The 57,100-nt window shown below is 41.4% G+C and carries 57 protein-coding genes and 1 tRNA gene (2 of these 58 cut by a window edge); 28 read left to right on the top strand and 30 right to left on the bottom strand.

What is annotated here, in order from left to right; genetic code table 11:
* Nucleotides 1-536 carry the 5' portion of an efflux transporter outer membrane subunit gene (locus tag CWB60_RS01370; RefSeq protein ID WP_055252832.1) on the bottom strand. Its footprint begins 973 nt before the window's first position, so 536 of the gene's 1,509 nt are visible here — the first part of the coding sequence; the start codon lies at nt 534-536; the stop codon falls past the left edge of the window.
* Between the two features lie 239 nt (nt 537-775).
* On the opposite strand from CWB60_RS01370, the gene CWB60_RS01365 reads away from it, so the two are divergent.
* Both CWB60_RS01365 and CWB60_RS01360 read left to right on the top strand, forming a co-directional pair.
* On the top strand, nt 776-1,444 hold the full coding sequence (locus CWB60_RS01365) for a TetR/AcrR family transcriptional regulator (RefSeq protein WP_055252831.1): 669 nt from the start codon (nt 776-778) through the stop codon (nt 1,442-1,444).
* A 428-nt stretch (nt 1,445-1,872) separates the two neighbouring features.
* Entirely contained in the window at nt 1,873-4,545 is a 2,673-nt protein-coding gene (locus CWB60_RS01360; protein ID WP_054982743.1) for an ATP-binding protein, read from the top strand.
* Between the two features lie 48 nt (nt 4,546-4,593).
* Here CWB60_RS01360 and rimI read toward each other — a convergent pair whose 3' ends face one another.
* The 3 genes from rimI to CWB60_RS01345 all read right to left on the bottom strand — a co-directional run bounded on the left by rimI (nt 4,594) and on the right by CWB60_RS01345 (nt 5,494).
* Nucleotides 4,594-5,061 (bottom strand): ribosomal protein S18-alanine N-acetyltransferase, encoded by a 468-nt coding sequence (gene rimI / locus CWB60_RS01355; RefSeq protein ID WP_029772791.1) that lies wholly within the window; start codon nt 5,059-5,061, stop codon nt 4,594-4,596.
* Nucleotides 5,048-5,353 carry a BRCT domain-containing protein gene (locus CWB60_RS01350; protein ID WP_138576870.1) on the bottom strand — a complete coding sequence of 102 codons (306 nt, stop codon included), beginning with the start codon at nt 5,351-5,353 and terminating at the stop codon, nt 5,048-5,050. The genes rimI and CWB60_RS01350 overlap by 14 nt, the downstream gene beginning before the upstream one ends.
* 64 nt (nt 5,354-5,417) lie before the next feature.
* Nucleotides 5,418-5,494: transfer RNA gene (locus CWB60_RS01345), tRNA-Trp, on the bottom strand.
* Nucleotides 5,495-6,197: 703 nt separating this feature from the next.
* Between CWB60_RS01345 and CWB60_RS01340 the strand changes: the two genes are divergently transcribed.
* Nucleotides 6,198-7,796, top strand: coding sequence for a BCCT family transporter (locus CWB60_RS01340; RefSeq protein ID WP_138576872.1), 1,599 nt, complete (start codon nt 6,198-6,200; stop codon nt 7,794-7,796).
* A gap of 153 nt (nt 7,797-7,949) precedes the next feature.
* Here CWB60_RS01340 and guaA read toward each other — a convergent pair whose 3' ends face one another.
* Both guaA and guaB read right to left on the bottom strand, forming a co-directional pair.
* Nucleotides 7,950-9,527 carry a glutamine-hydrolyzing GMP synthase gene (guaA, locus tag CWB60_RS01335; protein WP_024033152.1) on the bottom strand — a complete coding sequence of 526 codons (1,578 nt, stop codon included), beginning with the start codon at nt 9,525-9,527 and terminating at the stop codon, nt 7,950-7,952.
* A gap of 96 nt (nt 9,528-9,623) precedes the next feature.
* A complete protein-coding gene (guaB, locus tag CWB60_RS01330) occupies nt 9,624-11,093 on the bottom strand; it encodes an IMP dehydrogenase (RefSeq protein ID WP_004586134.1) in 1,470 nt (489 codons plus the stop codon).
* 134 nt (nt 11,094-11,227) lie between these two features.
* On the opposite strand from guaB, the gene xseA reads away from it, so the two are divergent.
* Nucleotides 11,228-12,559 (top strand): exodeoxyribonuclease VII large subunit, encoded by a 1,332-nt coding sequence (xseA, locus tag CWB60_RS01325; RefSeq protein WP_055252820.1) that lies wholly within the window; start codon nt 11,228-11,230, stop codon nt 12,557-12,559.
* A gap of 11 nt (nt 12,560-12,570) precedes the next feature.
* Here xseA and CWB60_RS01320 read toward each other — a convergent pair whose 3' ends face one another.
* From CWB60_RS01320 to CWB60_RS01310, 3 genes are all read right to left on the bottom strand, one after another.
* Nucleotides 12,571-13,251, bottom strand: coding sequence for a hypothetical protein (locus tag CWB60_RS01320; protein ID WP_138576874.1), 681 nt, complete (start codon nt 13,249-13,251; stop codon nt 12,571-12,573).
* Between the two features lie 42 nt (nt 13,252-13,293).
* Nucleotides 13,294-14,112: a serine O-acetyltransferase gene (gene cysE / locus CWB60_RS01315; protein ID WP_004586131.1), complete on the bottom strand. Its 819-nt coding sequence runs from the start codon at nt 14,110-14,112 to the stop codon at nt 13,294-13,296.
* A 124-nt stretch (nt 14,113-14,236) separates the two neighbouring features.
* Entirely contained in the window at nt 14,237-15,166 is a 930-nt protein-coding gene (locus tag CWB60_RS01310; protein ID WP_126008007.1) for a sensor domain-containing diguanylate cyclase, read from the bottom strand.
* Nucleotides 15,167-15,461: 295 nt separating this feature from the next.
* Here CWB60_RS01310 and CWB60_RS01305 point away from each other — a divergent pair, with 295 nt between their 5' ends.
* Both CWB60_RS01305 and CWB60_RS01300 read left to right on the top strand, forming a co-directional pair.
* Nucleotides 15,462-15,869 (top strand): hypothetical protein, encoded by a 408-nt coding sequence (locus CWB60_RS01305; RefSeq protein WP_054982749.1) that lies wholly within the window; start codon nt 15,462-15,464, stop codon nt 15,867-15,869.
* 1 nt (nt 15,870) lies between these two features.
* Nucleotides 15,871-16,185, top strand: coding sequence for a helix-turn-helix transcriptional regulator (locus CWB60_RS01300; protein WP_054982750.1), 315 nt, complete (start codon nt 15,871-15,873; stop codon nt 16,183-16,185).
* Nucleotides 16,186-16,272: 87 nt separating this feature from the next.
* Here CWB60_RS01300 and CWB60_RS01295 read toward each other — a convergent pair whose 3' ends face one another.
* Nucleotides 16,273-19,152 carry a M16 family metallopeptidase gene (locus tag CWB60_RS01295; protein ID WP_138576876.1) on the bottom strand — a complete coding sequence of 960 codons (2,880 nt, stop codon included), beginning with the start codon at nt 19,150-19,152 and terminating at the stop codon, nt 16,273-16,275.
* 259 nt (nt 19,153-19,411) lie between these two features.
* Here CWB60_RS01295 and CWB60_RS01290 point away from each other — a divergent pair, with 259 nt between their 5' ends.
* Nucleotides 19,412-20,368, top strand: a complete 957-nt coding sequence (locus CWB60_RS01290; protein WP_024033159.1) for a methylenetetrahydrofolate reductase — start codon at nt 19,412-19,414, stop codon at nt 20,366-20,368.
* A 77-nt stretch (nt 20,369-20,445) separates the two neighbouring features.
* On the opposite strand, the gene CWB60_RS01285 is transcribed toward CWB60_RS01290, so the two are convergent.
* The 3 genes from CWB60_RS01285 to CWB60_RS01275 form a co-directional block, all read right to left on the bottom strand.
* The gene (locus CWB60_RS01285; protein WP_024033160.1) at nt 20,446-21,423 is read right to left on the bottom strand and encodes a sensor domain-containing diguanylate cyclase; all 978 of its coding nucleotides are present in this window, start codon (nt 21,421-21,423) and stop codon (nt 20,446-20,448) included.
* 55 nt (nt 21,424-21,478) lie between these two features.
* A complete protein-coding gene (locus CWB60_RS01280; protein ID WP_138576878.1) occupies nt 21,479-22,729 on the bottom strand; it encodes a DEAD/DEAH box helicase in 1,251 nt (416 codons plus the stop codon).
* Nucleotides 22,730-23,056: 327 nt separating this feature from the next.
* Nucleotides 23,057-23,758 (bottom strand): DUF3581 domain-containing protein, encoded by a 702-nt coding sequence (locus CWB60_RS01275; RefSeq protein WP_138576880.1) that lies wholly within the window; start codon nt 23,756-23,758, stop codon nt 23,057-23,059.
* Between the two features lie 167 nt (nt 23,759-23,925).
* On the opposite strand from CWB60_RS01275, the gene CWB60_RS01270 reads away from it, so the two are divergent.
* On the top strand, nt 23,926-24,318 hold the full coding sequence (locus CWB60_RS01270) for a hypothetical protein (protein ID WP_029773896.1): 393 nt from the start codon (nt 23,926-23,928) through the stop codon (nt 24,316-24,318).
* A gap of 5 nt (nt 24,319-24,323) precedes the next feature.
* Here CWB60_RS01270 and CWB60_RS01265 read toward each other — a convergent pair whose 3' ends face one another.
* From CWB60_RS01265 to proB, 5 genes are all read right to left on the bottom strand, one after another.
* Nucleotides 24,324-24,623, bottom strand: a complete 300-nt coding sequence (locus CWB60_RS01265) for a hypothetical protein (RefSeq protein WP_024033163.1) — start codon at nt 24,621-24,623, stop codon at nt 24,324-24,326.
* Nucleotides 24,624-24,784: 161 nt separating this feature from the next.
* A complete protein-coding gene (gene gltX / locus CWB60_RS01260) occupies nt 24,785-26,269 on the bottom strand; it encodes a glutamate--tRNA ligase (protein ID WP_024033164.1) in 1,485 nt (494 codons plus the stop codon).
* Nucleotides 26,270-26,314: 45 nt separating this feature from the next.
* Complete coding sequence (locus CWB60_RS01255) at nt 26,315-26,674, bottom strand: glutathione S-transferase N-terminal domain-containing protein (RefSeq protein WP_004586118.1); 360 nt, start codon at nt 26,672-26,674, stop codon at nt 26,315-26,317.
* 55 nt (nt 26,675-26,729) lie between these two features.
* Nucleotides 26,730-27,704: a GGDEF domain-containing protein gene (locus CWB60_RS01250; RefSeq protein WP_024033165.1), complete on the bottom strand. Its 975-nt coding sequence runs from the start codon at nt 27,702-27,704 to the stop codon at nt 26,730-26,732.
* Between the two features lie 354 nt (nt 27,705-28,058).
* Complete coding sequence (gene proB, locus CWB60_RS01245; RefSeq protein WP_138576882.1) at nt 28,059-29,162, bottom strand: glutamate 5-kinase; 1,104 nt, start codon at nt 29,160-29,162, stop codon at nt 28,059-28,061.
* 116 nt (nt 29,163-29,278) lie between these two features.
* Here proB and CWB60_RS01240 point away from each other — a divergent pair, with 116 nt between their 5' ends.
* Nucleotides 29,279-30,244 (top strand): DMT family transporter, encoded by a 966-nt coding sequence (locus CWB60_RS01240; protein WP_138576884.1) that lies wholly within the window; start codon nt 29,279-29,281, stop codon nt 30,242-30,244.
* Here the strand turns inward: CWB60_RS01240 and CWB60_RS01235 are convergent.
* Genes CWB60_RS01235 through pdsO form a run of 3 tightly spaced genes read right to left on the bottom strand, consistent with a single transcriptional unit; the run spans nt 30,133 to nt 33,489 of the window.
* The gene (locus CWB60_RS01235) at nt 30,133-30,732 is read right to left on the bottom strand and encodes a class GN sortase (protein WP_138576886.1); all 600 of its coding nucleotides are present in this window, start codon (nt 30,730-30,732) and stop codon (nt 30,133-30,135) included. The two genes, CWB60_RS01240 and CWB60_RS01235, sit on opposite strands and share 112 nt — an antisense overlap.
* Nucleotides 30,729-32,711 (bottom strand): marine proteobacterial sortase target protein, encoded by a 1,983-nt coding sequence (locus CWB60_RS01230; RefSeq protein ID WP_138576888.1) that lies wholly within the window; start codon nt 32,709-32,711, stop codon nt 30,729-30,731. Before CWB60_RS01230 ends, CWB60_RS01235 begins: the two co-directional genes overlap by 4 nt.
* Before the next feature lie 46 nt (nt 32,712-32,757).
* Complete coding sequence (gene pdsO / locus CWB60_RS01225) at nt 32,758-33,489, bottom strand: sortase-associated OmpA-like protein PdsO (protein ID WP_138576890.1); 732 nt, start codon at nt 33,487-33,489, stop codon at nt 32,758-32,760.
* A 200-nt stretch (nt 33,490-33,689) separates the two neighbouring features.
* Between pdsO and pdsR the strand changes: the two genes are divergently transcribed.
* From pdsR to CWB60_RS20710, 3 genes are all read left to right on the top strand, one after another.
* Complete coding sequence (gene pdsR / locus CWB60_RS01220) at nt 33,690-34,379, top strand: proteobacterial dedicated sortase system response regulator (protein WP_004586111.1); 690 nt, start codon at nt 33,690-33,692, stop codon at nt 34,377-34,379.
* A complete protein-coding gene (gene pdsS / locus CWB60_RS01215) occupies nt 34,379-36,514 on the top strand; it encodes a proteobacterial dedicated sortase system histidine kinase (RefSeq protein ID WP_138576892.1) in 2,136 nt (711 codons plus the stop codon). Before pdsR ends, pdsS begins: the two co-directional genes overlap by 1 nt.
* A gap of 141 nt (nt 36,515-36,655) precedes the next feature.
* On the top strand, nt 36,656-36,820 hold the full coding sequence (locus CWB60_RS20710) for a hypothetical protein (protein WP_024033174.1): 165 nt from the start codon (nt 36,656-36,658) through the stop codon (nt 36,818-36,820).
* 8 nt (nt 36,821-36,828) lie between these two features.
* Here CWB60_RS20710 and CWB60_RS01210 read toward each other — a convergent pair whose 3' ends face one another.
* Complete coding sequence (locus CWB60_RS01210; RefSeq protein ID WP_029773901.1) at nt 36,829-38,079, bottom strand: multifunctional CCA addition/repair protein; 1,251 nt, start codon at nt 38,077-38,079, stop codon at nt 36,829-36,831.
* A gap of 125 nt (nt 38,080-38,204) precedes the next feature.
* Here CWB60_RS01210 and CWB60_RS01205 point away from each other — a divergent pair, with 125 nt between their 5' ends.
* Complete coding sequence (locus CWB60_RS01205; protein WP_004586108.1) at nt 38,205-38,432, top strand: hypothetical protein; 228 nt, start codon at nt 38,205-38,207, stop codon at nt 38,430-38,432.
* Between the two features lie 8 nt (nt 38,433-38,440).
* Here CWB60_RS01205 and CWB60_RS01200 read toward each other — a convergent pair whose 3' ends face one another.
* The 4 genes from CWB60_RS01200 to CWB60_RS01185 are packed head-to-tail and all read right to left on the bottom strand — an operon-like array spanning nt 38,441 to nt 42,291.
* Nucleotides 38,441-38,941: a DUF1543 domain-containing protein gene (locus CWB60_RS01200; protein ID WP_138576894.1), complete on the bottom strand. Its 501-nt coding sequence runs from the start codon at nt 38,939-38,941 to the stop codon at nt 38,441-38,443.
* Between the two features lie 20 nt (nt 38,942-38,961).
* The gene (locus tag CWB60_RS01195) at nt 38,962-40,311 is read right to left on the bottom strand and encodes a sigma 54-interacting transcriptional regulator (RefSeq protein WP_138576896.1); all 1,350 of its coding nucleotides are present in this window, start codon (nt 40,309-40,311) and stop codon (nt 38,962-38,964) included.
* Nucleotides 40,312-40,313: 2 nt separating this feature from the next.
* Nucleotides 40,314-40,835, bottom strand: a complete 522-nt coding sequence (locus tag CWB60_RS01190; RefSeq protein ID WP_029773902.1) for a hypothetical protein — start codon at nt 40,833-40,835, stop codon at nt 40,314-40,316.
* Nucleotide 40,836: 1 nt separating this feature from the next.
* Complete coding sequence (locus tag CWB60_RS01185) at nt 40,837-42,291, bottom strand: sensor histidine kinase (protein WP_096739158.1); 1,455 nt, start codon at nt 42,289-42,291, stop codon at nt 40,837-40,839.
* 301 nt (nt 42,292-42,592) lie between these two features.
* On the opposite strand from CWB60_RS01185, the gene CWB60_RS01180 reads away from it, so the two are divergent.
* The 6 genes from CWB60_RS01180 to CWB60_RS01155 all read left to right on the top strand — a co-directional run bounded on the left by CWB60_RS01180 (nt 42,593) and on the right by CWB60_RS01155 (nt 46,434).
* A complete protein-coding gene (locus tag CWB60_RS01180; protein ID WP_004586103.1) occupies nt 42,593-42,826 on the top strand; it encodes an EF-hand domain-containing protein in 234 nt (77 codons plus the stop codon).
* Between the two features lie 25 nt (nt 42,827-42,851).
* Nucleotides 42,852-43,079 carry an EF-hand domain-containing protein gene (locus tag CWB60_RS01175; RefSeq protein ID WP_029773904.1) on the top strand — a complete coding sequence of 76 codons (228 nt, stop codon included), beginning with the start codon at nt 42,852-42,854 and terminating at the stop codon, nt 43,077-43,079.
* 288 nt (nt 43,080-43,367) lie between these two features.
* Nucleotides 43,368-43,604: an EF-hand domain-containing protein gene (locus CWB60_RS01170; RefSeq protein WP_024033183.1), complete on the top strand. Its 237-nt coding sequence runs from the start codon at nt 43,368-43,370 to the stop codon at nt 43,602-43,604.
* A gap of 8 nt (nt 43,605-43,612) precedes the next feature.
* Nucleotides 43,613-43,849, top strand: a complete 237-nt coding sequence (locus CWB60_RS01165) for an EF-hand domain-containing protein (protein WP_004586100.1) — start codon at nt 43,613-43,615, stop codon at nt 43,847-43,849.
* A gap of 131 nt (nt 43,850-43,980) precedes the next feature.
* Nucleotides 43,981-45,636 (top strand): amidohydrolase, encoded by a 1,656-nt coding sequence (locus CWB60_RS01160; RefSeq protein WP_138576898.1) that lies wholly within the window; start codon nt 43,981-43,983, stop codon nt 45,634-45,636.
* A gap of 120 nt (nt 45,637-45,756) precedes the next feature.
* Nucleotides 45,757-46,434, top strand: a complete 678-nt coding sequence (locus CWB60_RS01155; protein WP_004586098.1) for a FlgO family outer membrane protein — start codon at nt 45,757-45,759, stop codon at nt 46,432-46,434.
* A 50-nt stretch (nt 46,435-46,484) separates the two neighbouring features.
* On the opposite strand, the gene CWB60_RS01150 is transcribed toward CWB60_RS01155, so the two are convergent.
* A complete protein-coding gene (locus CWB60_RS01150; RefSeq protein ID WP_096041230.1) occupies nt 46,485-46,715 on the bottom strand; it encodes a YgjV family protein in 231 nt (76 codons plus the stop codon).
* A gap of 489 nt (nt 46,716-47,204) precedes the next feature.
* Here CWB60_RS01150 and CWB60_RS01145 point away from each other — a divergent pair, with 489 nt between their 5' ends.
* Nucleotides 47,205-47,861 (top strand): Crp/Fnr family transcriptional regulator, encoded by a 657-nt coding sequence (locus CWB60_RS01145; protein WP_004586096.1) that lies wholly within the window; start codon nt 47,205-47,207, stop codon nt 47,859-47,861.
* Nucleotides 47,862-48,005: 144 nt separating this feature from the next.
* Here the strand turns inward: CWB60_RS01145 and CWB60_RS01140 are convergent, their stop codons facing one another.
* On the bottom strand, nt 48,006-48,572 hold the full coding sequence (locus CWB60_RS01140) for a phosphoribosyltransferase (protein WP_004586095.1): 567 nt from the start codon (nt 48,570-48,572) through the stop codon (nt 48,006-48,008).
* Nucleotides 48,573-48,754: 182 nt separating this feature from the next.
* Nucleotides 48,755-50,050 (bottom strand): aminopeptidase PepB, encoded by a 1,296-nt coding sequence (pepB, locus tag CWB60_RS01135; RefSeq protein ID WP_054982768.1) that lies wholly within the window; start codon nt 50,048-50,050, stop codon nt 48,755-48,757.
* Nucleotides 50,051-50,170: 120 nt separating this feature from the next.
* Between pepB and sfsA the strand changes: the two genes are divergently transcribed.
* The 8 genes from sfsA (at nt 50,171) to CWB60_RS01095 (ending at nt 56,520) form a co-directional block, all read left to right on the top strand.
* A complete protein-coding gene (sfsA, locus tag CWB60_RS01130) occupies nt 50,171-50,887 on the top strand; it encodes a DNA/RNA nuclease SfsA (protein ID WP_138576900.1) in 717 nt (238 codons plus the stop codon).
* Between the two features lie 226 nt (nt 50,888-51,113).
* Nucleotides 51,114-51,557: an RNA polymerase-binding protein DksA gene (gene dksA / locus CWB60_RS01125; protein ID WP_004586092.1), complete on the top strand. Its 444-nt coding sequence runs from the start codon at nt 51,114-51,116 to the stop codon at nt 51,555-51,557.
* 16 nt (nt 51,558-51,573) lie between these two features.
* Nucleotides 51,574-52,518, top strand: coding sequence for a tRNA glutamyl-Q(34) synthetase GluQRS (gene gluQRS, locus CWB60_RS01120; RefSeq protein ID WP_138576901.1), 945 nt, complete (start codon nt 51,574-51,576; stop codon nt 52,516-52,518).
* Between the two features lie 234 nt (nt 52,519-52,752).
* A complete protein-coding gene (gene pcnB, locus CWB60_RS01115; protein WP_004586090.1) occupies nt 52,753-54,084 on the top strand; it encodes a polynucleotide adenylyltransferase PcnB in 1,332 nt (443 codons plus the stop codon).
* Between the two features lie 4 nt (nt 54,085-54,088).
* Nucleotides 54,089-54,574: a 2-amino-4-hydroxy-6-hydroxymethyldihydropteridine diphosphokinase gene (gene folK, locus CWB60_RS01110; protein WP_029773910.1), complete on the top strand. Its 486-nt coding sequence runs from the start codon at nt 54,089-54,091 to the stop codon at nt 54,572-54,574.
* A gap of 30 nt (nt 54,575-54,604) precedes the next feature.
* Nucleotides 54,605-55,399, top strand: a complete 795-nt coding sequence (gene panB, locus CWB60_RS01105) for a 3-methyl-2-oxobutanoate hydroxymethyltransferase (protein WP_055252800.1) — start codon at nt 54,605-54,607, stop codon at nt 55,397-55,399.
* A complete protein-coding gene (gene panC, locus CWB60_RS01100; protein ID WP_004586087.1) occupies nt 55,399-56,247 on the top strand; it encodes a pantoate--beta-alanine ligase in 849 nt (282 codons plus the stop codon). The genes panB and panC overlap by 1 nt, the downstream gene beginning before the upstream one ends.
* Nucleotides 56,248-56,277: 30 nt before the next feature.
* Nucleotides 56,278-56,520, top strand: coding sequence for a hypothetical protein (locus CWB60_RS01095; protein WP_055252799.1), 243 nt, complete (start codon nt 56,278-56,280; stop codon nt 56,518-56,520).
* Nucleotides 56,521-56,612: 92 nt separating this feature from the next.
* On the opposite strand, the gene CWB60_RS01090 is transcribed toward CWB60_RS01095, so the two are convergent.
* On the bottom strand, nt 56,613-57,100 hold the 3' portion of the coding sequence (locus tag CWB60_RS01090) for a PstS family phosphate ABC transporter substrate-binding protein (protein ID WP_004586085.1). 478 nt of this gene lie beyond the right edge of the window; the window shows 488 of its 966 coding nt (coding positions 479-966); the start codon falls outside the window, past its right edge — the gene reads right to left on this strand; its stop codon occupies nt 56,613-56,615.

Raw genomic sequence — 57,100 nt, 5'->3', positions numbered from 1 at the left:
GCATACAAAGAGGCCTGCAGCATAGCGACGGCCCCTTCTTCAACACGTTTATTACGGCCCCATAAATCAAGTTCCCAGCTGGCATCAAAACCAAGCTGCCAAAAGTTATCAGGGTCTGAGGGCGCACCGAGTGCAACAAACTTACCATTTTCGCTCAGCCCTTCGCGCTTGTAGTCAAACCCAGCAGATACACTGGGTAAGCGGTCTGCCGATGCAATACCCAATGCCGCGCGGCTTTGGGCAATTCGGCTTGATGCTAGCTGTAAGTCAAGATTACCTAACTGTGCTTTGCGCTCTAGCTCCGTTAAAATAGGATCGTTTAAAATTGTCCACCAATTCCACGCCAATTCAGCATTACCGCGTTGTAGCTGAGTAAATTCGGGAGTTGGCTTTATAGCATCGTTGTTTATATTTGTATTAGGCTCTTCAAAGTTAGGACCCACTACACAACCCGACAAAGCCGCAGCTAATGTAAGCGCAATAGCTGAATGCCGCGAATAATTAAAAAGTCTTTTATTAAGACACTGATTAGCCATTTTTAAATCCTAAATTAATAACACAATTATTTATGTACTGTACCGCTCGGTTCGAGTGATAAGCAAAAAAAAGCTAAGCACGCTAATTGCTGCCTAGTCACACCTTAAATACATTTAAACAGGGTAATACCGATAGTTAACAGCTGCTAAAAACACCCTTAACTTAAAGCTCAAATTGAACTGTACCGCTCGGTTTGATATGCTAGGCGTAATTTAACATTATGTCAAGGTGATATGTAATGACAAAAACGCTTACTAATGCCCAAAACACTCTGCCTCCAAGTGAATTAGAGCTTGGTGCAAAAGCACGAACGGTATTACACGCTGCACGTAAAATATTTTTAATTCATGGTTTTAATGGTGCAACCACCGACATGATCCAACGTGAGGCAGGCGTATCAAAATCGACGGTTTACGCTCACTTTGCAAATAAAGAAATTTTATTTTTAGCGGTCATTAAAAGCGAATGCGAAATATTTACAGCATCAATCGATAATATAACGTTTAAGCCAGGCAACTTAACAGAAAACTTACGCCGCCTTGGGCATGCTTATTTACAAATCGCTCTATCAGAGTCGGCCATGGCTTTATACCGAATTGTTGTTGCTGAAGCCCCCCGCTTACCCGCCCTAGGTCATATGTTTTATAACTCTGGCCCGCGGGTGGTAAAAGACAAGGTCTCTAATTATTTAAAAGCGGCAGTGGAATCTAAAGAGCTGGATTTTGAAGAATTAAACATTGAAGAAGCCACTAACCTATTTGTTGCCTTAATGCGCAGTGAGCTACATTTAATGTACTTAACTCACCCCGATCAGCCTGTGCTTAAAAAAGATATAGACCGCTGGGTAGAAGTAGCAATAAACTTTTTAGTGCGCTCTTACGGTACGGCTCACACTCAAAAGAACTAATTTTTAAATGTGTAATACTTTAAATAAATAGCATTTTAAAGCCACGCATTAATTTTAAGCGTGGCTAAATTACCCTCAATGCCAATGCCCTAAAAACGCATATTTTAATGCATTGTGCTAAACACTAATAAATATAAAAATAGCGCTACGGGTTAGCCCCTTGCGCTCAATTTATGACAGGCATTGATACTGCACTGTTAGCTATATAATTAAAAAACCAAGCAGCGCAGCCGCTAACTTATTTAAAATAAAGCTAAATATAGCGCCTTAAAAGATAATCTCGCTTTCGGTGCTCACTAGTCGTATTTAAACCAATTATATACACACTTTTTTTACGCTAAATTAACCCAAATCAGCTTACGCTTCTTGTGTAATAAAGTCGTAACGCATATCATTGCTAGATTGCACGGAGGATAAGTAGTTTGGTCATGAAAACCAGTAAGTTAAGTATTCGATTATTATGGTATATAACCCCGCTTGTTATATTACCCTTGTTGTTTTTAGGTGGTTTTACATTAACTAACGTAACCAACTCAACACAAAAGCAGGCTGATCTTATAATGAGTCGCTTTGTTGAGCAGCAACAGCAAAAGGTTTTCAACTACATAGACTCGTTTCATTCAACAGCAAAACTACTGTCTACCTCGCCTGTTTTAAACGATTTTTTATCAAACGACATTCATGCTGATGGCAGCTATACCCGCCGCTTAGGGGCGCTAATGGATGTTTTTGCCAGTTATAGCGAAGCCTACCCAGATATAATTAGTATTAACTTAGTCTCGGCCAGTGGTAAAAGTGACGCGTATTATTCTAATAATTTAACAACCGCACCGCAGTCATACCCATTTTTTAAGCAAGTACTGCAAAGTAATTTGCGCCAACAACAATTTATGGTGCAAAACAACGACGGCACCACCAACTTATTTTTTGTGCAGCGCGTACAAAGTGTTGATTACTATTTAAAACGCCCACAACAACTTGGCTTTATAGTATTACAAGTTGAACCCTCTATATTAAACACCAGTATTTTAGAGGCGCCTTATAACAACACCCTAAATTTACTGCTAACCAACGACGGGCAAATTTTATTTAGCTCAGACTACAGCTTACGCGGGCAATATATTACCGAGCACGAGCTTGAGCAGGTTCACGATTTAGCCGATGTAGGCACCCTTTCGACGATTGAGCTTTCGAGCATAGATAAAATAGAAAGAATGATATTTGCCGTACAAATGAGTGGCGGTTATTACTTTGTATCAACCATTCCAAAAGGCGTGCTTTATCAATCGGGTAAGGCAATTAGCTTAATCACAGGCTTAATTGTGATAATTTCGGTGATCACCCTGCCTATCCTTATTTTTGTGGTTGTGCGCAATTTACTGCTAAACCCAATTGAGCTTTTAGGGGCTGCCAGCCACCGTGTAGGTGATGGTGATTTATCGGTAAATTTACCTGCTCATACAAATGATGAAGTCGGCGTGTTGTTTAACGATTTTAATCACATGATTAACCAAATTAGACACTACCAAGAGCAGCTAGAAGAATATAAGCACCACCTAGAAGACAAAGTAGAAAGCCGTACTAAAGCGCTCGAAGCGATGAACAGCCAGCTTGAACTTGCCATAGCTCAAGCAGAGCAAGCTAACCAGCTTAAAAGCCGTTTTTTAGCAAATATGAGTCACGAGATTCGCACCCCACTTACGGCCATTATGGGCTTTACCGAGCAGCTATTAATTAACGATAAAGTGGTTAACGACAAACAGCATTTAAATACCATTTTACGAAACTCTAAACACTTATTAGAGCTAATAAACAACATACTCGATTTATCTAAAATAGAAGCAGAAAAGCTCGCTGTAGAGCAAGCACCCCTTAATGTAGTGCAGCTGGTTCACGATATAGAATCAATTATTGAACCGCTAGCACACGAAAAACAACTCGGGTTTAGCATTCATTACGAGCTGCCATTACCGCGCACTATTTATAGTGATATGACGCGTTTAAAACAAATTTTAATAAACATAGCCAGCAATGCCGTAAAATTTACCGAGCAAGGCAAGGTGTCAATTTGTGTGCATTATTTGCAAAGTAAGCAGCAGCTTGAATTTGTGGTTAAAGACACCGGTATTGGTATGTCTGAGCACCAAATAGAGCGTATATTTAAACCTTTTGAACAAGCCGATGCCACCACCACGCGCCGCTTTGGAGGCACAGGATTAGGTTTATGTATTTCTAAAAACTTAGCGCAGTTATTGGGTGGCGATGTTACTTTAAAAAGCGAAATTGGCATAGGCAGTCGCTTTGCTATTACCGTTGATTGCCATATTAACGAGCCTAAACAGTCACTTGAGCTTTTAACTGAGCAAGCACAGCTTATTCCAGAAAAAGACCCTTTCTTGTCGTTTGCCACTTCTAGTTTTGATGCCAACATATTAGTTGCCGAAGATAACCCCGATAACCAGCTACTTATAAAACTGCTTTTACAAACCTGGGGCCTAGAGCCAGATATGGCTAACAATGGTGCACAAGCAGTAGAAATGGCGTTAGTAAACGACTACCAGCTAATTATTATGGATATGCAAATGCCTGTAATGGGCGGCCTTGAGGCAACTAAAATGCTACGTCATGCAGCCTACGATGGGCCCATTATCGCGCTTACTGCCAATGTAATGAACCATGATATAGACACATACATTGAGGCAGGTTGCGATAAAGCGCTGGCAAAACCCATTGATAAAGACGCGCTTGAAAACGTGCTAGTCAGTTACTTAAATCTTGAAAAAGATAATCAGAACAAGTGGGATAGTTTACTAAAAAGTGAAAAGTTTCAACAAATTAACGATAACTATGTGGCTAACCTGCCAAGTTACTTGCAAAAGGTAAACAGCTTAAAAGCCAGTAACGATGCAGAGGCGCTTCGAAGCGTAGCTCATAGCTTAAAAGGCAGTGCTGGTTGCTTTAATTTTGACGATATTTACCACAGTGCAGCGCTACTAGAAGAAAACCTGCTTAGTAATGACCAAGCGCAGCGCCCCACATTAATTGTAAATTTAATTAATGCTATTGAGCAAACCATAGCTAAAAGTAAAGAAACAGCCTAAAAATACGTGTTTTACTTTAAACGTTTATTTAGCGCTTAATTTAACCCTTTAACTAAACCCTAAGTTAAGCGCCATACCCATTAGTATGGCGTCTTCATAGCCATTTTTAGAGGGCTCATCGCTTGGGTAATAGTTTTTACGTACCGACATTTGCGTAAAGCCAGCATGTTCGTAAAGCGTTATTGCACGCGCGTTTGATTCGCGTACTTCTAAAAAAAGGTTTTCAGCATTTTGCTGCTCGCCATATTCAATAAACTGGCTAAGTAACTGCCTTGCAATGCCTTTACCTTGCTCACTGGGCGTTACACATATATCCATAAGGGTAAAGTCAGGTCCTGCCTTTTCACCTATATAAAAACCTACCAGAGTGTTTTCATCAAACGCCGCTAAATTAAAGTAACGGCCCCCCATGCAAGAGCTCATTGTTTTAAGAGACCAAGGATGAGAGTGGCAGGCAGTTTCAATAGCCATTAATTGTGCTATTGCGCTTTCGTTTACAGGTTTAAAGTTTATCAAGGTGTGTGCTCATTAAAGCCCATAAAGCGCGCTTATCAGAAGCACTGAGCTGTGAGGTTGGTAGTGTAAGCTTATCGCCGGTTAACTGTATGTCAGCCCCTTTTAAAACATGATTAATTGTTAAAGAAGGTGCACTTAAATGTATATCACTTAATAACTGCTTGCTCAGCACTAAAGGCTCAGCTGGAGTGCTTTGTGAAACGGCTAAAGTAGAGTCAGTATTTTTAGGACGATAATGCTGATTTAGTTCAAGGTTTTCTATACCAAAAATAGCTGCGTAACGTGGATGCATAACAACTCAGTAGATTAAACACTAGAACAATATATGAAGTAATAAAAACGATGTAAAGAAGAAATGGCAGGGGCGGAGAGATTCGAACTCCCAACCGTCGGTTTTGGAGACCGCTGTTCTACCAATTGGAACTACGCCCCTGCAATGTCGACGAATTATAGAGACCTTTTAGAAAAGGTAAAGTAAAAAATTAACTTTTTAGTTTAACTGCTTTTTAATTATACAAAACGCTGAATTAGCAAGCTAAATAGCGCTGTAAAGCCACTTTAGCTTTAGCAGCACTCACCTTTAAAAAAATAAATGCTGCTCAGCTTAGCGTAATTAAAACTGCAGTATGTGCTTTAAAACCGTGCGTGCTTAATAACCGCCGTACTGTTTTACCTACGCTTAGCCCAAACGCTATGCTGTAAATTCCTTCTTAAGTGTTAAATGCTTTAGCTAGCATGGTGTATTTACACTTGCTGCTAGTTATTTTTATAGCGATTTAGCTTGGTGGAGTTGCTGTATACATAAACAAATCAATAACATTGGCAGCATTTATGATACAGTTTAGCGTCTAGGGGATCCGCGTTATACCAATCGTGTTAAGTTATTAGTCGCTTATAGCGACAGATAAATAGAGCGGTTACAAGGCATTAATTTTTACATGTAGTTGCTCTACCTGAGAAATTTATAACGCTGTTAGCGCTTTATTTAGCTCGCTAGAAAGACTAAGTATTTAAGTCGATTGGTATTACCACCTAATTGCATATTTCATCATGTATCTTACTTACGCGGGTCATTCACAATGCAAATATGGAGGAGCTTTACTATTAGCAGTTGCTGGTAGTTCACGCCGTGTTATATGAAGTTTAAATCAAAAAAATACAGTATCGATTCAACCGATTACCAAGTAGGACAAGATAACGTTAGCAAATGGGGCATGGATATTCATACTAATGTATTTTCTGTTTCTATTGGCCTATCTCTACTTTTTATAATTACTCTACTTGCCCTCTCGCCTAACGAAGCTAAAGAGGCGATTAACTCAATAAAAAATGCCGCACTAACTAATTTTGACTACGTATTTATGTGGGGAGCCAATATATTACTGCTTTTTGCAGTGGGTATTGCCGCTTCACCGCTGGGTAAAATTCGCCTTGGCGGCGATAAAGCAACTACAGACTATTCAACCTTATCGTGGGTATCTATGCTGTTTGCTGCAGGCATGGGTATTGGCCTTATTTTTTGGGGCGTGGCAGAGCCCACCGCCTTTTACACCGACTGGTTTGGCACGCCTCTCAATGCAGAAGCCTTTACCGAACAAGGCCGAGAAATGGCTTTAGGGGCTACTGTTTTCCATTGGGGTCTACACGCGTGGGCAATTTACGGTATGACCGCTTTATGCCTAGCCTATTTTGTTTACAACAAAGGCTTACCGCTTTCTATGCGCTCAATATTTTATCCGCTTTTAGGAGATAGAGTATGGGGCAAGTTAGGTGATGTTATCGATGTAATGGCGGTATTAGTAACCCTTTTTGGTCTTGCTACGTCGTTAGGCTTAGGCGGGGCACAAGCTGCCAGTGGTATTAGCCACGTACTCGGCTTTAAAAGCTCTTTATTATTACAACAAGGCATTATTTTATTAATTATGAGCTTGGCTATCCTCTCTATTGTGCGCGGTATGGATGGTGGCGTTAAACTCCTAAGTAACATAAATATGGGCATAGCCTTTGTGTTTTTAGCGCTGGTATTTATTTTAAACTTTACCACGGTACTTGATTCTGCCTACACGGCCGTAATAGGTTATGTTAAAAATATCATTCCTCTAAGCTCAAGCACCGGCCGAGAAGATACGCAGTGGCTACATGGCTGGACTGTGTTTTATTGGGCGTGGTGGGTTGCATACGCACCTTGCTTTGGTATGTTTGTAGCGCGTATTTCAAAAGGGCGCACCATACGCGAGTTTTTAGTGTATGTATTACTCATTCCTACCCTTGTAACTACTGCTTGGATGTCGGTTTTTGGTGGTGTTGCGATTGATCAAATTATAAATGAAGTTGGGGTACTTGGCGCAAACCAAGGCATTACAGATGTAACGCTTAGCTTGTTTTATATGCTAGATGCTTATGCATTTGGTACACTGCTTTCACTTTTAGCTGTAGCGTTAATAATTATCTTTTTTGTCACCACCCTCGACTCCGGCTCTATTGTAATAGATAGCCTTACATCAGGCGGAAAACTAGAAGTACCTATAAAGCAAAAGCTAGTATGGGCCATTATTGCCAGTATTATTGCTATGTTAATGCTGTGGATTGGTGGCACCGATTCAATTCAAGCATTGCAATACATTACTATTATTGCCGCCCTGCCCTTTACTATTATTTTAATTTTAGGCTGTATTAGTCTAGTTAAAGGGCTACTTACAGAAACAGAGCAACCTACGCCCGTTCCTGCAAAATAAACCCACTTAGCCCACTTCACTTAATGAGTTTAGTGGGCAAGAGCTAACGGTTTTTAGGCATAAAAAAAGTCCGTGTAAGCGGACTTTTTATTATTTAGATAACAAAACTATGTTTGCTATCTAAAAGGCATTAACCATTAGTAAAAACGGGTGTTATTCCCACTCAATAGTGGCCGGTGGTTTACCAGAAATATCGTAAACAACACGTGAAATACCGTCAATTTCGTTAATGATACGGTTAGAAACCACACCTAAAAACTCATACGGTAAATGTGACCAACGCGCCGTCATAAAGTCGATAGTTTCAACACAACGCAGTGATACAACCCAATCATATTTACGTGCATCGCCCATAACCCCTACCGACTTAACAGGTAAGAATACAGTAAACGCTTGGCTTACTTTATGATAAAGCTCAGCTTTGTGTAGCTCTTCAATAAAGATAGCATCAGCACGGCGTAGTAAATCACAGTACTCTTTTTTAATTTCGCCAAGTACACGTACACCTAAACCAGGCCCTGGGAATGGGTGGCGGTAAAGCATGTCGTACGGTAAACCAAGCTCTAAGCCAATTTTACGTACTTCATCTTTAAATAATTCACGTAATGGCTCAACTAAGCCCATTTTCATGTCATCTGGTAAGCCGCCCACGTTGTGGTGAGATTTAATTACGTGTGCTTTACCTGTCGCTGAAGCGGCTGATTCTATTACGTCTGGGTAAATAGTCCCTTGACCTAGCCACTTCGCATTTTTAAGCTTTTTAGCTTGCTCATCAAATACATTAATAAACGTATGGCCAATGGCTTTACGTTTTTCTTCTGGATCTGATTTGCCCGCAAGGTCAGCTAAAAATTGCTCCTCAGCGTCTACTTTAACAATGTTTAAGCCAAATTTATTGCCAAACATGTCCATAACTTGCTGACCTTCGTTTAAGCGAAGTAAGCCATTATCAACAAATACACATGTTAGGTTTTCGCCAATTGCACGGTGAATCAGCATTGCTACAACAGATGAATCAACACCTCCTGATAAGCCTAAAATAACTTCATCATCGCCAACGGTTTCTTTAATGCGCTCAATAGCATCATCAATAATTTTGGCAGGTGTCCATAGCTTTTCACATCCACAAATATCAATTGCAAAACGCTCTAATAAACGTTGCCCTTGATGAGTGTGCGTTACTTCTGGGTGAAATTGTACGCCGTAAAAACGTTTTTCTTCGTTAGACATAGCAGCATGCGGACACGTTGGTGTTTTAGCTGTGGTGCTAAAGCTTGCCGGCACTTCCATTACTTTGTCGCCGTGGCTCATCCACACGTCTAAAACGCCGTTGCCGCCATCGGTAATATGATCTTCAATTGCATCGAATAATGCACAGTTACCCACTTTTTCTACTTGTGCATAACCAAACTCTTTTTTATCTGAGCTGTGTACACTGCCGCCAAGTTGAGCTGCCATGGTTTGCATGCCGTAACAAATACCCAGCACTGGCACGCCAGCGTTAAACACGTATTCAGGTGCACGCGGGCTGTTCTCTAGTGTGGTTGACTCAGGGCCACCAGATAAAATAATACCTTGTGGATTAAATTCGCGAATTTGCTCTTCGGTCACATCCCATGCCCACAGCTCACAGTAAACGCCAATTTCGCGGATACGACGCGCGATTAATTGAGTGTATTGCGAACCAAAATCTAAAATTAGAATTCGTGAATCGTGAATATCTTTGCTCATGAAGGATCTCGTAAAGTAGATGCTAGATTCCACTAATTTGCTTAGTGGCTATAAAAGAGGGCTGGTAATTCCAGCCCCGTAATTTAAACGTGTTGTTTAACCTAAGCGGTAGTTAGGCGCTTCTTTGGTAATTTGCACATCGTGAACGTGCGACTCACCCATACCTGCAGATGTAACACGTACAAACTGCGGTTTTGTATTTAGCTCTTCAATGGTGGCACAACCCGTTAATCCCATTGCGCTACGAAGGCCACCCACTTGCTGATGAATAATCGTTGCAATTGGACCTTTATAAGCGACGCGACCTTCAATACCTTCAGGTACTAATTTGTCAGCTTGGTTAGATTTTTGGAAGTAACGATCCGACGAACCTTCTTTTTGATCCATCGCACCTAATGAGCCCATACCACGGTAAGATTTGTAGTAACGGCCTTGGTAAAGTTCAACTTCGCCTGGCGCTTCTTCAGTACCAGCAAGCATTGAGCCCACCATTACACACGATGCACCCGCAACCAATGCTTTAACAATATCGCCAGAAAAACGAATACCGCCATCAGCAATTACTGGAATGTCACGCCCTTGTAAGCCATCTACCGCATCAGAAATAGCCGTAATTTGTGGCACACCACAACCTGTAACAATACGCGTAGTACAAATTGAACCTGGGCCAATACCTACTTTAACCGCATCCACTCCTGCATCAGCAAGGGCAATTGCGCCTTCGGCTGTAGCCACGTTACCGGCAATAATTTGTAAATCTGGGTAAGTTTCACGAGTTTGAGAAACACGGTCAATAACACCTTGTGAGTGGCCGTGTGAAGTATCGATAAGTAAAACATCAACACCCGCCTCTACTAATGCAGCAATTCGCTCATCAGTACCTGCGCCAACACCAACTGCAGCACCTACACGTAAACGACCTAGCTCGTCTTTACATGCATGTGGTTTGTCTTGCGCTTTTTGGTAATCTTTTACGGTGATCATGCCTTTTAGTTTAAACGCATCATCAACCACTAAGATTTTTTCAATGCGGTGTTCGTGCATTAAACCTAAAATTTCTTCGCGCGATGCGCCTTCTTGAACCGTTACCAGTTTGTCTTTTTTAGTCATAACGCTAGAAACAGGCTGTTCAAGCTTCGTTTCAAAACGCATGTCACGACCAGTAACAATACCTAGTAGGTTATTTTCGCTATCAGTAACCGGGAAACCCGAGAACCCTTTTTCTTGCGAAAGAAGCGTCGCATCTGCAATGGTTAAATCGGCAGACACAGTAACAGGGAATGACACAATACCTGCTTCGTAGGTTTTAACTTTACGTACGTTTCTCGCTTGTTCTTCAATGGTCATGTTTTTATGGATAAAACCAAGACCACCTTCCTGCGCGAGGGCAATAGCTAAACGAGCTTCTGTAACAGTATCCATAGATGCTGAAATAAGCGGCAAGTTAAGTTTGATACCACGCGTTAAGCGAGTTGAAATATTTGCCGTGTGTGGCAAAACAGTAGAATGACCAGGTACTAAAAGTACGTCATCAAAGGTAAGAGCTTCTTTAGCGATTCTAAGCATTTTGGCAACTTCTCACATGTGGATCTAAGATAAGGAATTGCGGCCAAATTTTAACAGCGTTGTGGGCATTCGTAAATAATATTTCGCAAATATTTATGATAAACTTGCCTCATAATAGTTTTAGGTTGTTTTTTATGTTTTCGAAGCCTTCGCAAACGGTTTACACCGTATCGCGCCTTAACAGAGAGATTCGTACAGTTCTTGAGCAGGGCTTTGCATCGCTAATTTTAACAGGCGAAATTTCTAACTTTATTACCCCTGCTTCTGGGCACTGGTACTTTTCGTTAAAAGATGAAAAAGCACAAATTAAAGCGGCTATGTGGCGCGGTAATAACCGCTCTCAAAGTTACCGCCCCGAAAATGGCGCACAAGTAACAGTAAGAGCCCGTGTTTCACTTTACGAACCACGCGGTGATTATCAGCTTATTGTTGAGCATATGGAACCTGCCGGTGAAGGCCAGCTTAAGCAAGAGTTTGATGCATTAAAAATGCGCCTAGCCGCAGAGGGCTTGTTTAGTTCGGCCTATAAAAAACCACTGCCGCAAAATATAAACCGTGTAGGTGTAATAACCTCAGCAACGGGCGCTGCTATAAAAGATATTTTAACCGTACTTAAACGCCGCGCACCGCAATTAGAAGTCATTATTTACCCAGCCATGGTGCAAGGCAAAGAAGCCCATGTGCACTTAATTAACCAAATACAGTTAGCCAATGCACGCAATGAGGTCGACGTACTTATTGTAGGGCGAGGCGGTGGCTCGTTAGAAGATTTATGGTGCTTTAACCATGAGCAGCTTGCGCGTGCTATTTATCAAAGTGAATTACCCATAGTCAGTGCGGTAGGCCACGAAATAGACACAACCATCAGTGACTACGTAGCCGATGTACGCGCAGCAACGCCTTCAGCAGCCGCCGAGCTTGTCAGCCCTAACACGCAAGAGCTACATAGTAAGGTTATTGAGCTCATTAACCGGTTAAATAATGCCTTTAAACACGATATGGCCGATAAGCGCGCACTAGCAACACAGTTACAGCATCGGCTTAACTTGTGTCATCCGCGCAATCAACTTAATCAAAAAGCGCAGCGATTAGATGAGTTAACTATTGCCTTACAACAGGGCATGCGCAATCGCCTTTACCAACAAGAGCGCACGCTTAATAATTTAACCCCGCGTTTAATGCGTCAATCGCCTGATAAAAAGCTATCACAGGCCAGCCATCAGCTTATGCAGATACAAACTCGGCTTGAGCAAGCAATGCAGCACAAGTTGCAACACGCGCAAAATAGCTTAGCGCTGCAAGCGAGTAGGCTTGACTCGGTAAGCCCACTTAATGTTTTAGCGCGCGGTTACAGCATAACCAAAACCCCGCAAGGCAAAGTGGTTAAATCGGTAGATCACATTAAAACGGGTGACGTGCTAATTACAGAGCTGGCTGATGGCGCTATAAAATCAACGGTGTTGTAAAGCTCTTTCAGTTAAAGCTCTGTGGCCATTAGTAAGGTTAGTTCGGTGTCGCTTGACGTTGAGGTTGTTCTTTTAAATTGCAACCAAAACTCTTGCTTCATTAACTTATCGTTTAGCTCTCGCCATTGGGTATGATCAAACGAGTCGTTATCAGTAGGTGCAGCAAGTTCAAATTTACATACGGTGGTTTTACACGCTGCACTAACAATCTCTGGGATAGAGCTTAGATCAGAGGTAAGTAAAAAATCTTGTAAAGCTATTTCTGTTTGATAAGCCCACTCTTCATTACGTATTTGCTCATCAAATTGCGCTTGCAAAACGGCTTGCGCATCAGAGGGGTCACGCAGCTGCTGCGCCGCGTTTTTCATCAAGGCTTTTTGCGCTGCTAATTGCTGTTTAAGCTGCGATACTTGCTCTTCTAAAGGAAGCTCATCTAGCGGTTGTGGATCTGGTTTAGGGGGATTATCTTTTTGCTCTATACGAGCGCTTTGCTCAGGAACAACTGGTACAACACGCTTTGCTGTTGCTTCACTGCTTTTAACTGGCTGAACAAAAGGTGCCTGCTGCTTTGTATCAGCATGTTGTAACTTTGCGGGGTTTGCGTCACTTGAAGATAAATTAAAGTAGCTCCACGTTAAACCTACACCCGCAATAAATCCTATCCCTAGTGTTAATAAGCTATTTTTGTTCATTTTAATTCCTTTTAAAATTATTTTTATTTATACAGGCTGCTATTACAGCATGGCGCTGGTGTGTGATTCGTTTTCAGGCTCTGGTGTGGTTAAAAAGTTTTGGTTCATACTTTGCGCCGGACACGGACAATCCGGTCTGCCAATAATTTTAGCTGGTACGCCTACAGCGGTGGTATGTGGCGGTACCGCAGTTAAAACGACTGAACCTGCGCCAATACGTGCGCCCTCGCCTACTTCAATATTACCCAGCACTTTAGCGCCTGCACCAATAAGCACACCGGCTCTAATTTTAGGATGACGGTCGCCCTGCTCGTTACCCGTACCACCAAGCGTTACCGATTGCAGTATTGATACGTTATCTTCAATTACCGCCGTTTCACCAATAACAATACCGGTGGCGTGGTCAAACATTATCCCTTTACCAACCTGACACGCAGGGTGAATATCAACCCCAAATACTTCTGAGGTTCGGCTTTGAATAAAACGAGCAAGCTCTTTACGGTTTTGCTGCCACAAGCAGTTAGCTAAACGATGCGCTTGAATAGCATGAAACCCTTTTAAGTTTAAAATAACCGTAAGGTAGGTTTCGGCTGCCGGGTCTCTGTCTTTAACGGCTTTAATATCTTCGGCCACATAAGTAAGCATACGGTCGCACTTTACAAACGCTTGGTCGAATAACTCACGTATTGTAAAAGCCGATACAACAGCATCCGCCAACTTATTAGCAACAATAAAGCTTAACGCCGAACCTAAACACTCATGATTTAAAATGCATGAATACACATGACTTGCTAAAAGGGGTTCGCGAGTTACAACTTCATTCGCTTCACTACGAAGCTGTTGCCAAATTTCATGACGCATAATACTACACTGCCTTAAATTGATATAAAAAGAGCCTTTTCCTAAGTTTAACGGATTTAAAGCCTAAGGTGTTAACGCCTTAGTTATTTGTTCTGGTTATTAGGTATAACTAAGAGTAAAAAAATTATATGAGTGCTAAATCACTCACACACAAAGCATCTTTTCCTTTATCTTTTGCTTTATAAAGTAAATCGTCTGCTTCTTTGATTAAATACGCACAGGTAAAGTCACTACTGGGTGTAATAGTAGTGAGGCCTACACTCACTGTAAGGGTTTGGCTTGGTAATGAATGTTTATTTTCAATGTTTAACTGTTTTAATTTTTCTAAAATATCGTTCAATACTAACAAGGCCTGATCTGAGTTTGTATTTCCATACACTAAAACAAATTCTTCACCACCAAAACGGGCACATAAATCACCTGGGCGTTTAGTAAATTCATTAAGTACTTTTGCCACCCTTTTTAAGCATGTATCGCCTTGTTGGTGGCCGTAAGTATCATTGAGTAATTTAAAATCATCTATATCAATAATAGCCAACGAAAGCGGCATACCTAAACGCTGACAACGATTCCATTCTTGCTCTAAAAAGGTATCAAAAAAGCCTCGGTTAGCAATATCAGTTAAGCCATCAATAGCGGCAAGTTTTTGTACTTGCTCTTCAGCCAGTTTACGCTCGGTAATATTTTGATGGCTAATAGCGTAATACGCTTTATCTGTATGGCTAAACGACACTACTCGCATCATAAACCAACGTTTTTCATCTTCACTATGGCATGGATATTCTAAATAGAAGTCGTCATTAGCCCCCGAAATAACTGATTTAATGCCGTTAAATGCCTTTAAACCAAAGCTATCTCCTTTTTTAGCAGCTTTTTCACACTCTGCTAAGTAATTTTGCTGCTCCCACATATCACAGCAAGCACAGTCGTTTTGCTCACCAAAGTTTTGCCAGCTTCGGTTTATATAAACTATGTCGCCGTTAGAATTAATAACCACTACTTGGTCGGGCGTGGTATCTAGTACCAACTTAAAAAACGCTTTATCGTCAATCACGAGCTTTCCATTTTAGCTTTGTTGTTAATTAGTATAATCAATAACAATTCTTTAACACAATATTGTTACTTTACTTCACGCTAGTTGCATAATTTATTAATGTGAAGTAATACTCCGTATGACATCTAAATAGTCTATAAAAAATATAAAAATTTTAATTTTACATTAAAAATCAGATACTAAAGCAGCATGACAGGGTTGCTGTCATATGCCAAACTAGCTACTGGCATACTACTGACGGCGTAAAAAATAAAAACAAACGCTAAATTAGCATCATCACTCAACAAGGATAACGATGATGAAAAACGATATATTGAATACAAAAAAGCTTGGTTATAAATTTTACTTTCAAGATGGTGACAATCAAATAGCCTGTTTTGGAAGCTACTTCACTGGTAAAGAAGAAGTATTTGTAAACGATGACCTATTCAGTAAAAAACGAAATATCTACTGTGCAAGCACACACTCTTTTGCTTTTGAGGGCTCACAGTACCAAGTAAAATTTGACATGCTTAATATACTTACAGGACGTCTGGAGTGCACTCTTTATAAAAATAGCAGTGTGATAGCCAAACAAGTTCAAAGTAGTCTTTCAGACGATCCTAAAAAGGCAGCATTTTTTCTTGCTGGCTGTACATTAGGTGGGGCGGTGTTTGGCTATACAACGGCAACTATTGTTGAGCTATTTGTAGGGAAGCTTTAACGTGCAATTAAATCCTACAACAGTTAAATCGCTTAGAAGTAAGTTAGATTGGACGCAGCAACAGCTCGCAGATGCCTGCGATGTAAGTTTGCGGACCATTCAACGGGTAGAAAAAGAAGGCGCCGCTTCTAAAGAAACCACTATGGCGCTTTGCGCGGTACTTGAAGTACGCCAAGGCGAGCTAATTAAACTTGATGAGCCTATAAATAATGACGTTAAAAGTACGCCAACTAAAAGCTTTTTAGCGGGAGTGGTTATTAGCTCCTTAATAAGCTTTGCTCTAGGCGCAGGCTCAGTGCTTTTAGCGACTAACTAATATTACGTTTTAATAGCACTAATTAAATAAAAATGCCCCAAGCTATAAGCACTGGGGCATTTTTTATATGTTAGAAAAAGAGATTAATTACTGAAACACTTTTTCAACAGCCATTACTTCAATGTTGTTAGCTGGAATAGCTAATTTATAATCGGCAATGACTTTATCCTCAGCAACAAGCGCTGCTGGTTTTTCTGTGTTGTAAACCATTGGCGATGTTTGCTCTGACACTAAACGTTTTTTCATGTCTTCGCCGTCACCGGTAATAAACACGTACTGTACGTTATCTGTTTGCAGATTATCTTTAATCACGCGATTAACATCAGCAAGCGTTAGCTTTTCAAGTTTACTTGTCACGTATTTTACAAACGACTCTGTGTTATAAAATTCACTATCAAGTGCATAACCTAATTGGCGGTTTTGACTTGCGACAAGCTGCGGTACGTAGTTAATTAAAAAGTTACGTGTTGCTTCAAAGTCTTTTTCGGTTAAGCCATTTTTAATAAGCTTATCCAGCTCAAACAAAGCGGTACGTGTTGCAAAGTGTGCATCGTTATTAGAGCGCAGCGGGCGTAACCAAATTTGGAATATTTGCTCAGAGCGTCCTAAGTTTGCATCAGGCTTAGTTTGAAACATGCCACGTGGGAAGTACTCAATGTAGGCGTAATCGCCGTAGTTCATACCACGTGTTTGACGAATTCGCTCATACAAGTATGAGTTAGAACTACGGTGCTCACCAAAGTACGAACGCACCAGCCAAAGGGCTGTCCAATCTTCACTACTACGAATAGTATCAATTGGGAAACCAAACGATACCGCAGTAGATTGCGCCGACTTTTCTACAATCGTGGCATGGTGACCTTTAAGCTCTGGCGCATCAGGAATACTTAAACGGCTTTGCTCGCCTTTAGGTAAGGTTGCTAAGTCGCTCATGATTTCGGTTTTAAGCGCTTTTGGCACAGCGCCAATTAAACCCAGTGTTAGTTTAGATTGGGTAAGCTCTGTGTTGTAAAATGCTTTTACATCATCAAGCGTTAGTGCTTCTAAATCCGAAATATCACCGTAATTGTAGCTTTCGTATGGGTGGCCTTTGTAAAGTGTGCTGTAAAGCACTTCTTTACCTAGCTCTTCATCGTTAGAGGCTTTTAAGCCCGATTTAATACCGTCGATCATTTCTTTTTTAAGGCGCTTAAAGTCATCATCTCTAAAACCTGGGTTAAGTAATTGATCGCTTACAAGCGCATACCATGTAGCAGCGTTATCTTTATGAATACGCCCTTGGAATGACAGCATTTCTTTATCTATTTGATAACCAAAGCTGCCAGCAAGCGGATAAAGCGCTTTTTGTATGTCTTTGTAACTCGTACTTTGCGAGCCACCTTGAGCAAGCATAGCGGCTGTGAGCGCAGCAACCCCTTTTTTACCTTGCGGGTCTGCAGCAGCCCCTGTATTGAATAAAAAGTTTACATCAATCAGCGGCGAGCTATTCGTTTTATCAAGCACTTTAAATACGGGTGCCTCTGGCGCTTTATCACGCTTAGCGACTAATGCGTTTAAGCTTGTTTCTTGCTCAAACCCTGGCGCTTTATCAAGTGCAGACATAGTTACGGTAGTACGCGCGTCATCTACAAAATACTTATTCGCCACAGCTTTAATATCTTGTGCTGTGATGTTGTCGGCCGATTTATAAAGCTGGTTAATAACCTCTGGGTCGCGCTCAAAATGCATATAACTTGCAAGGGTTGATGCAATCGCTTGCGATGAGTCTAAGCCGTTAATAAAGCTGTATTTAAGGTTAGACTTTAAATCACTTAGTTTTTGCTCATCAACAAGTTCGGTACGTGCTTTTGCATAAGTGCGGTTAATAGCATCGCGTGCTTTTGCTAAATCATCTTCGTTTTCTACTTTTACAAACACATGCAGTAAGCCAGGATCTTTTGTCTCTGGATTGTAGGTAAACATTTGACTCGCTATTTGTTTATCAACAACTAGCTCTTGGTATAAATCGGAGTTATTAGAAAAATAAAGCTGTGAAATTAAATCAAGTGCGGCTCTGTCTTTTTTAGCAGGCTCCCATGCTGCGCCTTTGTAAGATACAAGCAACCAATGACCAGGCAAACCTTCGTTTTTCTCATGTACATATTTAGGTGCTTGCTGCTTTGGCTCAGCTTTAATATCGGCAACGTAATCGCCTTTTTCCCAACCACCCCAATGCTTTTTAACCATAGCCATTGTTTCTTCTGGCTCTACATCGCCCACAATTACAAGCGATACATATTCAGGCTTATAAAACTTATCAAAAAATTCTTTACCGTACGCCATTTGATCTGGCATGGCTTCTATATCTTCAAAAAAGCCCATGGTGGTATGTTTATAAGTGTGCGTATCAAACGCTTCTTCGCGTACTGCGCTCAATAACTTACGAATTGGGCTGGCGTTATTTTTTAAATATTCCCCTTTAACCGTTAGCGCTTCGGTTCTAAATTGCTCTTCGGTGTAGGTTAAGTTTTGAAAAATATCGGCTTCAATTTCAAGTACTTTATCAAGATGCTGCTTTGAAAAGTTTAAATGGTAGTTTGTGTAATCGTTAGTGGTATAAGCACGGTTGTCGACCCCTGCATTTTTAAATATGGCAGTGTATTCCTCTTGCGGAAATTTTTTAGAGCCTTTAAACATCATGTGCTCAAAAAAGTGAGCAAAACCGGTTTTACCTGCTTTTACTTCATTACGCGAGCCAACCGATACCGGAATTTGCAGCGAGACTACATCGGGGTAATCAGTTTTAACAACCATTACACGTAAGCCGTTATCAAGCTCTTCGATTAAGTACTCTTGCGAAAATACACGTTCGTCAGCTTTTGTTGTTTGCTGTTGTTGTGCCGCTTGGGTGTTTTCGCTTTGCTGTGTTGCGCAGCCTGTTAGTGCCAGCGATACCGCTAAGCTTGTTGCTAGTAATTTAAATTTCATTGTTGTCCCTTTTTAAATTGAGCAAATTTGTTATTAGGTTTAATACTAACTCGCTTAGATTATGCCCCAAAGCCACTAAATATAAGAGCCCATCGGCTATTTATAATGTAAACAACTGTGTCAATTCCCTATTTTAAAAACATTTAAGTATGAAAAAAGCTCAAGTTGATTGAAAAACTTTCACTAAATAAATCTATCTAGACGTCTAAATGGCTGCTATATTAAATTACATACATTGGACTAAGCTGGAATGAGGATTATGGCTTTATCACTACAAGAAAAAATAGAAGACACCAATCAAGGTGTTTATCTTATTGGTACTACCCCGCCTAAAATTGGTACTGATAAAGCGCAACTAAAAATTATTGCAGAAAAACTACTTGCTCGCCTACACGAAATTGAATACGACGGCGTGATAATTTACGACATTCAAGACGAAAGCAGCCGTACAGATAAAGCTCGCCCATTTCCGTTTAAGCAAACTGTAGACCCACGTGAATACAGCCACTTACTACGTAATTTATCTGCTCCAGATGTCATTACTTACAAAAGCGTGGCACAACGTGGTGTAGAGGAGTTTAAAGGCTGGTTGGATGAAACTAAAAACGACTACGATTTAAAAAATGTCGTTTTAGTGGGTAGCCCCTCATCGGTAGGTGATATAAAACTAAGCTTGCCCGATGCCTATAAAACGCTTGCAGAGCAAAGTGATGACTTCTTTTTAGGGGGCGTTACCATTGCTGAGCGACATTCAAGTAAGCGAAATGAGCATGAGCGCCTTATAGAAAAAACAGCACAAGGTTGTCAGTTTTTTATATCGCAAGCTGTTTACGACGCGCAAGCAACTATAGAGCTAATCACAAGTTACGCGCGCACCTGTAAAGCACAAGGTATTACACCAAAACGAATTATTTTAACGTTTACGCCGTGCGGTGGCGATAAAACCTTAGAGTTTATGCAATGGTTGGGTATCTCAGTGCCAGAGGCCACTAAATGGCGCATGCTTGATGCAGACAATACCTTAAGTGAATCTGTACGTATTTGCCGAGAAAATCTCGACCTAATACTCAAAAGCTGTGCACACCTAGATGTACCACTGGGCTTAAATATTGAAAGCTTAACAAACCGTAAAGAAGAAATTGACGCATCAATAAACTTATACCGTTTATTAAAAGCCATTATGGAATTAAACCTAGCCGAAAAACAAATCGCTTAGAGCCTAATTCACACCGTTTATAGCAAGCCTAATGGCTTGCTTTTTTGTTGCTATGTTTAAGTGTATTACTTTTATTATTATGCTTTTTTAGCCAATTTGTACGCTTGTTTATTTTTATACATTTGGTGATCGGCCAAATTTAATAACGTATCAAAAGGTTGCTTTTGTTTATTAGTAAAACTTTCGCCTATGCTGAGTGTCAGCGCGCATACGTTGTTTTCTAATAGTGCGTTTGTATACTCAATTTTTATTTTATCAATAATATGGCTAAGCTTACTTCTATCACTAATTTGCATCACTGCTACAAATTCATCGCCGCCTAAACGCCCTACTATATCAGCCTCTCTTAAATGTGTTTTTAAGGTATTTGCTAAGAGGATTAACGCTTGATCGCCTATTTCATGGCCATAAGTGTCGTTTAGTTTTTTAAAGTCGTTTATATCAATAAACAAGCAACACACATCAAAACCTAAACGCAGCGCTAAATTAAGTTTGTGCTGGGCAAGTAAGCTAAGTGCACGGCGATTATAAATATTGGTAAGCGGGTCGAGCATGGCTATTTCGCGCATTTGCTCAAAGCTATAAATAAGGGCTAAATCGTCTTCAATTAAATCACGAAGCTGCTCTATTAGCTCAAAATATTCATCGGTATAACTGGTTTTTTTTGAATCTTTTAAACACAAGGTGCCAAATACTTCACCTTCAGGCCAGTGAATTGGCAAGCCAAGGTAGGATTCAACGCCATCTTCAATAACCTCGGGCATAGTATTCCACTGCGTATCGCTGCGGGTATCGCTAACATACAAAGTGTTGTTGTTTTCGGCTACATATTTACAAAATAAGGGAGTTTCGGGAGGGAGTATAGGGTTGGTTTCAAAGTGTGAGCCACCTTCATTAGCTCTAATAACTACACGATAACCTTTACTAGTAGCCTGAACTATATAACCAGAGGGGGCCGAAAAAAGCCCCGTAATAAGATCAATGGTTTTTTGCCATTTATGTAATGATATTTGGCCATCGACACCAGAAAACGCCCACTGATCTGTTTCAAACATAACTATACCTCAGCTATTTAGTGGCCTTAGTATAGCCAAATAAATATGTTTAAGGCTACTTTCTGCGGCGTTTACTTGGTGCTCTTTGCCCGGTAATGCGCTTTTTATCGCGATCTTTACGCGCTTTGTTGGTGTTTTTACGGTTATCTTTAGGGGGCTTGTTTAAATCAGGCTCGTAACCTTCTAGCCATTGTGGTGCTAAGCGGGTATCCAGTAGTACTTCAATTTCTTCCAGTAACCACTGCTCGTCAATACTTACCAGTGACATAGCAAGGCCTTGCTCGCCAGCGCGCCCCGTACGGCCAATTCGGTGTACGTAATCTTCAGCTATGTAAGGTAGCTCAAAGTTTATTACATATTTAAGCGCCGGAATATCTAAACCGCGGGCAGCTACATCGGTGGCAACTAAAACCCGCGTTGTGCCTTCTTTAAAGTTTTGTAATGCACGGTCGCGTGCTCCTTGTGATTTATCGCCATGGATAGACTCAGTTTTTAAGCCGTCTTTACACATTTCTTTGGCAAGTTTATCGGCCATTTGTTTGGTACGTGTAAATATAAGTACTTGGCGCCAGTTTTTCATGCCAATCATGTGCGATACAAGCTCACGCTTTCGCTCTTCATCAACTGCGTAAATAACTTGCTCTACTTCAACGGCGGCTGAGTTGCGTTTATCAACTTCAATCAGCTCGGGGTTTTTAAGTAGTTTTTTACTCAGCTCAAACACGCTGTCATCGAATGTGGCTGAGAACAATAAGGTTTGGCGATCGCCCGGAATGTGGCGCAAAATACGTTTTATTTCATCAATAAAGCCCATATCCAGCATACGGTCGGCTTCATCAAATACTAACGAATCAACACTTGAAAGCACCACACTGCCTTTAACGATATGATCAAGTAAACGCCCAGGCGTTGCGACTATCACTTGCGCCGTTTTAAGCGCTTTAATTTGCGGGCCAATACTTGCACCGCCATACGCTAAAGCGCCTTGAATATTTGTGCCTTGGGCGTATTTTTCAAAGCTTGCAAACACTTGCTGAGCAAGCTCACGCGTGGGCGTTAAAATAACCACTCGGGCTATGCCTGGCTCATCTTTTTTTGGTGTATTTAAAAGCTTATGTAGTAGTGGTAATACAAAGGCGGCTGTTTTACCTGTGCCTGTTTGCGCGCTGCCCATTACATCGCTGCCCGCTAATATGTGCGGAATAGTTTTAACCTGAATTGCGGTAGGCGTGGTGTAATTATTTTGCTCAATTGCGGTTAGTAATAACGAATCGAGTTTAAGAGATGAGAACAATGTGGCAGACATAGGCTTAGCTTTAAAATAACAAAGAGCGCTATTGTACGCATATTACGGTACTGCGTAAATTAACCAGCTCAGAAAAGTATTGAGCTTAGTTGTATTTCCTACACCAATAAAAAAGGCGCTAAATAACAATGTATTTAGCGCCTTTTTTATACCAATCCGCTTAATTAAGTGATCTATTTTGAGGACAGATAAACGTGTTGATAGCTAGGCAAAAAATTCGCTATTTAGTTGTTCTAAATGAGAATTTTTTAACGCAGATAGCAACACTTTTAGCCCCTAAAAATGATTAAGTATTATTGCGGATTGGTATTATAATTTAATAACGTTTTAAACTGGTTTTAAGGTGGCTTTTCGCTCATTATAAAACGCGATTAAGTCATCAACCGTTGCTTGGCAGTATTCACGAATACCCGACACCACCATGTGCTTTTCACCAAAACCCACTTTTTCGCCGTTTTCTAGTAAATTAAAGCGCAAGGTAATTTTGCCGCGCTTACCCGTGTACTCAAAACTTGGCTCAGCAAACTCAAGCGATGGCGTTTGAATATTAATGTTATCAAGGTTAATGATCATCGACTCGTAAATAACCATAGGGCGCGCTGGGTTAATCATTACATCTTGCTTACCCATTAGCGGAATAATTACGTGCGGAAATGCTGCACCAGAAAACTCAACATAGTTTTTTATTAAGCTATTTGTAAGTGTTGGGCATTTGCTGGTTTTACCTTCGCGTTTTACCTTTAAAATTACTTTGTCGCCGTTGGTTACATCAAACTCATCATCCCCTTCTGGGAAGTTAAGTTTGGTGTTTTCATCAACCATACCGGCAAAGGTAAATTCCATTCGCTCACTTATACCGTAGCGGTCTAACACTAAAGAAAAAAGTAAGTCTCCTGGCGCGCAAAACTTTTTGGCATCTTTGTCATGAAGTGGGTTGTAATCATCGGCAACGCACTTTGCGAAACGACACCCTTGCTCACGAGAGATAGAAACATAATCAGCATGCTGCTGAAAGTAAGGACTTAACATAGATTGTTCACTGCTTAAACTGCTTATAACCTGCCCATACTACCAGAAAAAATTTAAAGAGAGGTCGAATCACTTACAAATTCATACAATTAACTTAAGAGTAAATGTTGCACACACCTGTTTTAGTTAGTAATTTAGGTACCAAACTAAATAAGGGACTAATTATTATGTTACGTGTTTTTGCAGTAATAAGCGTACTCACTACTTTGGCTGGATGTTCTAGCGTAACTTTTCATACCGATATAGATAACGATGTTTTATCTGAGGAAATTGGTACGTACGTTAAAAAACGAGATTTACAGCAGTTTTATAGCGACCAAGAAGCACACGAAAGTGGCGCCACACTTTTAGGCCGAATTGAAGGCGAAAGCTGCAATGGCGACGGTAGAGGCGACAATAATATAAGCTACAATCGCTTAAAATCAAATGCTATAGATTTACTTAAAGCAGATGCAATGCGCAGAGGCGGTAACGCCTTTACTATAAATTCTTGTAGCGAAATCTCTGTATCGTATTGTGACCTGTCTGTTTTATGCAGCGGACAGGCCTACGACTATTAATTAAATTATATATTAAGCGCAAAGCTTAATAGTACGCGCTTTCCCGACTCAATTTTAGAAACGCTATGCTCGTATTTGTCGGGTCTAAATAAATACACCCGGTTAAACCAATTAATAATGCATTTTGAGCATTTAAAAACCCCACCAGCTTTAGGTTTTACTAGTACAAAATTAAGTTTGTAGTAGCGCCCTTGCTGTACTGGATCTATATGGTTCATCACACTGTGATGTGTAGGGTAAGTAACTAGGTTTATTGAAAAGGCATTACTGCTAAATAAAGCTTTGTTTTTTACAGGTGCAATCATGCTGCCTCCTTTTAATTTACATGCAGCATTGTAGCATTTGCTAAAGCGCCACGGCTTGCGCTAAACAATATCAAAACGCGATGACATATAGCCAAACGGCCTGAAACAAAAAAGCCGAGCTTAATTAATAAGCTCGGCTTTTTATAAAGTATGACTAAAGATTATGCACTTGGGTATGTGCGGTACGCACGCTCAATATTTTTAGCCTGCTTTTTAGAAATGCCTAAATGAGCAAGCGCTACACGTAAACGCGCACGTGATAAGTCTGAGCCCAAAATTTCCATTGCATCAAGCACAGAGGTAGATGATGTTTTACCCGTGATTGCTACAAATATTGGCTCTAAAAAGTCTTTAATTTTAAGCTCGTGGAATGTAGCAACTTCTTTTGCAATTGCAAAAATAGCTGGCTTATCAAAACTACGTAAACCTTCAAGCTGCCATACAAAAAACTGTAGCGCTTGGCGTATTACGTTTTCGTCAGCTTTGCCCGCCGTTAACAGGGCTGGGTCGTAAGTTGGAATGCCGCCTACAAAATGCCCTGCTAAATCAACCATGTCCGAAAGCGTATTAATGCGCGTTTTAGCTTCTGGTAATACTTTAGCTAGCATTTCGCCATTAAACTTCCAATCAACAAAGCGCTGTACAAGCTCTTCGTCTGTTAGGTTTTCGCGGATCCACATGCCGTTTAACCAGCTTAGCTTATCAACATCAAATACAGGGCCACCAAGTGATACACGCTTCATGTCGAAGTGTTCAATCATCTCGTTAAGAGTGAATTTTTCACGCTCATCTGGCATTGACCAACCCATACGGCCTAAGTAGTTAAGCACGGCCTCTGGTAGGTAACCCATTTCTTTATAGTAATTAATAGAAGTTGGGTTTTTACGCTTAGAAAGCTTTGATTTATCAGGGTTACGCAGTAGTGGTAAATGCCCTAGTACGGGTGCTTCCCAACCTAAATCTTCGTAAAGTTTTAATAGTTTAGGTGCTGAGTTAATCCACTCTTCGCCACGGAAAATATGGCTTATTTGCATGTGGTGGTCATCCACTACGTTTGCTAAAAAGTACGTAGGGAATCCATCGGCTTTTAATAGCACTTGCATGTCTACGTTTTCCCACGGGATCTCAATTTCGTCGCGTAGGTAGTCGTTAAATTTAAAAGTGCCTTCGCTTGGTATTTTCATACGTATAACGTAAGGCTTGCCTGCGGCTAGGTTTGCTTTAATTTCATCTTCGGTGAGGTTTAAGCCACGGCCGTCGTATTTAGGGCGCAGACCTTCTGCCATTTGCTCTTCACGCATTTGGTCAAGCTCTTCGCTGGTTGCAAAACAGTAAAATGCTTTACCTTGCTCAACTAATTGGTGTGCGTATTTTTTGTATAAATCGCTGCGCTCTGATTGACGGTAAGGGCCAAATTCGCCACCTACGTCAGGGCCATGATCCCACTCAAGACCTAACCAACGTAAGCTATCCATAATCGCTTGTTCTGACTCTGGCGTGCTACGAACTTGGTCTGTATCTTCAATACGAAGCACAAACTCGCCGCCTTGTTGTTTAGCAAAACAGTAGTTAAATAAAGCAATATAAGCGGTGCCAAGATGCGGGTCACCTGTTGGAGATGGGGCAACACGAGTACGGATTGTCATGATAATGTCTCTTTTAATAAGTGAGATAAAAATTAAGGGGGTCGTTTAAGCCGCTACTTTGTTTAAGTAAGCAATAATATCGTTAGATTCGTATAGCCACTCTACTTGGCCATTTTTTTCTATACGAAGGCATGGCACTTTAATTTTGCCGCCTTGCTCTAACAGCTCTTGACGAAATTGTTGATTATTTTTTGCATCACGCGTTTCTATTTTTAAGCCTTCGCGCTTAATTGCACGGCGTACTTTTACGCAAAACGGGCATGCTTTAAATTGATAAAGTTTAAATTGTGAGGTTTGCTGATCAAGCTGCGCTTGCACATCGCTTGCACGCTTTTTACTGCGAGGAGTAAATACAAAATTAAAGAATAAAATTATACAACCTAAAAACCAACGAACGAATTTCATGTTTTGTGCCTGCCTACAACAATTTAAGGAGCCAGATTTTAGCACAAATTTACAATCAAAAAAGCTCAATACTATTATCGGTAGTCACTTCTTCATTTACCTCAAGCTCGCTATAAGCAGTCACTTTATTACGGCCGCTATTTTTAGAATGATACAGCGCCATATCGGCTTGGTTTACAATACTAGATACAGTATCAATACTTGCCAGCTCTAAAAAGCCAATACTTATTGTAAGCTGCCCAACTTGCGGAAAAGGATACTCAGCAATATTTGAGCGTAAACGGTTAAGTGCTATATGTGCTTGTGCCTCGGTTTTGGTTTGAAATAACACCGCAAACTCTTCGCCACCATACCTAAATACGTAGTCTTCTAGCCTAAAGTTATTTTTTAACAGCCGCGCCACAAGTAAAATAACTTCATCGCCTATTACATGGCCGTAGCTATCGTTTACGCGTTTAAAGTGATCGATATCTGCAATGGCTAAATACCATCGTCGCTTTTCGTTTGTATCATCACGGGGTAATAAAAAGCCTTTGCCTGAGACAATTTCGATCACTTTTTTATCAAAGGTTTGTCTATTTAAAAGCTCGGTTAAAGGGTCTAATCGCGATTTATGTAATAGCCCTAACTGGTTGGCATAAATATTTAAAATATGCACGGCGAGCATTGTGGTGGTTTGCGCTAACTCTTTTGTGGTTTCTATTAGTAATATGCCAATTACTTTACCAAAGTAATACACTGGCACATACGTTGTTACTACACCTAAGGCACGGCTTACTCTTATTTTGTTTTGAGTTACTTTATTAAGCAGCGCTAAGGCTTCGTTAGACTCTAATACTTCAAGGCGGGTATGGGTGTTTATAAGCGTAGGCGGTAATTGCGCACTAAAGTGTTTATTAATATAAATAGCAAAATTTTCAACTTCGAGTAGGTCGCCAATAATCTGCACTAATGATGCATCTAAATCACTTTCTTCTTCTTGCTGAGTTAGACTGATTATCCATTCGTGCCCGCAATTGTTTGCCTTCATTAGTTTGCCTAAACTGTTTTAACTTCAATCAGTTTAGACAAAACCATCAACTTTGCTAATTAATTAACCAATACTTTTGAATTAGGTCGCATTGAGCTATGTGGATTAAAGTTTGTTTTAGCTAAGCGCTATTAAATCGTAGCGCGAGCTTAGTAACTTAGTGAGCTCAATAACTACTGCGCTGTTATTTAATAACTTACATACAGCAGAGCCTAAAACAGCCTATGCTTTGCATTTATGCTTTGTATTTATGTTTTTGTACAACCAGTTATTCTAAACACAACATAGGCTCTGCCTTGCTTAAATACCGAATATACGGCCGCAACACGCGCTATTTAAAAAAGCTAAATAAAACTAAAGCAAAACTAAGTCGTCTCTGTGTAGCACCACAGCGCCACTATCAAAGTCGAGTAGTTCGCCTATTTGCTCTGAGTGAGCACCTTTAATTTTATTTACTTCAACTTGATTAAAACGTGTTAACCCTCGTGCAATAACTTGGTTGTTGGCGTCTATTAAATCTATTAAGTCGCCCCGCTCAAAACGGCCAAACGCATTGGTTATACCTTTTGCCAGCAGGCTTGCCCCTTTGTTTTGTAGCGCCGAAATAGCCCCTTTATCAATCATTATTTGGCCGGTACTTTTAGGCCCTGCCATTAGCCATTTTTTACGGCCATCTTTTGGCGCAGTAAGTTTTAAAAACCGCGTGCCGGGTAATTGCTCACTCATGCATTTTAAAATAACGTTGTTGCCAGCGCCTTTTGCAATAATAACCTCTACCCCTGCGCGCCTTGCTACGTCGGCGGCTTGTAGTTTTGTGGCCATACCGCCGGTACCTAAACTTGTACCGCTACCACCAGCCAGTTGGCGTAACTCATCGTTTATATGAGTGACTTCGTCAATCAGTTTTGCATCGGTATTTGTGCGCGGATCGCTGGTAAATAAACCTTCTTGATCGGTAAGCAGTAATAGCTTATTGGCATTAGCTAAAATAGCCACCAGCGCCGATAAATTATCGTTATCGCCTACTTTTATTTCGGCGGTTGCTACCGCGTCGTTTTCATTAATAATAGGCACCACATCGTGGCTTAATAACGCATTTAAGGTATCGCGCGCATTTAAATAGCGTTCGCGGTCATCTACGTCTGCACGGGTAAGCAGCATTTGCCCTACGTTTATGCCATACAAGGCAAATAAGCTTTGCCAAATATGTATAAGCTGGCCTTGTCCAACGGCTGCCAACATTTGTTTATCTATTAGGCCGCGGCCACAGGGTTTAATAAGTTGTTCGCGACCCGCAGCAACCGCGCCACTTGATACTAATATAACTTGGTGGCCTTGCTTTTTTAATTCGCTACATTGGCGAACCAGCTCAACCATATGGGCTTTATCTAACTTATCAGTGCCGCCGGTCAATACACTTGTACCAAGCTTAACAACAATTACCTGTTCCCTATGCATTATTATTTACTATTAAAATGAAAGATAAATAAACTTATACCAGCTCGGTATTTTTGAACAAGTTAAAATTATTCATGCTAGGATCGGCGTTAATTTAATTTGATAAAATTTCATTTATGCCAGCCAGTTTATGCCTAATTATTGCCACCTTTTTATGGGGTAGCTCCTTTATTGCACTTAAGTATGCTATTGCCGTTTACGACCCTGCACTAGTTATATTTTTACGCATGCTAACCACTTTAGTTTTATCGCTTTGTTTATGGCGTTATGTAATTAGGTTTGAGTATTTAAAAGGCGATTGGAAGTACTTATTAGGTATGTCGCTCGCAGAGCCATGCTTGTACTTTTTATTTGAAGGCCACGCAATGGAATACACCTCGGCCTCTCAGGCGGGAGTTATTGTTTCGTGCTTGCCTATTATTGTGGCGTTGATGGCGTTTTTTATGCTTAAAGAGTATATAAGTAAAGCCATTGTGATTGGGTTTACCCTGTGTATTGGCGGCAGTATTTTACTTACTTTGCTTTCACCAAATACCGATCAGGCCCCTAATCCATTATTGGGTAACTTTTTAGAGCTTATGGCCATGGTATGCGCGGCGTTTTACACCATTAGCATTAAGCACTTAGCCAATCGCTACTCGCCGTTAACGCTAATTGCTTTACAAGGCATAAGCGGCAGTGTGTTTTTTGCACCGTTTTTGTTTTTTATCGACTTACCCAGCGAAAACCAGCATGACCTAACCGCCCTTATGAGCATTTTGTATTTAGGCTCGTTTGTCACCTTAGGTGGCTATGGTATGTATAACTATGCAATTGGCAAAGTGTCGGTATTAACGGCTGCAGCTTATTCAAATTTAATTCCTATTTTTACACTTATTTTATCGGCTATTATTTTGGGTGAGGTACTCGATTTTTGGCAATGGGTGAGTATATTTGTTGTTTTTGCAGGGGTGATGATAAGCCAACGACATCAAGAGCTGGTGGTAGATATACCGCTTAATGAAGCTGGCGATGACCCTATCAACTCAGCCGATACAAGCCATCTTAAATCAGTACCCGGTGCCAGCGAGTCAAAAGGGTAACAGGTTAATAAATAAAGCCCTGGGGTTTGTAAAAACGCCTGCTGGGATTGATGAATAACCTCAATCCCCTTCACTTTATAATGCTGTATTACGCCACTTTGCAGCTGCAGCGTAAACGTTTCACCCACTTTGGTGTGTTTTAAAAATGCAAAGTGGGTATCGTTGTGACCCGCTATTAACGCACCGCCATGTTTATCTCCAAGCTTTGCCCCTGGTAAAAAGTGGCTTGGTGCAAATGCTAAATTACGACCACTTGCCCCAGCTAAAACGCTAAGCACTTTATTATGCACAGGCCAGTTAAGCTGCGCGGTTACAAAGCTGTCGGCGTAAAACCACGGTTTAACGCGAGCGTGTGGCGTAATAAGCGCCTCTTGCCAGGCCTGCTCTATTAATACTTGGGCAAGCCATGCCTTGGCTTGCATATAAGCACCATGAGAAAACAGCCCCAGCCCGGCGATTAATAAGCCCGCACTTAGCCACTTTTTCATTTAAGCTCTCGGTTTATTTTAAATGCGCCATAGCCAAGTAATAAAATGCAGCCCAGCAATATGTACAGTCGGCTTTGCCCATCGGTTTGTGGTAAACGCATAGCCAGTCCTTGTGGCGCTGCGTTCTTAGCCAGTGCCGTTTGCTTTGCAGGCTCGTTTATTTGAGTGTGTTCAATAGCTATAAAAGCAGTAAACGGGCTCAGTAGTTGATGTGTGAGCGCAAGCCCCTGCACCTCATTTTTAACTGACTGACGGTCATTATACAAAAGTAACGATTTAATTTTTTGGCGCGCCCACAGCTTATCAATCCCTTTTGCGCTGGCGCTATTTTGTGCGCTTAGCTTTATATTTAAAGGGCCTTGAGCGGTTTGCCCACTAAGCGTAATTTGATTCGTATCATTTAGTTTTATAGCCACCATTATTGGCTCGCCAAAATATAAATCGGGCAAGGGAGATGGCCAAAAATCTAAACTGTGAGTGCTTTCATCGCGCAGTGCTAAATTAGTGATAGCGGGATGAGCAAGCTTATCAAATAACTGCTGCATTTTAGGCTGCACCTCATTTGTGCTGCCAATAAACGTAAATGACCCTTTACCTATATCAGCTGCGCGGCGCATAAAAAAGCTATTGGGTGCACTGCCAATGCCTACAGTAAATAAACGGCTATCACCCAATTTACGCTGAATATTTTTAAATAAGGCATCTTCGTTACTCACACTCCCATCCGTTAAAAACACCACTTGGCGTACAAAGCCTTCAAAGCTGCTGCCATCAAGTACCGCATCAAGTGCACCTTGTATTTCGGTACCACCGTCGGCCTCTAGGCTATAAATAAAGCGCTCAGCGCGGCGTAAGTTAAAGTCACTAGCAATAAGGGGTTTATCGCTCATAGGGGTAACCACGTTATCAAAGCCAATAATGTTAAAGCTGTCGTCGCTATCAAGCAAAGACAGCGCATAAAACAGGGCCTTTTTAGCTTGCTCCATAGATTGCCCGTGCATAGAGCCTGAGGTATCTACAACAAACACCATTTCGCGAGGTAGGCGCTGCGTTTGTGTAAAGTGATCTGCTGGCGGCATTAGCATAGCAAGCCCGTACCGGTCGCCGTTTTCAAACTGCTGGGTAAAAAATGCTGCTTGTGCGCTTTCTTTTTGCAGCGGTTTAAACTCAAGTACAAAGTCGCGATTGGCCCCCGTTTGCTCATTTAAAGCAACCGTATATTGCCCAAAGGCCGGGTTTTGTACTTCTACACGATGAAATTTAGACGTTATATCTACAAGCTCTAAGCCTACATCTATATTAATATTTAAACTAAATTGGCTGTTTGGCGCCTCACTGTGCTGCGTTTTGCTATACACAGGGCTTAACCATCCTTGTGGTGCATGGGTTAGGCTAGTTTGCTCAGCTTCAATATTTGCGCTTATTGTGTGATAGCGCGGCGTAATAGTACTTGGGAAGCGAATAGCAAATGTGCCATTGCTGTAATCAATGATCTCTTGGTATTCAAGCTCTATCACAATTTGCTCGCCAGGGCCTATATTTGCCACGTTAGTAATAAACATATTAGCGCGCTGCTGGCGTACAAGTGCGGCTTGCTTGCCAGCATTTTTAGCTGCCTGATACTTTTTTTCGGCCTCTACTTTTTTATCTATTTGGCCTTTTATGACTCGCTCACCTATGCGCATCGTCATCGCATGTACGGCGCTTTCATCAGGTAGCGGAAACACATAACGCGCATTTACCGCAAACGGATTTTCGTTTTGATAAGTTTGCTTAACAACCACGTGATTTATCAGCCCGGTTAGGGTCATGTTAGCATCGCTTTTTAATATAATTGCCGGCGCGACAGATGCGCCGCTGCTGTCAAAAAGTTCAAGCTTGGGCGACTGTGCACGGCTATTAAAACTAAGTAGAAGCACACCCACTAAGAAAATAAAAATGCTTACTTTAGTAAGCATTTTGGTTGGGTTACTCAACATAAAATCACTCCATCGAACGCTTAACTTTACTTAAATAAAAGTGGCTTTAGTTACTTGCCGTTTGGCCATTTGCTGGATTTATTGGGCGAGTGGTAAGCGTTACGCGTCGATCAAAAAAGTTATCTTCTACGGTATTGCTGCGCGCTAATGTTTGTTGCTCGCCAAAAGCGTGCGCACTTAAACGTGCATGGCTAATACCGTGCTTTATAAGGTAACTTTGCACTGCGTTTACACGTTTTTTAGACAATAAAAGGTTCGCTTGCTCATCACCGCGCTGATCGGCAAAGCCACTTAAATCTAATGCGAGTTGCGGCTGATTTTTTAACAGCACCACAAGCTGGTTTAACTGCGTAGCAAAGTGCGGGGCAATATCACTTGAGCCGGTTTTAAATTGTACTGTCATGGCAAGTAAGTTATTTATTTGTGATTGTGTTAACTGCTCATTTTGATTAGTCAGTACATCTAACTGCTGCTCTAGCCTATTGTTTTGATTAAGTACCTGTTGGTAGTCACTGGTTTTTTGCTGCATCACTGTTATTGCTCTCTGCTGCTGGGCAATTTTGTCATCCGCTACTTTTGAATCACCAATTAAGCCCCCGGCAAATGCGCCAATAAAAGCACCAATTGGCCCACCAACGACACCACCAATAATGGCGCCAGTACCTAAGCCGATGGCGGTTTCTTTATGTGCTTCTTTAGAAGGGGTGTTAGCGGCTGCTGCAAATGCAGGTGTACACACTGTGGCTACTAGCGTTAATGCGATTAATGTCTTCTTCATAATGTAATCCTTAAACTTGTTTTAATTTGTGATGTTTTGTTTTGATGGTTGTATTAAAACAGCTGCAAGTGGCAACAAAGGGGAGCAAAAATGGCAAACCGCTGAGCAATTGTGGCAAAAAAATGGCAATTGCCTTTTTAACCGTACATAACTGAAAAACTTCGATATAGTGCGTTTTAAAATAAATAAGGGTGAGTAGAATGAAAAAAATAGCCATCATTGAAGATGAAACCGCCATCCGCGAAAACTATATTGAAATGCTTAGCGCCCAGGGTTACCAGGTAAGTGGTTTTGCTAACCGTGTCAGCGCAGAGATTGCATTTAAAGACGCCCTACCCGATTTAGCCATTGTTGATATTGGTTTAGGCCACGAAATAGACGGCGGTTTTTTACTTTGCCAAACCTTGCGTACGCTTTCTAAAACACTGCCTATTATTTTTTTAACCGCCCGCGATAGCGAAATAGATACCGTGTGTGGCCTGCGTATGGGCGCCGATGACTACCTAACAAAAGATATTAGCTTAGCCCACTTGGCTGCCAGAATAGGCGCGCTATTTAGACGCATGGAAGCGCTTGAGCAACCCGCCGATGCCAATGCATTAATTACACGCGGCCAGTTAACGCTCGACACCCAGCGCATGCAAGTATTTTGGCAGCAGCAATTGGTTGATTTAACCGTGACCGAATTTTGGATGTTGCACTCACTTGCGCAGCGCCCAGGCCATGTAAAAAGCCGTAACGATTTAATGAGCGATGCAAAAATTTACGTAGACGACAGCACTATCACTTCGCATGTAAAACGCATTCGTAAAAAGTTTATCGCCCTTGATAACAACTTTGACTGCATAGATACGGTGTATGGCATGGGCTACAGGTGGGAACAACGCTAATGTTACGATTTGGCCTGCGCAGTAAATTTATATTACTGTCGTGTTTTTTGTTTTTACTGCCTTGGCTTGGCTACGAGTACGTGTGGGAAATGGAAAAGTTTTTACGCCAAGGCCAAGAAAAAACCCTCGTAGGCACCACACGGGCGCTCGCCACCGCCCTGCATGAGCGCCCAGCACTTTTTGATGAGCAAACCAATTTTTTAGACCAGGTAGTAAAAGGGCGCGACTTATATGCGTACAATCTTAAAAACGCCATTCAACTCGATGGCAAACTGAGCGACTGGCAAAGCTATCAACCACTCTTTTGGCATTACGATAAACGCTATTTACAAAAAGCAGACAAGGAACATAAAGCTGAGGATTTATCGTTTGATCATATGGTTGGCAAGTTTGATAACTATTTATATGCCGTGTTTAAAGTAACTGACGATCACCTTGTATATCGTGCTAAAAATAGTTTAAGCATTACTAATAACGACCATTTAATAATTGGCCTAAAAAGCCCAGCCGGAGATTTTAATACGTACATTATTGCCCCACGCCAAGATGGCTGGGTAAATGCGTTTGATGCTAATACCAAAACACCGTTTACAAAAATTCAGGGCTATTTTATACGCACTGAATCGGGATATAACGTAGAGCTGCGCTTTCCTATAAATATGCTTGGTAACAAGCTAGGCTTTGCCGTGGTCGATATTGATACAAAAAAAGCACCGCTCGATTTTAAAACAATGTCGACCTCTAATTTAAATAACCCAAGCGATTTAGGCTCGGTATTGGTGCCCTCACCAGAAATTAACCGAATCTTAAAAGGCATGGGTCACAGTGGTAGCCGTATTTGGGTGGTTGATAATCATCATCGCGTATTAGCGCAGTCGGGCACAATTCAAAATGCCGATGGCGTATGGGCCGACGGCCTTAAAAACCAACCGCCTAAAAATGCCTGGCAACGCTTTGAGCAAACGTATTTGCACCCGCTTTATTATAAAATTTTAACTCGCCCCGAAAACGAATTTTTAGATACCCTGCACGATGTTGCCTCAATGCAAGGCACGCATTTAGCTAAGGCACTGAAGGGGCAACCAGCGTCATCTTGGCGATTAACGCCCGACAGTAAAGCCGTTATTTTATCGGCGGCTTACCCTATTTGGATAGAAGATAAAGTGATTGGCGCAGTAATCGCCGAGGAAACCACTAACGGTGTTCGCACCCTGCGTAATAAGTCGCTCGAAAAGCTTTTTAACGTTATTTTAGCGGTGATGCTAATTGGCACCGTTACGTTGTTCTTTTTTGCCTCGCGTATTTCGAGCCGCATTAGGCGACTGCGCGACACCGCAGAGCAAGCCATTGATGCCCAAGGGCGCATTACCGGCAGTATTAATTACAGCGACTCAAACGATGAAATAGGCGACCTTTCGCGAAGTTTTGCCAATATAGTTGGCCGCTTAGGCGGGTACACTAATTATTTAGAAAATATGTCATCGCGGTTATCTCATGAGCTACGTACACCGGTGGCTGTGGTTCGCTCTTCTTTAGAAAACCTACAAAGCTTGGAGCAAAATGAGCTTAGCCAAAAATACCTAGAGCGAGCAAGTGAAGGGGTTGAGCGCTTAGGTAAAATAATAACCACCATGAGCGAAGCCACGCGCCTTGAACAAAGCATTCAAAGCAACGAGAGCGAGCCGTTTGATTTACAAAAAGTAATTAATGGCTGTATGCAAGGCTTCCAGCTTACTTACCCAGAGCAGTTATTTGAGCTTGATGTATGCCAAAGCCCTTTACCTATGCAAGGAGCTCCCGAATTTATAGCTCAGCTACTTGATAAGCTTATTAATAATGCGCTGGAATTTAGTGAAGCAAATACAGCTATTAATGTAGGTCTTAAGCAGAGCGAAAATAAAGCAATATTAACAGTGAGTAATACAGGCCCCGCCCTGCCTGAAGGGCTAACTGAGCATATTTTTGATTCTATGGTGTCGGTGCGTAGCCAGCAAATGCAGCAACAACCGCACTTAGGCTTGGGGCTTTATATTGTAAGGCTGGTGTGTGATTACCATAAAGGCAGTGTCACTGCGCAAAACAACGAGTGCGGTAATGGCGTGGTGTTTAAAGTAACCCTGCCTTTACAAAGCTAGGCTGTGCATAAAGTGGCGCCTTGCTGAACCGCCCTTATTTTTTGCACATCGATTACAATTTACTACAACTTAAAATGTAACTATTCACTTTTAATTCAGTCAAACGGCCATACCCTGAACGCTAATTAAGGAGAATAGATCATGAACAACCCACTTGAGCGTGAAGAGATCGAATTTATTTTTGATCTATACAGGCCCCAAGAACAAGCACCTAGCTTACCTTCAGAGCCTGCCACCTCTACATATAAAAACTTACGACAGCCAGAACAAGTGAAAAACGAAGGCGTATCTGAATACCTCAGCTAGGGTATTGCCTATTGCGTTGCTTGCTCGTTTTGTAAAAACGCTTTAATGCAGTTTATTTCTGCCAGTTTTACCTCTTCGCCTATTTCTGGGCCTTTTTTGCCATTTTTAAGTGCAGTTTGCACCACCTGTTTTTTATCCATTTTTTGTAATTCATTAAAAATTGCACGCAGCTTAGCCCCTTGCGGATAGGGCTTATTTACAAGTGTTTCTCCGCGCCCTTGCGCATCACATTGGCATGCTTGGGTAAACGCAATAAATCGCTCTGGGTGCACTAAAGCATTTAAATTAGTGACAATTAATTTATGAATCGTTTGTGGCCTTAATTGCTCCAGCGTATGGCATAAGGTGTGATTATCGCTGGTGAGTACGCCAATATCACGAAAACGATTAGGCACTTTTAAACGCTCACAAAACTTTTCTACTACGGCTACCCCTTCGCGTTCATGGCCGCGTAAATTACCGCGTTTTTTAAAGCTCAGGGCCTTACCAAAATCATGAGTGAGTGCCGCAAACCGTGTTTCTAAATTAAAATTTAAATCGGCAGCTCGCCTAAGTACCAACATAGTATGAACAAACACATCGCCTTCAGGGTGGTGGTTTGCAGGTTGCGGCACCCCTTGCATACTCTCTATTTCAGGGAAAATACCTAAGCCATGTAATGCTTGAAAATACAGTTCAGGGTGTTTTTCACCCAGCGCTTTTTCGGTTTCGAGCCATACGCGCTCGGGCACTAAATGATTAAGCTCACCTTTGTTTTTAAGCTCGCGCATTAATGCATAAGTACTTGGATGAATACGCCATTCGCTTCCGTAGCGTGCTAAAAAACGCGCTATGCGTAATACCCTTACCGGGTCCTCTACAAAGGCTTCTGTGGTGTGGCGCAGTATTTTATTGTGTAAATCGCTTTGGCCATTGAAAGGGTCAATAACGGTACCGTTTTCATCAAGTGCCATTGAGTTTATGGTTAAATCGCGCCGTGCTAAATCTTCTTCAAGGGTGACATTAGGGCTGGCATCTACCACAAAGCCGGTATACCCTTTACCGCTTTTTCGCTCGGTGCGACCCAAGGCGTATTCTTCTTTTGTTTTTGGGTGTAAATAAACCGGAAAATCACTTCCTATAGGCACAAAACCAAGCGACTCCATAGTTTGGGGTGTTTCGCCTATAACAACATAATCGTTATCTTTTGATGCTATATTAAGTAGCTGGTCGCGTACCGCGCCACCAACAAGGTAAACTTGCTTAAGGTTGTGTTTCACTGTTTATCCTAATCACACTGGGTGGTTATTTGATGTCGATCATACCATTAAAATCACCATAGTTTGCCAAGCTTAAATAAGCTCATTACAATAGCGCTTTATTTTAAGCCATAGCCTTACATTCAATGAAAAATCATTCATCAAAAAAAGAACTTATGCTACTGCCTATATTACTTGTGGTTATTGTAATGTGCGTGGCGGGTCACTTTTTACTACAGGCTAACTTTCAAGATAGCAACATGGTTGAATACATGTTGGCAGCGCTGCCCTTTGCGATGTTTGGCCTAGTTATTGTGGCATTTAAAATGGCAGCTAAAAGCGAAGCCAATGAGCAAAGCGAGCAAGACTCTTAATTTTACTGTTAAAGAATATAATACCCAAACCAATCTGGTTTTATTGGTTGAGTATGCCCACTTGGCGTAAGCTTAATATTTAGTTGGCTGTCGAGCAGGTCTATAGCAAAGCAGTCATCTACATCATGTAAATCATCTTTATGAATATGGCTAAGGCCTGCAAGCAAATCGCTTTTAGCGCGCTGCTTGGCCTCTGCTGCGCTACTGGCAACATACAATGCAAAGTCGTGTTGCTCTGCCATAGAGTCACTTCTGTAAGCGCCTAAATTAACAAAGTACAGCTGCTTATTTTGCTCAACGTAGGTATCAACGACTTCTACTTTATAACCGTCGATATGGTTAATTGCCATGTAGCTGTCCATATGCACATTGTTTTTATCGCCCACCCATTGGCTTTTTAGCTTTGAATAAGTTTGCTCAATGCTTTGCCCTACGACAAAGCGAATATCGTGCATTTCTATGTGGCAGCCTTGAATTCGCCCGCCCAGATACACCATAAATAACTGCATTTAATAACCTTACTCTTAAATTACACTAAATTATCGACATCAATATTGTGTTTTTTTATTAACTTATAAAAATCCGAACGATTACGTTTGGCAAGCTTTGCACCTTCAGCTACGTTACCACCGGCCATTTTTAGGGTGTTTATTACATAATCGCGCTCAAACTCTTTTTTGGCATCATTTAGAGAAAGCGGCTCTGCACTGGCTTGGTTTGAGTTAAGTGCGTTTAACACTAAGTGCGCAGAAATTACCTCGCTGGCGCTCAATGCGACCACTTGCTCTACAACATTTTGTAACTGGCGTATATTCCCAGGCCAGTCGTAACGTACTAGTGCATGCATGGCATCGTTTGCAAAGCGCTTTTCTTTTTGGTTCATACGTTTAGCAATACTTGCGCTAAAGTGCTGGGCAAGCAGGCTTATGTCTTCTCGGCGCTCACACAGCGGCGGTAATTTTAAATTAACAACATTTAGGCGGTAGTATAAATCTTCCCTAAATTGTTGGTTGCTAATCGCATCGGGTAAATTTTTGTGAGTGGCCGATACAATGCGCACATCAATAGGAATTTCTTCCTGAAAGCCCACCGGGCGTATGGTTTTTTCTTGCAGTACACGCAGTAACTTAACTTGTAAATTAAGCGGCATATCGCCAATTTCATCTAAAAATAAGGTGCCGCCTTGAGCTTGCTGAAATAAACCTTGGTGATCTTTCACCGCCCCTGTAAAGGCGCCTTTTTTATGGCCAAATAATTCTGACTCTAAAAGCTCCCCAGGCACTGCGCCACAGTTAATGGCCACAAAAGGTCCTTCGCTTACATAGCTGTGTTGATGAATCGCCTGAGCCAGCAGCTCCTTACCGGTACCGCTGGCGCCAGAAATAAGTACATTTACTTGGGTTGGCCCCAGTAATTTTACTTGCTCAAGGAGGTGTAACATAGCGCCACTGCGCGTTACTATATTGCTTTTTTGGGGCGATTCTTCTGCGTTTACGCCATGTATTTCAATGGCTTTGGCTAGGCTGTCAAACAGCTCGTCTTTATCTACCGGTTTTGTGATAAACGCAAAAATACCTTGTTTTGTCGCCTCCACCGCATCGGGTATAGAGCCATGCGCTGTCATCATTATAACCGGCAGCGCTGGGTAGCGGCTTTGTAATTGGCGATGTAAGGCCATACCGTCCATTTCGTCCATACGCAGGTCCGTTATAACTGCATCAAACACTTGGTTTTTAAGAATTTGTAATGCAAGTATGCCGCTTTCGCAGGTTGTTACGTCATACCCTTTAGACTCGATTCTTAGCGCGAGTAATTTAAGTAAACTTGCATCGTCATCAACGAGTAATACTTTTGCACCTTGTGGTGTGTGTGTTGCCATAATTACTGCTCCTTAGTGTCTTCGCGTAGTAACAGCTGCTGCTCTATTGTGGCTAAAGACGATAACGTTTGCTGCATTTTGTCATTTAACGCCTGCTGCTCTTTTAGGGCATTTATTTGCCGAGTAACATGTTGCTTTTGAAGCCATAAATATTGTTTTATTGGCTCAGGCCAAAAGTAGGCTAAATCGAGTTTTTGTAATCGTGTCATTACCTCCTCTGGCGCACTTGAGGTGTTAACACACATGAATTTAAAAAAACGTTTTAGCTCTTTTTCACCTAAATAAGTATGTAGGCTTGGCTTTACTTTAAAACCGCCACATTGATTAGCATGCCATGCAACAACACGTTCTGCGCTGGGGTAAACGGGGTCACTTTTAGGGCGCTTTTTAGGATTTGGCACCGCATTTTTTGCAGGCTCAACCTCCTGCGACACTGCTGCTGTTTGTGTGTTATTTGTTTCACACCCAGCTAAAACAACCGTACTACTGAGCACACATAAAATAGCTATTAAACGCGTACGCATGCTATAAAACTCCTTGATTAGTTAAAGGTATTTTTATTGTAAATAAGCAGCCTTGGGGCTGGTTATGCTCAACACTAAGCTGGCCTTGTAACTGCTCAACCGACTCTTTTACTATGGTTAAACCTAAGCCACTGCCTTGCAGCGTAACATCTTTATTATGCTTGCCTTGGTAAAATGCGCTGAATATCTGGGTTTTTTCTTGCTCTTTAATACCACAGCCTTCGTCGCGCACTTGCATTATTAATAGCTTTTGCTCAAGTGCTAAGGTTACATCAACACTTTGCCCTGTATTTGAAAATTTTAACGCATTAGAAATGAGCTGAATGAGGGTCATTTCTATCAGCTCTGCGGGTAATGCAAGTGGCTGTTTTGTTATGCTGTTGTGCCAATTTAAGCGTTGCTGCTTAGCCGTTAAGCGGTGCTCAAAATGGCTGTTTATTTTATTTATTAAATTGCCAAATTCGACTTCGCTAACGCTGTCTTTACTGGTTCTGATAGCGTTATAACTAAGTAGGCTGTCAATCATAGTGCGCAGACGCACCATAGATTGGCTAATAAGCTCCAGTACAGCTTGCTGCTCTTTTGTAATGGGGCCGACTATTTCATCGCTAAGTAAATCGGTGCCCTCGACCATTGAAGCCAACGGCGTTTTAAGCTCGTGGGTTACATGGCGTAAAAAGGTATCTTTTTGTTGTTCAAGCATATGTAACTGCTCTTGCACCCATTGTAGTTTTTCGCCTAATTCCACCAGCTCACTTGAGCCTTGCACTGCAATTTTTTGCTGCCAGTGGCCTTGCCCTAGTTTATCTATTACCGACGTAAGCCCTTTTAAACGTTTACTTATGCGCCATAAAAAGCCTCCACCCACTAGTAAAGTAAGCGGAATAAGTGCCACTAACCAGTTAATAAACGAGCTTTGTAAAGTACTTAATTCACTTTGGTTGTTTTGTATTTGCGCTGCATTCGTATCGCGCAACCACACAGTAAGCTCAGCCACTAAATCGCTAATAGGCACAAACAATGCAGCATCTTGTTGGTTATTTTCAATTAAAGCTTGATGAGTACTACGCAATGTTGTTGCTAAGCGGCGCCACTGCATAGTGTATTGCTGTGTGGCACTGGCTTGGCTGAGCGTGTCGATTGTTTGTAAGGAGGATTGCCATTTTTCGTTTATTAACGTGTCGAGCGACTCGCTTTTTAGCACCCAGTTTTGTCGCGTTGCCCGCTCTAGACTATTAAGCTCTTGCTTTAAAAAATTAAACGACTTAGTAACTTGGTAATTATTACTGACAATAAGCTGGGTAACAGCGAGCTGTTTGTTTAACGCATTTAAAAAAACAATAACCACTAAACTAAGCGGCAGTAACGACAGCAGCATACTAATTATAAACTGACCTATTAAGTTAGGCCGCCAATTAAGCATTGCACGATACTTTTTAGCCAACGTTACAGGCATTATCATTTCCTTTTATTATTTTAAGCGCCCTATTTTAGTTACTTACCTTATACTCTCGCTGAATCAACTTCTATATTTAACCCAATATATCCACTTGTTGCCATTTAGCAACACACTAAGCTATTGATAACTCTATTAACGACTAATAGCACGTACCGCCTGTTGCAAAAATAACACACATTTAAGTAAAAAATTCCGACCAACGCCACAAAAATATTATAAACCATTGATTTTAAACACCTATTTAAATTGGCACTATTTTTGTAATAGTGAGTGCAACTTTAATCAATAAGGAAATTAAATGAACAACCGCTTTTTAGTAATTTTACCCATGCTGGCTTTTGGGTTTATGGGCACAGATGCAATAGCTATGGACGTTCAAGCTACTTTTAATGAGCTAGATAAAGACAGTAACGGCACACTTAGCGAATCAGAAGCGGGTGAAGATGCCGTACTACACGAAAACTTTTCACAAATAGACACTAACCAAGATGGCCAGTTGTCGCTAAGTGAATTCAAAAAGTTTATTCAGTAAATTCATTTAATTAAGGAACATGATTATGAAACAACTTATCGCAGCATTTACATTAATGTTTTTAGCCATTAGCGCCACGGCTTTAGCCTCTTCTGTCAACATTCGCTTTGCTCATTTAGACAAAGATATGGATGGAGCAGTATCGCTTGCAGAAGCCAAACAAGATAAAGAAGTAATGAGGCAATTTGCCGATTTAGATGAAAACCAAGACAAGAAAATTTCTAAAGAAGAGTTTCAAAATTTTAAACCTTAATTGTGATTAAGCGCTTTAATAACAAACTCAATAGTAACGATATTTAAATCTTTTTCTCTGGCTAGAAATTTTAATCAGTTAGCGCTAAACGGGCTGCTTAAAATAGATTTATTATCCACAGCTGAAGTTAATTAAGTTTTACTTAAGCTTTTACCTAGTAAGGTAGGTTTCAAAAGCATTTGCCATAATCCCTGAGGGAATGTGTAAACGGATTTAATGTTGGGAAGTTAAATTATGGCAAGTGCTTTTTTTATTAATCTACAAACACTGTATGTTGGAAGGAAAACCATGAAGTGTGTTTTTTTTAGTGTTATCGCTATTACTATGATCAGCTTTAATGCTGTTGCGTTAGATGTTAAACAACGTTTTGATCACCTTGATGCCAATAAAAGCGGCTTCTTAACAGAAGACGAATTAGAGCCACAGCCTCAGCTACTCAGCACCTTTACTCGCTGGGATAAAAACCAAGACAAACAAATCTCGCTTCTTGAGTTTAAAGACTATTTAACCAATAACCTTTACTGAGTATAAGTATGAAGACCGTAAGCTATTTAGCGCTTGTTGCGCTGGGCCTTTTTAGCGATGTAAGCCTTGGCCAAAGTACAGAAGTTGCCGATAAATTTGAAAAGTTTGACCGTAACCACGATGGCTTTTTAACCCGTTCAGAAACTGCCATTGATCCCGCCCTTTGGTCGCGTTTTTCAAGTTATGATAAAGATAAAGACGGCAGACTTACCCTTTCGGAATATGGCATATACGCCAGTAAGTAACTCTTTTTTATAAGCGTAAGCGCTAAATTTTTAACAGCCCTTACGCTTTTAAGCTATCTACCTCAACATATTGGTATTCTAAAAGTGAGTTTGCTAGGGTTATTTTACTAACAATAAAAAATAACCAACTTATGCAACTCAAAACATTATTTAACCCACTACTGCTTGCCGGCTTATTTGTAAGCAGCACTGCGATTGCGCAAACGCAGGTCATTTACAACGCTAATGGTTACACTCCCTTATACCAAGGTGGTATACAAACGTTTTCTACTTTAGTGATTAAAAACGGTAAAGTTGTTAAAACTGGAGATGATACGCTTAAAAACACTTTTCCTGATGCCACACTTATTGATGCCAAAGGTAATACGTTACTGCCAGGGTTGATTGACGCTCACGGGCATGTAATTGGCCTTGGCGATAACTTATCGCAACTTGATGTACGCGGCGCTAAATCGGTCGCTGAAATAACCACAAAGCTAGAACAATTTGCAAAAAATAAACAAGGCTGGATATTAGGACGAGGCTGGAACCAAGAGCTGTGGAGCGACACGCGCTTTCCTACCGCCAAAGACTTAGACAAAGTAGTCAATGACCGTCCAGTGGTACTTTCGCGCGTTGACAGCCATGCAATTTGGGTTAACAGCAAAGCCTTAGAGCTGGCCGGTATTACCGCAGCCACTCAAGCCCCTGACGGCGGCGAGATTATTAAAGATGAATTTGGCAATCCAACCGGTATTTTTGTTGATAAGGCCGAGTCGTTAATTACCCAGCATATGAGCGCTCCTTCAAAACAAGCTATAAGCGACTCGCTAGATGCCGCAGGCGCGCACTTATTAAGCTTAGGCATTACCTCTACTCACGATGCCGGTATTGATAAAACCACCTGGGAAGTTTACAAAGAGCGCAGCGAGCAAGGTAATTTGCCACTAAGAATTGTCGCTATGCTAAGTGCTGCTAGCCCTGATTTAAAGCACATGCTTAAGGCAGGGCGCTATCAAGATGCTGCATCGTTTATGTCTATCCGCAGTGTAAAAGTATATGCCGATGGCGCATTAGGCTCGCGCGGGGCTGCGCTAATTGATGACTACGCAGATAGAAAAAACCACCACGGCCTAATGCTAGAAACCCAAGCTAAGCTTGAAGAATTATTTACTTTAAGCTTTAAAAATGGCTTTAGCGCCAACACCCATGCAATTGGTGATAAGGCAAATAAAGTGGTACTTGACGCGTATCAAAACGTGTTTAAGCAAACAGGCGGTATGTTACTGCGTAACCGTATTGAACACGCGCAAATAGTCACCCCTGATGATATTCCACGTTTTAAAGCACTTAAAATCATTCCATCTATGCAGCCTGTGCATGCCACCTCAGATATGCATATGGCTCAGCAGCGCTTAACCGATAACCAATTACAAGGTGCATATGCATGGCAAACATTTTTAAAGCAAGGCTCTGTGATTGCAGCAGGCTCTGACTACCCTGTAGAGCTGGCAAACCCTTTTGATGGCTTGTATTCAGCCATTACCCGTATGGATCATAATATGCTGCCTGAGAACGGCTGGCGCGCAAGCGAAGTGCTAAGCCGCGAACAAGCCTTAAGAGCGTTTACCCTCGGCGGCGCGTATGCAGCGCACCAAGAGTTTAAAATAGGCAGCTTAGAAAACGGAAAATGGGCAGACTTTATTTTAATAGACAAAGACTACTTTAAAGTCCCTGTCGATGAGATTTATAAAACACAGGTTTTACAGAGTTGGGTAGCTGGAGAATTACGCTTTAAAAAAGAATAGCTTATAAAGCATACAAACTTAAAAATAAACAAAGTAATTATGGATATTTACTAAAGTAATTAAAAAGTGTGTCGATAAGTGAGGGAATTTAAAAAATCTCTTATGTTTCAGGAAGAAAACATGTTTTCAAAAAAACTATCTCTTACTTTATCGGCTCTTTTTACTTTATCACTTAGTGCATGCTCTACTCACCCAGTTTATAACGGCCACGCTTCGCATAATAATATTGGCCATCACAATAGCCATAATCGTTACACAGACGTTCATCAGCCACGCGTAAATAACTGGCAGTTCCCAGAAAATAACTACCGCCCTATTAACAGCAGTAAATTATTAAGTAACTATACAGAACAATTAGCAATGAAGCTGATTGAAAATATGAACTACATCAACAGTGGGACGCCTGTTGCAATTACTTCGTTTGTGAACTTAGATGACAATTTACAAACCACAAATATATTTGGTAATCACTTGGCTGAAAGCTTTATTACTGAAATGCAGGAGTTTGGCTTATCGGTAGTTGATTACAAACACACAGGCGCTGTGCATGTAACCCCGTTAGGTGATTTCTCGTTTAGTCGTAATGGTAAAGAAATTAAAGGTTACCCACATATTGAATACACTTTATCAGGCACTCTAACTTACACGAATCGTGGTGTAATAGTTAACGCTCGTATTATTGGGGCAAAGTCTAAAGTAGTGGTCTCATCGGCTAAAGGATTTATCCCAAGCTTTGTTGTTGAGTCACTTTATCCAACTCGTAGAACTGATGGCATTGTTTTAGACGCGGTGCTTTAAAACAAAAAAGGGTTAACTTAAATGTTAACCCTTTTTTTGAATTTTTAGCTTCACGCTTCTTTGACTTTAGGCTGCCGGTAGAGCTTTACAATATGGTACATATTTACCAGCGCTAATAAGCCATTAGTAAACGCAACAGGCACTGCACCAATAGCCACACCGTAAATAGTAAATACAATACAACCAAACATATTATACCAACGCAGTTTTACTACATCGGTCATTGTTAACGATGCAACCAAGAAAGCTGATGCAATATAACCTAAATATTCCCAACTCAATTGTTCTCTCCTACCCTTTAGGTTAGCATTACGCTAATGCTAACGTGTGGCACTTGTCAGTGTTACAACGTTTAATACCAATGCGCAATAATACTCAATCATTTTGCGGGGCTAAACGTGTCGCTACCTGTGTTAAAAAATGCTCATTTACGACTGCATGGATGCAGAAGGTAGAACAATGCAGGAGCAATTGCCGAGAACGACTAAATAGCTATTTTTTGCCTAGCTATCAACACGCTTTCCTAGCCTTAAAATTGATCACTTAATTATTAGGCAGATTGGTATAAAATAAAAAAACTAACTTGCTTAAAAAACCTTAAAAAGTATATTGGTTGTAGCCAATAGCTTCCTAAATCATTGCACGGGAAATGAAGGTATTACGTACTTAGCAAGGCTAAATACAGTAGCAAGTTAGCGTAAATTCTTAGAGCCTTAATAATATCGTCATTAAGGTGTAATAAATAGGACAATTGTCCGAAGAGCATATTGATGTTTCAATACCATTTTTCTAGTTACCTTGTTGAACAATTACTCACTTTTGCAGGGAGTAGCTATCAACAATCAAAAAAAGAAGTGCTGATCCACCAAGATCAACCACTTAGTAAACTTGTGCTGGTGCGCAGCGGTACTATTTCATTTAGTTATGATGTAGGTAACGGACGCCGCCTATTATTAGGCCAATTAGATTGCAACAACACCCTAATTGGTGAAATAGAAGCACTAAACAATAACCCATGTATTTATACGGTCACCTGTTTTAGCGATGTAACCTATAATTTAATAGAGCTTCGCCACTGGCGAGCATTACTACTCGAAAAGCCAGAGCTGAGCTTATATACCGCGCAAACCATTGCGGCTAAGTTTCAAGAAAACCAAAAAATTAATTTAGATAAGTTACTGCTGCCTTTAAGCTACAACATAGCTAAAGACTGCTTACTACGAGCCGAGAACAATAACCCAACGCTACTGCGCGCATACCCAACCGTTAACGCCGAAGCAGAGCGCTTTGCAACCACTGAGCGAGCTTATCGCCGCGTAGTTACCGAACTTGTTGAAAAAGGCTTAGTGCAGCGCAGCTCCCATGGGCTAAAAGCGGTCGATACGCAAAGTTTAAGTGATTATGTAGACAGTTTTGCGCAGCTGTAAAAAAATCAGACACAAAAAAAGGCCGTAATGGCCTTTTTTAGTTTTTATGGTATTTATTAGCACTGCGCTATAGCAGCAATTTATTTAAAACGAGTACACAAACACGCCCCCGCGCAAATAAACTCCTACTTAACGCTTAGGCAATTACTTATCTAATAAAATATCTTGGATATTTACTAAATCAGATTTACCTTCAATTATTTCATCTGGCGTTAAACCCGATAACTCATGCGGGAACACTAACCACTCTTCTGACTCATGAATAAAGTAATCTGGCACCATCTCTACTTTTGAGTTTTTAGGCTTATAGTACGGACATGCCACACGAATATCGCGTGGTAAGTTTAAGCGCATAAGCTCAGAAAGCTTTTCTTTTAGTGCAAATATACTGCGGCCAGAATCAAACACATCATCAACAATAAGCAGTGAGTCACCAGCATTAGCGTTTTCTACAATGTAGTGTAGGCCGTGTACTTTTATTTCTTTAGATTGCTTGCCAATACCGTAATAAGACGACGTACGCACCGCAATGTGATCAGTCTCAATGCCTTTGTAGTCGTAGTATTCTTGCACAGCAATACCAATAGGTGCACCACCTCGCCAAATACCAATTATAAAGTCTGGACGAAAGCCATCTTTATAAACTTGTGCCGCTACGCGGAATGAATCTTCAAGTAGCTGTTGAGCTGTGATGTAGCACTTATCTGACATAGTTTAGAACCCCAGTGGTGAGTATAACATTTGAGTGTAGGCACTTTAGCCAATAATTAAACACCCAAACAGGTATTGGCGAAGGATTTTACCGTAAATAAAAATAAATTGCTTGCCTGCAAATAGCAAAATAGGCACCAATTGGTGCCTATTTTATGTATTAAACGCCTAGTTACGTACTATTAAGCTTTTTCTAACAATGTACGTGCCACTGTGCGCATACCTTGCGTAGTTGCACCTGCAGCCCATTGGCTAGTGCTACCCATATTAAATGCTGCAGCTAAATCAATGTGTACCCAACCTTTACCATCGTTTGGTACAAAGCGAGATAAAAAGCCTGCTGCATTTGATGCGCCGCCGTAACCGCCACCTTTTTGAGCGCGGCTATTTGCCGTATCAGCATATGGAGATGGGCAGTTTTGCTGGTGCCATTTTTCAAGCGGAAGAGGCCATGCAGCTTCCATTTCTTGCGATGCAAAGTCTTCTACTTCGCGTACCAGCTCTTTATCAAGGGCAAATAATGCGTTGTACTCTTGACCTACAGCAACGAGTGCAGCACCGGTTAGTGTTGCCGCATCTATAATTAGCTCTGCGCCAGTTTCGCCTGCAGCCATTAGACCATCAGCAAGCACTAAACGCCCTTCAGCATCGGTGTTTACAATTTCAACGGTTGTGCCATTTTTGTAGGTTAAAATATCACCTAGTTTGTAAGCGTGGCCCGAAATTAAGTTCTCTGCACAGCATAAAAACAGCTTAATGCGTTTTTCTATACCGCGGTTAATAGCCAGTGCTAAACCCGCTGTTACCGTTGCCGCGCCACCCATGTCGCACTTCATTCCTAGCATACCTTCGCTAGATTTAATTGAGTAACCACCAGAGTCAAACGTAATACCTTTACCTACAAGCGCAGCGCTTACCGGTGCGTTTTCATCGCCTGTTGGATTGTAATCAAGCTCAAGTAAAACAGGTGGACGCTCAGAGCCACGGCCCACAGCATGAATACCAATCCACTGTTGCTCTAATAACGCATCGCCTTTAATAATTTGGTAGCTTACGTGTTCAGGCGCTAACGATTGAATAAATTCGGCGGCTTTTTCAGCAAGGCTTTCAGGGTAAATGTCATCCGCTGTGCCGTTTACCATTTCTCGTGCCCACGTAGCTGAGGCTTTTAAATGCGCCAGCTCGTTTAGATCTGATTGTGCGTTATCAACAAATTCAACACCATGTAATGATTTAGGTGTTACAAAACCTTGGTAAAAAGCCCATTGGCTTTCTGTGCACCATGTATCGCCCGCAAGCTCAACCTGTTTAACACCTTGGCTTGCAATTGTTCGCGCCGCTTTTTGAACATTTTTTAATGTTTCTTGCTCAGATAAATGAACCGTTGCGCCTTGCTCGTTAAAAGACAACGCCGCGTTTTCGCCCCAATGGCTTGGTGCTGCTTGCTCGCTTAGTTGAACAACAAATTTTTCACTCATGTTAGAATACCCTTACACTTAAATGTGCCACCGAGTTTACTATAGTGAGTACAAGTTCCCAACAGCTTGAGATAAATAACATAAACCAACGCATCTGCAGCGTTTAGCATTGGAATTTAAATGAAATACACCCCAGCTTTACAGCCCGCCACGTTATTAAAACGCTATAAACGCTTTTTAGCCGATCTCCAACTTAACGATGGAACTGAATTTACCGCCCACTGCGCCAACACCGGTAAAATGACAGGTTGCGCAGAGCCTGGCTTTAGCGCTTTTTATTCAACCAGCGATAACAGTAAACGAAAATACCCTCAGTCGTTAGAGCTCACTCAAAACTCCCTCTCGCAGTTAATATGTGTTAATACCGCCGTGGCGAATAAAGTGGTCGAAGAGGCTATCAACAACCAGGTTATTACAGAGCTTAACGGCTATGAGCAGCTTCAAAGTGAAGTAAAATACGGCAGCGAAAACAGCCGTATCGACTTTTTACTCACCGGCGACAATAAACCCGCTTGCTATGTAGAGGTAAAGTCAGTCACTTTGTTAAGCGAAACCGCACCACAAAGTGGGCAAGGCTACTTTCCGGATGCGCAAACCGTGCGTGGGCAAAAACACATTCGCGAATTAATAGAAATGATCGAACAAGGCCACCGCGCAGTATTACTGTTCGCTGTTTTACACCAAGGTATTAATACGGTGAGTGCAGCAAGCCACATAGATAAAAAATACAGCGACTTATTAAAGCACGCGATTAAAAAAGGCTTGGAGGTATACGCTTATAAGGCATCTATTACGCCTAGTGAAGTAACGCTTAGTGAGAAAGTGGCCTTTAAATAAAAAATTTAACTTGCTTTTAAACTTTATGCCCATATAACTAGGCAAGTTTAAATACCGAAATAACGATTAATAAAGCATCAAAATCAAAATATGAGCCTTTTTAGTCAACACACTGGTTGAAGCTAATTCGATTAATTAAAAAATAAATTTGCCTAGGGTATAAGATTCTGCTATTTATACCGCCGGCTAATGCTGAGGCATTAAATTAAGGATTTAGGAGAGAGTTATGCCAGACCAACAAAGACATGGTTTATTGGCTCAAGCCGGTTTAGAACCATACCAAGAAAAGCCGGGCGAAGAGTATATGAATGAAGCACAACGTGCTCATTTTAAAGCGATTTTAGAAGCGTGGCGTAACGACTTACGTAATGAAGTTGACCGCACAAAATCGCATATGCAAGACGAAGCTGCCAACTTTCCTGATCCAGTTGACCGCGCTGCGCAAGAAGAAGAGTTCTCTTTAGAACTTCGTACTCGCGACCGCGAACGTAAACTGATCAAAAAAATTGAAAAAACAATTATCTTAATTAAAGAAGATGATTTTGGCTTTTGTGAGTCATGCGGAATCGAAATTGGTATTCGTCGTTTAGAGGCGCGTCCAACTGCAGATTTATGCGTAGACTGTAAAACCCTTGCAGAAATTAAAGAAAAACAAGCTGGGCGCGGTTAATTAAAATTAGTTAACTATGTCTCCTACAGCCGTTACCACGCCAAAGCGTGACTATCGCGGTCGATTTGCACCGTCTCCTTCTGGGCCACTTCACTTTGGCTCGCTTGTGGCGGCTGTGGGCAGCTACCTTGATGCTAAAGTAAATCAGGGTAAATGGTTAGTGCGCATTGAAGACATAGACACCACCCGCGTGGTTAAGAATGCCGACACCCATATTCTAAATACCTTACAAGCCTACGGCCTTTACTGGGACGAATCCGTTGTTTATCAAACCCAGCGCCTACCTCTTTATCAAGAGGTAACAAATAAGCTGATCCACCAACAATGTGTATATGGTTGTCGCTGTTCTCGCAAACAAATAAAAGCCATGGGTGGCATTTACCAAGGTCACTGCAAAACACTTAACTTGTCAACAGAGCAAGGCGCACTTCGTCTTAGCCAACAGCACCCAACATGCCATTTTAACGATTTGATTCAAGGCGATATTACTGTAAATAGTGCATTAGCCCATGAAGATTACATAATAAAGCGCAGTGACGGATTATTTGCCTACCAACTAGTGGTGGTTATTGATGACATAGAGCAAGGTATTAATCGTGTGGTACGTGGCGCCGATTTAATCGAGCCTACAGCACGGCAAATCAGTTTATTTAAACAGCTTAATGCGCCTATTCCCCAATACGCACATTTACCCCTTGCGGTGGCCGAGCCAGGTTTTAAACTCTCTAAACAAAATTATGCGCCCGCTATTAGCACAGACAACCCAAAGCCCGCGCTTATTGATGCGTTTGAATTTTTAAACTTACCTGTACATAGCCAATTGAATGATTTGTCTGTGGAGCAATTAATGGTGTGGGCTATTAACGAATTTAGCTTAACAGCGGTGCCAAACATACCCGAAATTCAAATTTCGCAAGGTCAGCATCCAAACAGCACTAAATTTACGCATTTAAGCAAATAAAAAACTTAAAAACGGCTTAATTTCAGTCCATCAACTTAATTTTTATACCGCGCTGGTATATGATAGCCGCCTAAATAGAGGCTATTTACAATAAATACAAAGCACCGCACTATAATACCTAATTTATGTGCTTTTTGATTGCGATGACCAGCCAATCATCATTTCTGTAGGAGACAGATTATTATTTCCAAGCTTTTTCAATTTTGCAGGCAAATAATCGGCCCAAATGCCGATGTGCAAAGCACTCAAACAAGTGATGAACCGGTTGTTGTAACACGCGGCGAACATGGTATTTCACGTAAACAATTTAGCCCAAATGCAATCAAAGTACTTTACCGTTTAAAAGACGGTGGTTACGACGCTTACCTTGTAGGTGGTTGTATTCGCGATATATTGTTAGGTCAACAACCAAAAGACTTTGACGTTGTTACCAATGCCACCCCAGAGCAAGTTAAAAAACTATTTAGAAATTGCCGCCTAATTGGCCGTCGTTTTCGCTTAGCACATATTGTTTTTGGTCGCGAAATTATAGAAGTAGCCACCATGCGCGGGCACCACGAAGCGCAAGAAGATAAAAACCAAATTAGCCAATCAAGCGAGCACGGGCAGTTACTGCGCGATAACGTGTTTGGTAGCATTGAAGAAGACGCCGAGCGCCGTGATTTTTCTATCAACGCGCTGTATTACTCTATTAACGATTTTTGTATATACGATTACGCCAATGGCTTAGCGGCCATACAAGCAAAACAAATTGAGTTAATTGGCGACCCAGAAACACGCTACCGCGAAGACCCTGTACGTATGCTACGTGCGGTGCGCTTTGCAACTAAGCTTGATATGAGCATAGCGCCAAAAAGCGAAAAGCCAATTACTGCGCTTGCCAGCCTACTTGATAACATACCGCCAGCGCGTTTATTTGAAGAAGTTCTAAAGCTGTTTTTAAACGGTAAAGCCGAAGCTAACTATTTAATGCTACGCCAATACGGCTTGTTTAAGTCGTTATTTCCGGTGCTTGATAAAATTTTAGATAAAAACCCTGACGGCTTAGAAGCGGCGTTTATTCAGCAAATGTTTCAAAACACCGATAAACGCATAAATGCAGATAAAAAAGTAACGCCTGCGTTTATATTTGCTGCTTTAATGTGGTTTCCGCTGCTTGAGCGCACAACTAAAATTAAACAACAAGAACAGCTGTCTTACTTTGATGCCTTTGCTCAAGCCATGAATAAAGTTCTGAGCGAAAATGCCCAGCATATTGCAGTACCTAAACGCTTTACCTTAGGCGCGCGCGACATTTGGCATATACAGCAACGTTTAGATAAACGTGCCGGCCAACGCGCTTACAGACTTACCCAGCAGCCACGATTTAAAGCCGCTTATGACTTTTTATTATTACGAGTGGATGCCGGTGAGCACCAACATAGTGAGCTTGCCCAGTGGTGGACACAATACTTGAGCCTAGATATTAATGGCCAAAAAGAAATGGTAAAAAACCTAGGCCACCAAGGTGGACCAAAACCACGTAAACGTCCGCGCCGCCGCACCACTAAAAAGCCAGCTGAGTAATTGCATGCAGTGTGTATATTTGGGTTTAGGTGCCAACCTAAACTCACCCAAAGAGCAGCTTGATAACGCCGTTTGTGCGCTTAAAAAGCTGCCTCATTGTGAATTTATAAGTGTATCGCATTACTATGCAAGCAAACCAATGGGCCCACAAGATCAACCCGACTATGTAAATGCCGTAGCGTGTATTAAAACCGCGCTTGAACCTGAGCAATTACTTGATTTAACTCAAGCCATAGAGCTTGAACATGGGCGGGTAAGAAAAGCCGAACGTTGGGGGCCGCGTACGCTCGATATAGATACCTTACTGTTTGGTCAGCAAGTGATTAATACCCAGCGCTTAACTGTGCCACATTATGGCCTGTGCGAACGTGAGTTTGTAGTTTACCCTTTACTTGAGCTTGCCCCAGAACTGATTTTACCAAGCGGCATTGCATTAAAAACCATTGCGCAAGACTTACCGCTCAACGACTTACAACAATTACCTCTGTAATTAACCAAGGCTTATGCCTGCGAGGATATTATGTCTAAAATAACCGTTTCTACTTTAAATAAAATGAAAGCAGAAAATAACAAAATCACCGCATTAACCGCTTACGATGCCAGTTTTGCTAAGTTATTTCATGATAACGGTGTGGACGTTATTTTAGTTGGCGACTCTTTGGGCATGGTGCTGCAAGGTGGCGACGATACCCTAGGCGTAACCAATCAAGATATAGCCTATCATACCCGCTGTGTACGCGGTGGCAGCCGTGAGCTTTTTGTAATAGCCGATATGCCCTTTATGAGCTATTCAAATGTTAGCGACACCTGTAAAAATGCAGCAGAGTTAATGCGTGCAGGCGCTAATATGGTAAAACTTGAGGGCGGTGAATGGCTTTACGACAGCATTAAAAGTTTAACGCAGCAAGGGATTCCTGTTTGTGGCCATTTAGGATTAACGCCGCAATCAGTACACGTATTTGGAGGCTTTAAAATTCAAGGCCGCGAAGACGACAAAGCGCAAAAAATGATTGATGATGCAAAAGCCCTAGAAGCCGCAGGTGCTCAATTATTAGTGCTTGAGTGTATCCCAAGTGCGCTCGCTAAACGCATTACCGATGCCGTCACCATTCCTACCATAGGTATTGGCGCAGGTAATGTAACGGATGGCCAAATACTGGTAATGCACGACTTAGTCGGTATTTCGGCAGGATACATTCCTAAATTTTCTAAAAACTTTTTACTGGAAACTGGCAACATGCCAGATGCAGTTAAAAAATATTGTACAGACGTTAAAAGTGGCGCATTTCCAAGCGCCGAACATGAGTTTAAATAATGCAGTCAATTACTGAAATTAAATCATTACGTAGTCAAATTAAAGCTTGGCGCCAAGCAGGTTTAAGCGTGGCTTTAGTGCCAACCATGGGCAACTTACACCGCGGCCACTTTTCATTGGTTGAAAAAGCAAAAACAATGGCCGATAAAGTGGTTGTGAGTATTTTTGTCAACCCAATGCAATTTGGTGCCAACGAAGATTTAGATAGCTACCCGCGTACATTAAACGAAGACAAACAAGGCTTAGCCGACTTAAACACCGATATTGTGTTTACCCCAAGCGTAGACACCATTTACCCAAATGGGCTTGGTGAGCAAAGCTTTGTAGATGTACCTGGCGTATCTATGGGGTATTGTGGCGGCACGCGCCCAGGACACTTTAGAGGCGTAGCCACGGTAGTGACTAAGTTATTTAATTTAGTACAACCAGATTATGCATGCTTTGGCGAAAAAGACTTTCAGCAGCTGCAAGTGATTAAAACCATGGTACGCGATTTATCAATTCCGGTTGAAATTGTTGGTGTACCGACCATGCGTGAAGTTTCAGGCTTAGCTATGAGCTCGCGAAATGGCTATTTATCTGCAGAGCAAAAAGCCACGGCTACCGCATTATTTAAAACACTAAACAGTTGCGCTGAGCAGCTCAAAGCAGGCAATACCGATTATAAAGCACTTGAGCAAAGCGCACAGCTTAGTTTAGAGCAAGCCGGCTTAAAGCCTGATTATTTTGAGATAGCTCAACGAGATACATTAAAAGCTGCTACACTTGATGATACACAACTTGTTATTTTAGCTGCCGCCTTTTTAGGCAATGTTAGATTAATCGACAACTTACAAGTTGAGATTTAACAAAAGCGCAGTTCAACGTTAAGGATAAGCATGCAAACATTTATTAAAACGAGTGCCCTCGCCCTTTCATTTTCATTTTCATTGTTAGCAGCTTGCCAAAATCAAGTGAAAAACCCTGAGTTAAACCAATGTGCACAACAAAACTATCAGTGCGAAAATAGTTGCGATCAGCAATCAATTGACAAAGGTTTAAAACAGCAAGTGTGCTCTGCCAAATGTGTAGAGAGCTATAATCAGTGTAAAGCACAAGCGCAAAAGCTGACTGATCTGTAATCGCTTTTTAGTAAGTTAGTCTGTTTTACGTTTTAAATTTTACACAAAAAAAAACCGCTCATTGAGCGGTTTTTTTATTGGTTGGGTTTAAATTATAAACCTAACTTTTTAAGCTCTGCTTCTACTAACTTAGCAGATAGTGGTACGTAACCATCTTTTTCAACGATTTTTTGACCGTCTTTAGAAAGTACCATTTTTAAGAACTCAGCTTCAATTGGTGAAAGCGGCTTATTAGGGTGCTTGTTCACGTACACGTATAAGAAACGAGAAAGTGGGTATTTACCTTTAGCAACATTATCAAGCGTTGCATCTACGTAGTTAGTGCCTTTTTTAGATAAAGGAACCGTACGTACACCCGACGTTTTGTAACCAATACCTGAGTAACCAATCGCGTTTAATGAAGATGAGATTGACTGTACAACAGAGGCTGAACCTGGTTGCTCATTTACGTTGTTACGGAAGTCACCTTTACACAGCGCTTTCTTTTTAAAGTAACCGTAAGTACCTGATACAGAGTTACGTCCGTATAATTGAATGTCTTTTGCAGCCCAGTCGCCCGTTAGGCCAACATCGCTCCAGC

Origin of the sequence: Pseudoalteromonas sp. S327, assembly GCF_005886415.1 — a bacterium.
Lineage (GTDB): Bacteria > Pseudomonadota > Gammaproteobacteria > Enterobacterales > Alteromonadaceae > Pseudoalteromonas > Pseudoalteromonas atlantica.
This window is presented reverse-complemented; position numbering and strand designations above follow the sequence as displayed.

What these genes read in the sequence shown, in the direction of transcription:
- CWB60_RS01365 (WP_055252831.1), top strand. Translation starts at nt 776, where the DNA reads ATGACAAAAACGCTTACTAATGCCCAAAACACTCTGCCTCCAAGTGAA.
- CWB60_RS01360 (WP_054982743.1), top strand. Translation starts at nt 1,873, where the DNA reads ATGAAAACCAGTAAGTTAAGTATTCGATTATTATGGTATATAACCCCG.
- CWB60_RS01350 (WP_138576870.1), bottom strand. Translation starts at nt 5,353, where the DNA reads ATGCATCCACGTTACGCAGCTATTTTTGGTATAGAAAACCTTGAACTA.
- CWB60_RS01340 (WP_138576872.1), top strand. Translation starts at nt 6,198, where the DNA reads ATGAAGTTTAAATCAAAAAAATACAGTATCGATTCAACCGATTACCAA.
- guaA (WP_024033152.1), bottom strand. Translation starts at nt 9,527, where the DNA reads ATGAGCAAAGATATTCACGATTCACGAATTCTAATTTTAGATTTTGGT.
- guaB (WP_004586134.1), bottom strand. Translation starts at nt 11,093, where the DNA reads ATGCTTAGAATCGCTAAAGAAGCTCTTACCTTTGATGACGTACTTTTA.
- xseA (WP_055252820.1), top strand. Translation starts at nt 11,228, where the DNA reads ATGTTTTCGAAGCCTTCGCAAACGGTTTACACCGTATCGCGCCTTAAC.
- CWB60_RS01320 (WP_138576874.1), bottom strand. Translation starts at nt 13,251, where the DNA reads ATGAACAAAAATAGCTTATTAACACTAGGGATAGGATTTATTGCGGGT.
- cysE (WP_004586131.1), bottom strand. Translation starts at nt 14,112, where the DNA reads ATGCGTCATGAAATTTGGCAACAGCTTCGTAGTGAAGCGAATGAAGTT.
- CWB60_RS01305 (WP_054982749.1), top strand. Translation starts at nt 15,462, where the DNA reads ATGATGAAAAACGATATATTGAATACAAAAAAGCTTGGTTATAAATTT.
- CWB60_RS01295 (WP_138576876.1), bottom strand. Translation starts at nt 19,152, where the DNA reads ATGAAATTTAAATTACTAGCAACAAGCTTAGCGGTATCGCTGGCACTA.
- CWB60_RS01290 (WP_024033159.1), top strand. Translation starts at nt 19,412, where the DNA reads ATGGCTTTATCACTACAAGAAAAAATAGAAGACACCAATCAAGGTGTT.
- CWB60_RS01285 (WP_024033160.1), bottom strand. Translation starts at nt 21,423, where the DNA reads ATGTTTGAAACAGATCAGTGGGCGTTTTCTGGTGTCGATGGCCAAATA.
- CWB60_RS01280 (WP_138576878.1), bottom strand. Translation starts at nt 22,729, where the DNA reads ATGTCTGCCACATTGTTCTCATCTCTTAAACTCGATTCGTTATTACTA.
- CWB60_RS01275 (WP_138576880.1), bottom strand. Translation starts at nt 23,758, where the DNA reads ATGTTAAGTCCTTACTTTCAGCAGCATGCTGATTATGTTTCTATCTCT.
- CWB60_RS01270 (WP_029773896.1), top strand. Translation starts at nt 23,926, where the DNA reads ATGTTACGTGTTTTTGCAGTAATAAGCGTACTCACTACTTTGGCTGGA.
- CWB60_RS01265 (WP_024033163.1), bottom strand. Translation starts at nt 24,623, where the DNA reads ATGATTGCACCTGTAAAAAACAAAGCTTTATTTAGCAGTAATGCCTTT.
- gltX (WP_024033164.1), bottom strand. Translation starts at nt 26,269, where the DNA reads ATGACAATCCGTACTCGTGTTGCCCCATCTCCAACAGGTGACCCGCAT.
- CWB60_RS01255 (WP_004586118.1), bottom strand. Translation starts at nt 26,674, where the DNA reads ATGAAATTCGTTCGTTGGTTTTTAGGTTGTATAATTTTATTCTTTAAT.
- CWB60_RS01250 (WP_024033165.1), bottom strand. Translation starts at nt 27,704, where the DNA reads ATGAAGGCAAACAATTGCGGGCACGAATGGATAATCAGTCTAACTCAG.
- proB (WP_138576882.1), bottom strand. Translation starts at nt 29,162, where the DNA reads ATGCATAGGGAACAGGTAATTGTTGTTAAGCTTGGTACAAGTGTATTG.
- CWB60_RS01240 (WP_138576884.1), top strand. Translation starts at nt 29,279, where the DNA reads ATGCCAGCCAGTTTATGCCTAATTATTGCCACCTTTTTATGGGGTAGC.
- CWB60_RS01235 (WP_138576886.1), bottom strand. Translation starts at nt 30,732, where the DNA reads ATGAAAAAGTGGCTAAGTGCGGGCTTATTAATCGCCGGGCTGGGGCTG.
- CWB60_RS01230 (WP_138576888.1), bottom strand. Translation starts at nt 32,711, where the DNA reads ATGTTGAGTAACCCAACCAAAATGCTTACTAAAGTAAGCATTTTTATT.
- pdsO (WP_138576890.1), bottom strand. Translation starts at nt 33,489, where the DNA reads ATGAAGAAGACATTAATCGCATTAACGCTAGTAGCCACAGTGTGTACA.
- pdsR (WP_004586111.1), top strand. Translation starts at nt 33,690, where the DNA reads ATGAAAAAAATAGCCATCATTGAAGATGAAACCGCCATCCGCGAAAAC.
- pdsS (WP_138576892.1), top strand. Translation starts at nt 34,379, where the DNA reads ATGTTACGATTTGGCCTGCGCAGTAAATTTATATTACTGTCGTGTTTT.
- CWB60_RS20710 (WP_024033174.1), top strand. Translation starts at nt 36,656, where the DNA reads ATGAACAACCCACTTGAGCGTGAAGAGATCGAATTTATTTTTGATCTA.
- CWB60_RS01205 (WP_004586108.1), top strand. Translation starts at nt 38,205, where the DNA reads ATGAAAAATCATTCATCAAAAAAAGAACTTATGCTACTGCCTATATTA.
- CWB60_RS01200 (WP_138576894.1), bottom strand. Translation starts at nt 38,941, where the DNA reads ATGCAGTTATTTATGGTGTATCTGGGCGGGCGAATTCAAGGCTGCCAC.
- CWB60_RS01195 (WP_138576896.1), bottom strand. Translation starts at nt 40,311, where the DNA reads ATGGCAACACACACACCACAAGGTGCAAAAGTATTACTCGTTGATGAC.
- CWB60_RS01190 (WP_029773902.1), bottom strand. Translation starts at nt 40,835, where the DNA reads ATGCGTACGCGTTTAATAGCTATTTTATGTGTGCTCAGTAGTACGGTT.
- CWB60_RS01185 (WP_096739158.1), bottom strand. Translation starts at nt 42,291, where the DNA reads ATGCCTGTAACGTTGGCTAAAAAGTATCGTGCAATGCTTAATTGGCGG.
- CWB60_RS01180 (WP_004586103.1), top strand. Translation starts at nt 42,593, where the DNA reads ATGAACAACCGCTTTTTAGTAATTTTACCCATGCTGGCTTTTGGGTTT.
- CWB60_RS01175 (WP_029773904.1), top strand. Translation starts at nt 42,852, where the DNA reads ATGAAACAACTTATCGCAGCATTTACATTAATGTTTTTAGCCATTAGC.
- CWB60_RS01170 (WP_024033183.1), top strand. Translation starts at nt 43,368, where the DNA reads ATGAAGTGTGTTTTTTTTAGTGTTATCGCTATTACTATGATCAGCTTT.
- CWB60_RS01165 (WP_004586100.1), top strand. Translation starts at nt 43,613, where the DNA reads ATGAAGACCGTAAGCTATTTAGCGCTTGTTGCGCTGGGCCTTTTTAGC.
- CWB60_RS01160 (WP_138576898.1), top strand. Translation starts at nt 43,981, where the DNA reads ATGCAACTCAAAACATTATTTAACCCACTACTGCTTGCCGGCTTATTT.
- CWB60_RS01155 (WP_004586098.1), top strand. Translation starts at nt 45,757, where the DNA reads ATGTTTTCAAAAAAACTATCTCTTACTTTATCGGCTCTTTTTACTTTA.
- CWB60_RS01145 (WP_004586096.1), top strand. Translation starts at nt 47,205, where the DNA reads ATGTTTCAATACCATTTTTCTAGTTACCTTGTTGAACAATTACTCACT.
- CWB60_RS01140 (WP_004586095.1), bottom strand. Translation starts at nt 48,572, where the DNA reads ATGTCAGATAAGTGCTACATCACAGCTCAACAGCTACTTGAAGATTCA.
- pepB (WP_054982768.1), bottom strand. Translation starts at nt 50,050, where the DNA reads ATGAGTGAAAAATTTGTTGTTCAACTAAGCGAGCAAGCAGCACCAAGC.
- sfsA (WP_138576900.1), top strand. Translation starts at nt 50,171, where the DNA reads ATGAAATACACCCCAGCTTTACAGCCCGCCACGTTATTAAAACGCTAT.
- dksA (WP_004586092.1), top strand. Translation starts at nt 51,114, where the DNA reads ATGCCAGACCAACAAAGACATGGTTTATTGGCTCAAGCCGGTTTAGAA.
- gluQRS (WP_138576901.1), top strand. Translation starts at nt 51,574, where the DNA reads ATGTCTCCTACAGCCGTTACCACGCCAAAGCGTGACTATCGCGGTCGA.
- folK (WP_029773910.1), top strand. Translation starts at nt 54,089, where the DNA reads ATGCAGTGTGTATATTTGGGTTTAGGTGCCAACCTAAACTCACCCAAA.
- panB (WP_055252800.1), top strand. Translation starts at nt 54,605, where the DNA reads ATGTCTAAAATAACCGTTTCTACTTTAAATAAAATGAAAGCAGAAAAT.
- panC (WP_004586087.1), top strand. Translation starts at nt 55,399, where the DNA reads ATGCAGTCAATTACTGAAATTAAATCATTACGTAGTCAAATTAAAGCT.
- CWB60_RS01095 (WP_055252799.1), top strand. Translation starts at nt 56,278, where the DNA reads ATGCAAACATTTATTAAAACGAGTGCCCTCGCCCTTTCATTTTCATTT.